This is a genomic window from Geobacillus sp. YHL (assembly GCF_022341265.1).
Taxonomy (GTDB): domain Bacteria; phylum Bacillota; class Bacilli; order Bacillales; family Anoxybacillaceae; genus Geobacillus; species Geobacillus thermoleovorans.
This window is the reverse complement of record NZ_JAEIGB010000005.1, coordinates 57,672-115,342: the sequence shown is the minus strand read 5'-3', so window position 1 is coordinate 115,342 and position 57,671 is coordinate 57,672. Positions and strand designations below refer to the sequence as shown.

General features: G+C 54.9%; 50 protein-coding genes and 2 pseudogenes (2 of these 52 cut by a window edge). 5 read left to right on the top strand and 47 right to left on the bottom strand.

The window, feature by feature from the left end; translation table 11 throughout:
* The 4 genes from celB to JCR24_RS07290 form a co-directional block, all read right to left on the bottom strand.
* Window positions 1-1,087 carry the 5' portion of a PTS cellobiose transporter subunit IIC gene (gene celB, locus JCR24_RS07305; protein ID WP_238980385.1) on the bottom strand. Its footprint begins 269 nt before the window's first position, so only the first 1,087 of its 1,356 coding nucleotides appear in the window; it begins with the start codon at window positions 1,085-1,087; its stop codon lies off the left edge, out of view.
* 17 nt (window positions 1,088-1,104) lie between these two features.
* Entirely contained in the window at window positions 1,105-1,407 is a 303-nt protein-coding gene (locus JCR24_RS07300; RefSeq protein WP_081130506.1) for a PTS sugar transporter subunit IIB, read from the bottom strand.
* A 147-nt stretch (window positions 1,408-1,554) separates the two neighbouring features.
* Window positions 1,555-4,248, bottom strand: coding sequence for a sigma-54-dependent transcriptional regulator (locus JCR24_RS07295; RefSeq protein WP_238980384.1), 2,694 nt, complete (start codon window positions 4,246-4,248; stop codon window positions 1,555-1,557).
* A gap of 394 nt (window positions 4,249-4,642) precedes the next feature.
* On the bottom strand, window positions 4,643-5,317 hold the full coding sequence (locus tag JCR24_RS07290) for a cell wall hydrolase (protein WP_207563492.1): 675 nt from the start codon (window positions 5,315-5,317) through the stop codon (window positions 4,643-4,645).
* A gap of 271 nt (window positions 5,318-5,588) precedes the next feature.
* Between JCR24_RS07290 and JCR24_RS07285 the strand changes: the two genes are divergently transcribed.
* The gene (locus tag JCR24_RS07285) at window positions 5,589-6,023 is read left to right on the top strand and encodes a DUF2621 domain-containing protein (RefSeq protein ID WP_238980403.1); all 435 of its coding nucleotides are present in this window, start codon (window positions 5,589-5,591) and stop codon (window positions 6,021-6,023) included.
* Window positions 6,024-6,213: 190 nt separating this feature from the next.
* Here JCR24_RS07285 and JCR24_RS07280 read toward each other — a convergent pair whose 3' ends face one another.
* The 3 genes from JCR24_RS07280 to JCR24_RS07270 form a co-directional block, all read right to left on the bottom strand.
* Window positions 6,214-6,693, bottom strand: a complete 480-nt coding sequence (locus JCR24_RS07280; protein WP_020278238.1) for a CcdC family protein — start codon at window positions 6,691-6,693, stop codon at window positions 6,214-6,216.
* Window positions 6,694-6,883: 190 nt separating this feature from the next.
* Complete coding sequence (locus JCR24_RS07275) at window positions 6,884-7,240, bottom strand: response regulator (RefSeq protein WP_011230839.1); 357 nt, start codon at window positions 7,238-7,240, stop codon at window positions 6,884-6,886.
* 68 nt (window positions 7,241-7,308) lie between these two features.
* Window positions 7,309-8,016 (bottom strand): cytochrome c biogenesis protein CcdA, encoded by a 708-nt coding sequence (locus JCR24_RS07270; RefSeq protein ID WP_025951176.1) that lies wholly within the window; start codon window positions 8,014-8,016, stop codon window positions 7,309-7,311.
* Between the two features lie 168 nt (window positions 8,017-8,184).
* On the opposite strand from JCR24_RS07270, the gene JCR24_RS07265 reads away from it, so the two are divergent.
* A complete protein-coding gene (locus tag JCR24_RS07265) occupies window positions 8,185-8,364 on the top strand; it encodes an aspartyl-phosphate phosphatase Spo0E family protein (protein WP_011230836.1) in 180 nt (59 codons plus the stop codon).
* 57 nt (window positions 8,365-8,421) lie between these two features.
* Here JCR24_RS07265 and JCR24_RS07260 read toward each other — a convergent pair whose 3' ends face one another.
* The 8 genes from JCR24_RS07260 to yneA all read right to left on the bottom strand — a co-directional run bounded on the left by JCR24_RS07260 (window position 8,422) and on the right by yneA (window position 16,601).
* Complete coding sequence (locus tag JCR24_RS07260; protein ID WP_238980383.1) at window positions 8,422-10,200, bottom strand: ABC transporter ATP-binding protein; 1,779 nt, start codon at window positions 10,198-10,200, stop codon at window positions 8,422-8,424.
* Between the two features lie 89 nt (window positions 10,201-10,289).
* The gene (locus JCR24_RS07255) at window positions 10,290-12,029 is read right to left on the bottom strand and encodes an ABC transporter transmembrane domain-containing protein (protein WP_011230834.1); all 1,740 of its coding nucleotides are present in this window, start codon (window positions 12,027-12,029) and stop codon (window positions 10,290-10,292) included.
* A gap of 124 nt (window positions 12,030-12,153) precedes the next feature.
* Complete coding sequence (locus JCR24_RS07250) at window positions 12,154-12,366, bottom strand: YneF family protein (RefSeq protein ID WP_011230833.1); 213 nt, start codon at window positions 12,364-12,366, stop codon at window positions 12,154-12,156.
* Between the two features lie 89 nt (window positions 12,367-12,455).
* Window positions 12,456-12,893: a sporulation inhibitor of replication protein SirA gene (sirA, locus tag JCR24_RS07245; protein WP_011230832.1), complete on the bottom strand. Its 438-nt coding sequence runs from the start codon at window positions 12,891-12,893 to the stop codon at window positions 12,456-12,458.
* A 244-nt stretch (window positions 12,894-13,137) separates the two neighbouring features.
* Window positions 13,138-15,144: a transketolase gene (gene tkt / locus JCR24_RS07240; protein ID WP_023634179.1), complete on the bottom strand. Its 2,007-nt coding sequence runs from the start codon at window positions 15,142-15,144 to the stop codon at window positions 13,138-13,140.
* A gap of 118 nt (window positions 15,145-15,262) precedes the next feature.
* On the bottom strand, window positions 15,263-15,493 hold the full coding sequence (locus JCR24_RS07235) for a DUF896 domain-containing protein (protein ID WP_011230830.1): 231 nt from the start codon (window positions 15,491-15,493) through the stop codon (window positions 15,263-15,265).
* A 129-nt stretch (window positions 15,494-15,622) separates the two neighbouring features.
* Window positions 15,623-16,276: a YneB family resolvase-like protein gene (locus JCR24_RS07230; RefSeq protein ID WP_011230829.1), complete on the bottom strand. Its 654-nt coding sequence runs from the start codon at window positions 16,274-16,276 to the stop codon at window positions 15,623-15,625.
* 19 nt (window positions 16,277-16,295) lie between these two features.
* Window positions 16,296-16,601, bottom strand: coding sequence for a cell division suppressor protein YneA (gene yneA / locus JCR24_RS07225; protein ID WP_011230828.1), 306 nt, complete (start codon window positions 16,599-16,601; stop codon window positions 16,296-16,298).
* A 152-nt stretch (window positions 16,602-16,753) separates the two neighbouring features.
* On the opposite strand from yneA, the gene lexA reads away from it, so the two are divergent.
* Window positions 16,754-17,377: a transcriptional repressor LexA gene (lexA, locus tag JCR24_RS07220; RefSeq protein WP_011230827.1), complete on the top strand. Its 624-nt coding sequence runs from the start codon at window positions 16,754-16,756 to the stop codon at window positions 17,375-17,377.
* Between the two features lie 63 nt (window positions 17,378-17,440).
* On the opposite strand, the gene glnA is transcribed toward lexA, so the two are convergent.
* The 4 genes from glnA to hflX all read right to left on the bottom strand — a co-directional run bounded on the left by glnA (window position 17,441) and on the right by hflX (window position 21,825).
* Complete coding sequence (gene glnA / locus JCR24_RS07215; protein WP_238980382.1) at window positions 17,441-18,775, bottom strand: type I glutamate--ammonia ligase; 1,335 nt, start codon at window positions 18,773-18,775, stop codon at window positions 17,441-17,443.
* A gap of 39 nt (window positions 18,776-18,814) precedes the next feature.
* Window positions 18,815-19,216: a MerR family transcriptional regulator gene (locus JCR24_RS07210; RefSeq protein ID WP_011230825.1), complete on the bottom strand. Its 402-nt coding sequence runs from the start codon at window positions 19,214-19,216 to the stop codon at window positions 18,815-18,817.
* Window positions 19,217-19,292: 76 nt separating this feature from the next.
* Window positions 19,293-20,564 carry a methionine gamma-lyase family protein gene (locus JCR24_RS07205; RefSeq protein ID WP_011230824.1) on the bottom strand — a complete coding sequence of 424 codons (1,272 nt, stop codon included), beginning with the start codon at window positions 20,562-20,564 and terminating at the stop codon, window positions 19,293-19,295.
* Between the two features lie 13 nt (window positions 20,565-20,577).
* Window positions 20,578-21,825 (bottom strand): GTPase HflX, encoded by a 1,248-nt coding sequence (gene hflX / locus JCR24_RS07200; RefSeq protein WP_238980381.1) that lies wholly within the window; start codon window positions 21,823-21,825, stop codon window positions 20,578-20,580.
* A gap of 160 nt (window positions 21,826-21,985) precedes the next feature.
* Between hflX and JCR24_RS07195 the strand changes: the two genes are divergently transcribed.
* The gene (locus JCR24_RS07195) at window positions 21,986-22,603 is read left to right on the top strand and encodes a trimeric intracellular cation channel family protein (protein ID WP_238980380.1); all 618 of its coding nucleotides are present in this window, start codon (window positions 21,986-21,988) and stop codon (window positions 22,601-22,603) included.
* A 207-nt stretch (window positions 22,604-22,810) separates the two neighbouring features.
* Here JCR24_RS07195 and JCR24_RS07190 read toward each other — a convergent pair whose 3' ends face one another.
* From JCR24_RS07190 to JCR24_RS07130, 13 genes are all read right to left on the bottom strand, one after another.
* The gene (locus tag JCR24_RS07190) at window positions 22,811-23,689 is read right to left on the bottom strand and encodes a DMT family transporter (RefSeq protein WP_238980379.1); all 879 of its coding nucleotides are present in this window, start codon (window positions 23,687-23,689) and stop codon (window positions 22,811-22,813) included.
* Between the two features lie 98 nt (window positions 23,690-23,787).
* On the bottom strand, window positions 23,788-24,357 hold the full coding sequence (locus JCR24_RS07185) for a Uma2 family endonuclease (RefSeq protein ID WP_020278231.1): 570 nt from the start codon (window positions 24,355-24,357) through the stop codon (window positions 23,788-23,790).
* A gap of 150 nt (window positions 24,358-24,507) precedes the next feature.
* Window positions 24,508-25,659: a thiolase family protein gene (locus JCR24_RS07180; RefSeq protein WP_173426828.1), complete on the bottom strand. Its 1,152-nt coding sequence runs from the start codon at window positions 25,657-25,659 to the stop codon at window positions 24,508-24,510.
* 133 nt (window positions 25,660-25,792) lie between these two features.
* Window positions 25,793-26,638, bottom strand: coding sequence for a 3-hydroxyacyl-CoA dehydrogenase family protein (locus JCR24_RS07175; protein ID WP_238980378.1), 846 nt, complete (start codon window positions 26,636-26,638; stop codon window positions 25,793-25,795).
* A 14-nt stretch (window positions 26,639-26,652) separates the two neighbouring features.
* Complete coding sequence (locus JCR24_RS07170) at window positions 26,653-28,272, bottom strand: long-chain fatty acid--CoA ligase (RefSeq protein WP_238980377.1); 1,620 nt, start codon at window positions 28,270-28,272, stop codon at window positions 26,653-26,655.
* Window positions 28,273-28,275: 3 nt separating this feature from the next.
* Complete coding sequence (locus JCR24_RS07165) at window positions 28,276-29,349, bottom strand: CaiB/BaiF CoA transferase family protein (RefSeq protein WP_011230816.1); 1,074 nt, start codon at window positions 29,347-29,349, stop codon at window positions 28,276-28,278.
* A gap of 14 nt (window positions 29,350-29,363) precedes the next feature.
* On the bottom strand, window positions 29,364-30,509 hold the full coding sequence (locus JCR24_RS07160) for an acyl-CoA dehydrogenase family protein (RefSeq protein WP_011230815.1): 1,146 nt from the start codon (window positions 30,507-30,509) through the stop codon (window positions 29,364-29,366).
* A 25-nt stretch (window positions 30,510-30,534) separates the two neighbouring features.
* Entirely contained in the window at window positions 30,535-32,109 is a 1,575-nt protein-coding gene (locus JCR24_RS07155) for a fatty acid--CoA ligase (RefSeq protein WP_021322296.1), read from the bottom strand.
* A gap of 258 nt (window positions 32,110-32,367) precedes the next feature.
* Complete coding sequence (gene spoVK, locus JCR24_RS07150; RefSeq protein WP_011230813.1) at window positions 32,368-33,300, bottom strand: stage V sporulation protein K; 933 nt, start codon at window positions 33,298-33,300, stop codon at window positions 32,368-32,370.
* Window positions 33,301-33,635: 335 nt separating this feature from the next.
* Entirely contained in the window at window positions 33,636-33,863 is a 228-nt protein-coding gene (hfq, locus tag JCR24_RS07145) for an RNA chaperone Hfq (protein WP_011230812.1), read from the bottom strand.
* A 34-nt stretch (window positions 33,864-33,897) separates the two neighbouring features.
* Window positions 33,898-34,845, bottom strand: a complete 948-nt coding sequence (gene miaA, locus JCR24_RS07140; protein WP_011230811.1) for a tRNA (adenosine(37)-N6)-dimethylallyltransferase MiaA — start codon at window positions 34,843-34,845, stop codon at window positions 33,898-33,900.
* 193 nt (window positions 34,846-35,038) lie between these two features.
* Window positions 35,039-36,736 carry a methyl-accepting chemotaxis protein gene (locus JCR24_RS07135; protein ID WP_025039094.1) on the bottom strand — a complete coding sequence of 566 codons (1,698 nt, stop codon included), beginning with the start codon at window positions 36,734-36,736 and terminating at the stop codon, window positions 35,039-35,041.
* Between the two features lie 213 nt (window positions 36,737-36,949).
* Entirely contained in the window at window positions 36,950-38,299 is a 1,350-nt protein-coding gene (locus JCR24_RS07130; protein WP_015374454.1) for an MDR family MFS transporter, read from the bottom strand.
* Between the two features lie 57 nt (window positions 38,300-38,356).
* Here JCR24_RS07130 and JCR24_RS07125 point away from each other — a divergent pair, with 57 nt between their 5' ends.
* Window positions 38,357-38,563, top strand: a complete 207-nt coding sequence (locus JCR24_RS07125; RefSeq protein ID WP_236612591.1) for a hypothetical protein — start codon at window positions 38,357-38,359, stop codon at window positions 38,561-38,563.
* A gap of 11 nt (window positions 38,564-38,574) precedes the next feature.
* Here the strand turns inward: JCR24_RS07125 and JCR24_RS07120 are convergent, their stop codons facing one another.
* From JCR24_RS07120 to JCR24_RS07050, 15 genes and pseudogenes are all read right to left on the bottom strand, one after another.
* Window positions 38,575-39,600, bottom strand: coding sequence for a C40 family peptidase (locus JCR24_RS07120; RefSeq protein WP_238980376.1), 1,026 nt, complete (start codon window positions 39,598-39,600; stop codon window positions 38,575-38,577).
* A 208-nt stretch (window positions 39,601-39,808) separates the two neighbouring features.
* On the bottom strand, window positions 39,809-41,701 hold the full coding sequence (mutL, locus tag JCR24_RS07115; RefSeq protein ID WP_238980375.1) for a DNA mismatch repair endonuclease MutL: 1,893 nt from the start codon (window positions 41,699-41,701) through the stop codon (window positions 39,809-39,811).
* 14 nt (window positions 41,702-41,715) lie between these two features.
* On the bottom strand, window positions 41,716-44,424 hold the full coding sequence (gene mutS / locus JCR24_RS07110; protein ID WP_238980374.1) for a DNA mismatch repair protein MutS: 2,709 nt from the start codon (window positions 44,422-44,424) through the stop codon (window positions 41,716-41,718).
* Window positions 44,425-44,520: 96 nt separating this feature from the next.
* Window positions 44,521-45,069 carry an outer spore coat protein CotE gene (locus JCR24_RS07105; RefSeq protein ID WP_011230804.1) on the bottom strand — a complete coding sequence of 183 codons (549 nt, stop codon included), beginning with the start codon at window positions 45,067-45,069 and terminating at the stop codon, window positions 44,521-44,523.
* A gap of 223 nt (window positions 45,070-45,292) precedes the next feature.
* Window positions 45,293-45,724 carry a YlbF/YmcA family competence regulator gene (locus JCR24_RS07100; protein ID WP_011230803.1) on the bottom strand — a complete coding sequence of 144 codons (432 nt, stop codon included), beginning with the start codon at window positions 45,722-45,724 and terminating at the stop codon, window positions 45,293-45,295.
* Window positions 45,702-47,297: a tRNA (N6-isopentenyl adenosine(37)-C2)-methylthiotransferase MiaB gene (gene miaB / locus JCR24_RS07095; RefSeq protein WP_011230802.1), complete on the bottom strand. Its 1,596-nt coding sequence runs from the start codon at window positions 47,295-47,297 to the stop codon at window positions 45,702-45,704. The genes JCR24_RS07100 and miaB overlap by 23 nt, the downstream gene beginning before the upstream one ends.
* 228 nt (window positions 47,298-47,525) lie before the next feature.
* Window positions 47,526-48,392, bottom strand: a complete 867-nt coding sequence (locus tag JCR24_RS07090; RefSeq protein WP_011230801.1) for a 2-oxoacid:ferredoxin oxidoreductase subunit beta — start codon at window positions 48,390-48,392, stop codon at window positions 47,526-47,528.
* Window positions 48,359-50,131 (bottom strand): 2-oxoacid:acceptor oxidoreductase subunit alpha, encoded by a 1,773-nt coding sequence (locus JCR24_RS07085; protein WP_011230800.1) that lies wholly within the window; start codon window positions 50,129-50,131, stop codon window positions 48,359-48,361. The genes JCR24_RS07090 and JCR24_RS07085 overlap by 34 nt, the downstream gene beginning before the upstream one ends.
* Before the next feature lie 155 nt (window positions 50,132-50,286).
* A complete protein-coding gene (locus tag JCR24_RS07080) occupies window positions 50,287-51,210 on the bottom strand; it encodes a dipeptidase (RefSeq protein ID WP_015374450.1) in 924 nt (307 codons plus the stop codon).
* A gap of 92 nt (window positions 51,211-51,302) precedes the next feature.
* Window positions 51,303-51,563, bottom strand: a complete 261-nt coding sequence (spoVS, locus tag JCR24_RS07075; protein WP_003251598.1) for a stage V sporulation protein SpoVS — start codon at window positions 51,561-51,563, stop codon at window positions 51,303-51,305.
* Between the two features lie 128 nt (window positions 51,564-51,691).
* Window positions 51,692-52,486 (bottom strand): TIGR00282 family metallophosphoesterase, encoded by a 795-nt coding sequence (locus tag JCR24_RS07070; RefSeq protein ID WP_011230798.1) that lies wholly within the window; start codon window positions 52,484-52,486, stop codon window positions 51,692-51,694.
* Between the two features lie 101 nt (window positions 52,487-52,587).
* On the bottom strand, window positions 52,588-54,144 hold the full coding sequence (rny, locus tag JCR24_RS07065; protein WP_011230797.1) for a ribonuclease Y: 1,557 nt from the start codon (window positions 54,142-54,144) through the stop codon (window positions 52,588-52,590).
* Between the two features lie 375 nt (window positions 54,145-54,519).
* Window positions 54,520-55,275 (bottom strand): annotated as a pseudogene (gene recA / locus JCR24_RS07060) (recombinase RecA); the annotation flags it as partial.
* A 1,024-nt stretch (window positions 55,276-56,299) separates the two neighbouring features.
* Window positions 56,300-56,587 (bottom strand): annotated as a pseudogene (locus JCR24_RS07055) (recombinase RecA); the annotation flags it as partial.
* Between the two features lie 177 nt (window positions 56,588-56,764).
* Window positions 56,765-57,671, bottom strand: partial view of a competence/damage-inducible protein A gene (locus JCR24_RS07050; protein WP_011230794.1) — the 3' portion only. It continues 338 nt past the right edge of the window; the window shows 907 of its 1,245 coding nt (coding positions 339-1,245); the start codon falls outside the window, past its right edge — the gene reads right to left on this strand; its stop codon occupies window positions 56,765-56,767.

Below are 57,671 nucleotides of genomic sequence, written 5' to 3'. Positions count from 1 at the left end.
CGACAGGCACGAGAATGAATGGAATGATAAGCAATGGATTCATGACGATCGGCATACCGAACGTGATCGGCTCATTAATATTGAAAATGCCAGGTGCGATCGCGAGCCGCCCTAAGCTTTTCAACTGCCGGCTGCGCGCCCGAAGCATCATGGTCAACGCCAACGCCAATGTCGCTCCTGAACCGCCGATGTAAATCCAAAGATCAAAAAACTGCTGCGTAATGACGTTGGGCAGTTCGGCATTCGGATTTTGCTGGAACACCATTCGATTTTCATCCATCAGCGACAGCCAGATCGGCCCCATGACCCCGCCGACGATGGCCGCTCCGTGCAGTCCGGTCGACCATAGCAGCTGGACAAGCAGCACGGCGACAATGGCGCCAAATACACTGCCGCCGAGCACACTGAGCGGTTTGTTCAGGAGGACAGATACAATGTTATGGAAACTTTCAAACGGTGTCATTTCCAAAATCAGCCGGGCTACCCAGACAACGACGAGAACGGCGGCTCCCGGGATCAAAGCAACAAAGGAGCGGGCCACAGCAGGCGGCACCCCGTCCGGCAGCTTAATGACAATATTTTTTTGAATGATTTTCCGGTAAATTTCGGTTGACACAATCGCCAAAATCATGGCAACAAACAACCCCTTGCTGCCGACCCATTGCACCGGAATGCCGCCGCTGACCATAATGGCTTCTTTCGCTCCTTCCGGCGTGAACGGCACTTTATACGGAGTTGCGAGCAAAAAAGCGGCAAGTGAAATCGCCCCGGCCGAAAGCGCATCAACTTTGTACTTTTCCGCCAACCGGTAAGCGACGCCGAAGCTGACGACAAGCGCCATAATGTCGAATGTCGCCCCGACCGGATACAACAGCTTATCGAGCCAATGTTCGCCAAACCATTTCGCCATCCATTCGTTATAGCCAGGGATCGGCAAAAAACCAATGATTAAAAATAAAGACCCGATAATCAAGAGCGGCATCGACAAAATGATTCCGTCACGAATGGCTTGCAAATGGCGCTGTTCGGCAATCCTGCCGGCGACAGGCATCACACGCTCTTCCAACACACGAATAAACCGATCCATCCGCCCCTACCCCCTGTTTATTTTTTTAACCGCAGCGCAAAGTCCAACACGCCGGCGCCGTTGACCCGCCCATAGTCAGCTGGATTGATGACGTCAACCGGAATGCCGCGCGCCTCTCCCTCTTTTTTGAAGGCGGCGAGCTTATAACGGATTTGCGGACCAATCAGCACAACATCCGCCTGGTCGAGATGACTTTTCGCTTCATCAGCTGACACAGCCCAAATGTTCGCCTCGATCCCTTTTTGCTTTGCCGCCTCCTTCATCTTCGTCACAAGCAAACTCGTCGACATGCCGGCAGCGCAAATGAGCAAAATGTTCATCCGCTTCCTCCTCCTTTTTTTGCAATGATTCATTATTGTTCAGGCAAATTCCATGCCAACGCCGAAAAGACAGCGCTGAAGCGGATGGAACGGTTGTGTGTTAACGGAGGGAAACTGTGTAATGGAAGCGTTTCCAATTATCGCACCTTATCCATCTCGTTTTCCTTGCAGGGAGCGAAAAAAGTGAACGATATGACACAGTTCATCTTCATCGATGCAGACACCGTACTGCTGTTCAAGCGGAAACAACCCCTCCTTGACCGCCCTGTACAGTGCGCCATCTTCATCTTCATGCCCGCAAGCTTTCGCTGCTCCTCGGTCACCGCTCGTTCTCTCTCCGGACAGCAGGCGATCGAGCAAGCAGCAAAGATGAAAGACAAGCCCCACCAGATCGCGGCCATCCGCTTCAAGGCCGAGTTCCCGACCAATCGCCGCCAGCGCAGCGCGAATGGCGGGAATGGCCCGCGCCGGTGCGAGGTGGCGAAGATGATTGGTCAGCTCTCTAGCCATATGCATATGAATTTCCTCAACGTCGGCTAACGCTTGGATTTCTTTCATCGCCCTCAAGCTAAGCACGTCCTCAAGAGAAAAGTGCGGGATTCGCTCATCAAGGCAAAGATGGCTGACGATACAGACGATGCGGAAATGTTTCGCGACGTTGGACAAGGTTTGCCGCGCTTCTTCCGCATCTGCCATTTGAATGGGAATAATGCGCCACATGCGCTCATCGAGCTGCAAATACGTTTCCAATATATGCTTTAGCGCCAGCGCGCTTCCTTTTCCAGTAAAACAGGCGGTGACGATCGCCAGCATGTCCTGCTCCGCAACCTCCTCCTCCCAAAGCGGCCCGCGAATGTAAAACGGCGCTGCGGCTTTCACTTCTTCGTAAATTTCCTGAAGCGCATAGCCGAGCATCGCTTTGCGGGCCGCTTCGAGCACGTGCGGCGTGCTGGCAGCGGAAATCACCCGCACCGGAACAGCGAGCTCTTTTTCCAAAAAGTTCGAAAACGACACGAGCGATCCCATGTCAACAAGCAACAGCGCCCCTTTTTTCGATGCGACGGGCTGTAGCACCGCTTTCACCTGCTCGTAAATCCGTTTCGGGTCGGCATCAAGCGGCATATCGACCGCATGCACACACGCGGCGGCCAACAGCTGATTCACGACGTCCGCCATCGCCGAAGCCACACCGTTGCCATGCATCACAACCACGATCGCCACCCGTTCCTCCCGCTCTTCCGCTTGCTCCTCGTGGAACGCAAAAAACATCGTCAAAAATCCCGCTTCATCGATCGGGAAGTCGATATTCGTCCTTTCTTCCATCAGCTGAAGGCAGTCGAGCGCGACGGCGAATTCCTGCTTATAGGCGGCGCGAACTTCATTCAGTTTCGGATGGGAAACGATCGTCCCGGCCCGCAGGCGGTTGATCGCCGTTTGAATGTGCATGGCGAGCGCATACATCACCTTCTCGGCGAGGCGGCGCCCAAGTTTTTTCTCCGCATAGACGACCATCGCTTCGGTCAACTCAAGGACGTCGGGAGCGACCATTTTCTCAAGATCGCGGCGATCGCGGATGCGCCGGTCCACCCCTTTCATGTATTGCGAGAAATAATGCTTAATGTCCATTTCCAGCAATAGGTCCAGTTCATCGCCGGCGATGCCGCGCTCTTTTAGTTCTCCGTATTTGCGCTCAATCGCGCCGTAAACCGATTCGGATTCCGCCGCCGGCCCGCTCTCAACATCGGCCTCCCCCCCATGCGGCGGGAAGGCATACCACCGTCGCGGCAGCGAATAAGAGGCGGCTTGCGGATGTTTTTTCTCCAGCAAAAGCCCGCTTTGCACTTGAAATGGCAAATCGGCGCGATGAATGCGCACCGCTTGTTTCTTTCCGGTGACATAATCGGCGTAGGCTTTGGCGCAAACGAGCTGCACATCGGCCTTCAGCTGCCCGACGTTGTTCGGGCACGGATAAAACAAAAACGCGCGCATGGCATTGGCGGAGACGTCAATTTCTTTTCCGAGCCGCACCGCCTCTTCCTGAAAAAACTGCATCACCAGCCGAAAGCGTTCGTCAAGCGTCCGCTTCTCCAGCGGCGGCAGCAAAATATGCATTGGAATGCGGCGGCGGAACGTTTTCAGCAAATTCGACTCCGGATCTTCCGTTGTCGCACAAATGAGCAACACATTGGCTGTTCTCTCCACATCCGTCTCGCCAAGCCGACGGTAAATGCCGCGGTCAATAAACGTAAACAGCATTTCTTGCCCTTCGGCTGGCAGACGATGCACCTCATCCAAAAACAAAATGCCCCCGTCCGCCTTTTCAATCAATCCTTTTTGCTCATTGGCCCCGGTATAGGCCCCTTTGCGGATCCCGAACAACTGTCCGAGCAGCAACTGGGGGTTGTTCGTGTAATCAGCGCAGTTAAACGTCACAAACGGCGCCCCCGGCGGAAAACGGCCAGCTGCGACGGCAAATTCATGGAGCAACTCGGCAAACATCGATTTCCCCGTTCCCGTCTCGCCGACAATCAACATCGGCAGCCCTTTGGGCGGATACAAGACGGCGGCCTTTCCTTGCTCCACCGCCGCTGCCAAGCTCGGCTGCTGCTTGGCCAGCCGGTCGAGACGCGTCATCGCTTTTGGTCCACATGCCAGCGCAAAGCGAACCGGCCTTCCGGTTTGCTTTTGCACTTTTCCCTCCCGCCAAAGGCGGTTTAAATCACGGCTGACGTTGGCTCGATCTAGCCCGAGAGCACAGGCCAACTCCTCAGCGCTCACCCACCGCTTTCCATTCCGTTCCCACTCCCGCAGCGTTTCGTAGACAAGATCCACTCTTTTCACAGCCGCTCCCCCCTTGATCAACACATTCGCAACAGCACCGGCAAACTCCTGCCGGCTTCCCGCGGAAACGTTGAACCGATCTGCCGTCCTTCATTGGCCGGACACAGCTACACTGGTCGAAAAACGAACGCTTTTGTCAGCGAAGTCATGACCATCATTCCGAAAAAACCCATAACATGGTTGACCCTCACTTAGCCAGAAAAGACCCTGCTTTTTTCTGAACAACATCGATGAGGAAAATGCTCTTCCCCGCTCTGGCATGAACATCACGACTCGCCGAAGGGTGATTTTCGCAGAAAAAGAGAGCGTCTCCCAAAGTGGGAAAACGCTCTTTTCCTTACCGCCTATGTATGCTGTGCTTCACTCAAAGGCAACGTTCCTGAAGCCGGGCCCTTTATTTCGTAAAGACGTGATGCCCAATGCGAATCGTCACCGGGCGCGACAACATCCATTTGTCTTTGGTGATTTTCGGATTGTAGAAATAAAGCGAGCCGCGGCGGTCGCTCGGGAATAAGGCCAACGCCTTGTCGACCGCCTCGTAATCTTGCTTGGTTGGCTGAATGCGGGTCAATTTCCCCGTTTTGACCGGTACAAACGCATAGCCGGATTTCGTCTTTTGATAAATGACGCCGCGCACCGTCTTTGGAAACTCCGGATGCTTTGTGCGGTTGAAAACGACAAGCGCCACTTCCACCTTGCCGGCAAACGGCTCGCTCGAACCGGTCTCCGCCTGCACAAGCTGGGCGAGCAGCTTCCGGTCGGCGGCGCTTAATGAGATCGATTTCTTCTTTGCCGGCGCCGAAGCCGATCGCTTCGCCGCAGCCGGCACTTTTATCTTTTCGCCGGCATAAATCACATCGCTTTTTAACCCGTTTAACGACTTTAACGAAGCAACCGAAGTATGATATTGTTTGGCGATCTTCGACAATGTATCGCCTTTTTTCACTTGATAGTATGTATACGAGCCAGCCGCTTCCGCCGACAGCCCATGAGAGCTTAACGCCATACAGCAAATGATCGTGAGCGCTGCAATCGTCTTTTTCACTTTCACTCTGCGCATCCCCCTCATCGTTGCCTTTTGGCTTTTTTTCTTTGTTTACTAGATTAGCAGGCAAAGAAGGGAACGTCACTGTATATCTTTTCCATACAAAGCGGCCGGCGGCTTTCAATCCATTGGCGCTGTAAGGTGGGACAAGCTTTTTTACAGTTGCATTACAGTTGCATTACGCTTCGTAACAAGCCGCTGTTTGAAACTTGCCAAACAGCAAGCTTTTCGACATAATAGTAGACGAATCTTGCCTATGGCAAAAACAGTTGATCATCATGTTGGGGTGGGGATCGTGCTGACCGGATGGTTTCTTTGGTTTATTTTGCTTTGGGTCGTCTTTTTGCTTGTCATGATGTCGATCGGGGGCTTTTTCATGTTCCGCAAGTTTTTGAAGCGGCTGCCGAAAGAAGATGGGAAATCGGAGCTCGACTGGCAGGAATATTACATTGAACAGACGCGTCATCTATGGGGGGAAGAAGAAAAAGCGCTGCTTGAGGAATTGGTTCGCCCTGTGCCGGAATTGTTCCGCGACGTCGCGCGGCAAAAGATTGCCGGCAAAATCGGCGAGCTTGCCTTGAAGGAGCAGGCGCCGCGCATCACACGCGACTTGCTGATCCGCGGCTATATCATGGCAACGCCGAAGCGCGATCATAAATTTTTGATCCGGACATTGCAAGCGAAAAACATCGATCTCGCCCCTTATAAACATTTATTGGAAAGCCGCTGACGTTCCGCCTTTCGTCTAAGGCTGACCGGCGGCTTTCGTCTGTTTCAGCATGGAAAAAGCGGCCCAAACAAGCAGCTTTTTAGGCCGGGACCGACGACTTCAGCTCCGTCTGCGGGACAATTCCAGGGAAGCGAAGTGAAGCGGGCTTGGCGCAACAAAAAAGGGAGCTGTCCATCAGCGGGACAGCTCTTTATGTCAGCACTGGCGGTTTCAGCTGCGCCGCCAGCTTTCTATACGAAACGTACATCGCAATCCGCCATGGGACGATCATCGAAAACGCGAGCAAATAAAACATGCCGCTTAACTGGCGGTAGTCGATCGTTCGTCCTAAATACGTTTTCAAGCCAAGACGAATGACAATCAACCCGAGCAAAATCCAAATAAAGGATTTTGAGCGTTTCAAATAAATATCGCTGCCGCGGATTTCAAATTTTGACGTTTTAATGAGAAACAGCGAGAAAAACAGGCCGAGAATGACCGCTTCGATGAGCTCCCCGCGCGTAACGCGAAAGACCGGATCGATGAACATCAGCGCCCCGGTGCTCATAAACAGCGGCGGCAAAATAATTTTTTTGGCATTCGTCGGCTTTTCCGACGCCTTCATGCGCACAAAAAAGATGAAAAACGCCATCACAACGGCGATGAGCGATGTAATGAACGCCAAAGCCATCACCTTCTTCCGACAAAATTCACGAACAACGCCATTATAGCAAAAAACACTTCGCTTGCCTACCGTCCTCTAAAGCCGCCTCCGGCCAACATCGCGCCAGCGCCCCTCCTCTTCCTTGCCATGAGAAGCGCCCCCAGCTGTCTTCGGTCATAAGCGGCGCCTTCCTATGCCGTACGGAGCCGAAGCCCGCTTACAAAAGACGGGCAATCGCCTCGAGCACGCGGGTTTCTTCAAACGGCTTGACGATGAAGTCGGCCGCTCCGGCTTCAATGGCCTCAACGACCATACGCTGCTGCCCGAGCGCCGAGCAGATGATGATTTTCGCCCCGGGATCGATCTCCTTAATCGCCCGCACCGCTTCAATCCCATTCATGACCGGCATCGTAATGTCCATGATGACAAGATCGGGGCGCAGCCGGCGATACAGCTCGACCGCCTCTTTGCCGTTTTCCGCCTCACCGGCTACGGTGTGATCCGTTTTTTCCAGTATGCGCGCCAGCGTTACCCGCATAAACTTCGCATCGTCAGCAATTAAAATGGCAGCCATCTTTCCATCGCCCTCTCCTCAACGATATTCCTCCAACAACAGCCGCACAAAGGGCGGCTCCATCGCCGCTAAAAACCAGTAAATCCGCCAAACAAGCTTGTCGTATAAGCAATCAGCTTTGTCATCCAGTCAAAATACAAAAGGATGCCCATCGCCACCATGACATAGCCGCCCGCCTTCATGATGGATGCGCTATGGCGGCGGATCCATTGCAGCTTGCCGATAAAAAACGACAACATGAAAAACGGAACGGCAAATCCGAGCGTATAAGCAAGCATATACACCATTCCTGAGCCCGGATTGGTGGCGGCTAGAGCGACAACCGCCACCAAAATCGGCCCCATGCACGGCGTCCAACCGGCGGCGAACGCCATGCCGATCAGCACGGAGCCGACATATCCCGATGGCCGTTCACGAAACGAAATGCGCCGGTCTTTCAGCAAAAACGCCGGCTTCCACAGCCCGGCGACGACGAGGCCGAGAGCGACGATCACGACCGCGCCGATTTGCCGGATCGCATCTTGATAATCAACAAACAGCCTCCCAAGCAGCGAGGTGCCAAAGCCAAGCGAGATAAAAATGAGCGAGAAGCCAAGCAAAAAGCAAAGCGTATGCCATAAGCTGCGGCGGTTCAGCATCGCGTTTTCCTCTTTCAACTCGCTGACCGACACGCCGGTGATATACGATAAAAACGCCGGATAAAGCGGCAAGCAGCACGGGGAAATAAACGACAAAAACCCGGCGCCGAACGCTAAAAATAGATTGAGATCATTCATTGGTGAACCAGCCCCTGCTTTTTTACTTTTTATTTTAGCAGAATTCCTTCTTCCCGTAACATGTTTCTCATTGTTCCTGGTCAATTTTTCTATTTTCCATTTTTGCGTTCACTGATAAAATAGTATAAAGCACCATACACAATACTTCAAGCAAAGGACGGTCGATTCGTGCCGAAATGCAAATTGTTGACCTTGATTGAACAAAAGCGGATGGAGCTTGTCGACACGGTGGCCAAAACGGGGTTAAACTCGGCGGCGGCCATGAAAATCAGCAAAGAACTTGACACGTTGCTCAATGCCTATCAACGCGAACAAACCAAGCGGCGAAAGCAAAGCGCCTCCCGCTAGGCGGGACATGGCGCTTTCTTCTTTTTGTTCCAAGCAGGGGCGGCAAAACGCCGCCATTTACGCATGGACGTCGACAAGGCCGTTTTGCAGCAAGTACATTTGGTAGTAAAGCCCTTTTTGCGCCAGCAGTTGCTGATGCGTGCCGCGCTCGATGATTTCGCCGCGGTGGAGGACGAAAATTTGATCGGCGTCTTGAATCGTTGATAGACGGTGGGCGATGACGATCGTCGTCCGCCCTTTCCGCATGCGCATGAGCGCATCTTGAATCGCTTCCTCTGTTTCGGTGTCAATATGGGCGGTCGCCTCATCGAGCACCAAAATTTTCGGATCGGCAGCGATCGTGCGAGCAAAGGAAAGAAGCTGGCGCTGACCGCTTGATAACGTCGCCCCGCGCTCGGCGAGCACATGGTCGTAGCCGCCGGGCAATTGCTCAATAAACGCATCGGCCTGCACGAGCCGAGCGGCCTCCTCAATGGCTTCGTCGTCCAGTTCCTGATTATACATGCGAATGTTCTCTTTGACCGTCCCGTAAAACAAAAACGGATCTTGCAAGACAAGGCCGAGGCGGCGGCGCAGCTCGGCGCGCGAGTAATCGCGGATCGACCGGCCGTCAAGCAAAATATCGCCGCGGTCAAACTCATAAAAGCGCATGAGCAAGTTGATGATCGAACTTTTGCCGCTGCCAGTATGGCCGACAAACGCGACCGTCTGACCTGGACGGATGACAAACGACAGCCGTTTCAGCACATCCCGTTTGCCGTCGTAGGAAAAGCTGACATCCCGAAATTCGATTTCCCCGCGCTCGATCACATGCGGCGACCAATTTGGATTGGCCGGCGCCTCTTCTTGATGATCAAGAAGGGCAAACACGCGAGAGGCGGAAACGATCGCCTGCTGGTAAAGAGACAGGCGCATCATCATTTGCGTCACCGGTTCGAAAAAGCGCTCCAAATAGTTGACAAACGCATACAGCACGCCGATCTCAACTGGGCCATCAAGCGCCGTGATGCCAAAAAAGCTGAGCACGACCATGATCGACAACATATACACCACATCGATCGCCGGTCGAAGCAGCAGTCCATCAAGGTGGATGTTTTTCATCCCCGCCTTGTAATGCGCTTCATTGACGGCGGCAAACTCTTGATATAAACGGCGCTGCTGGCGGAACGCTTGAATGACGGCCATTCCTTGCAGCGATTCGTTCAATTTGGCGTTCAGTTCGCTCAGCCGTTCGCGCATCTCTTGATAAAACACTGAGCTGTAGCGGCGGTATGTGTGCATGATGAACGCGATCGCCGGGAGGATGAACAGGCAAAACAACGCAAGCTTAGCATCAAGCGAAAACATAGCGACAAACACGCCGATGACAAACAAGCCGTTTTGCACAAAGGCCGCTAGGACGCTGATGAACATGTCCTTGATCGCTTCTGTATCGTTCGTCACCCGCGAAACGATGCTTCCGCCCGGCGTCCGGTCAAAATAGCTCATCCCGAGCCGGTGCACTTTCGCAAACACATCCATCCGCAGCGCTTGAATGACGTACAAAGCGAGCCGCTGAAACTCGACAAGCTGGAAGTAGGAAATGATCGTTTTCAAGACGAGCACGCCGAGATAGGCGGCGGCCAGCGCCGCCACCGGTCCAAAAGCGAGGCGGCCCGGCACCAAATAGTCATCAATGAACACTTTCACCAAATACGGGCCGGAAAGCTCCCCGGCCGTTGCCAACAGAAGAAGCGCAAACGCAAGCGCAGTTTCTTTTTTGTATCTTCCCATATAAGCGAGCAGCCGCCATAAGACGCGCCGCTGCTCTTTTGTTGTCAACCATCGGTCGTTCATCCACTTCCCCCTATCTTACAAACAACTTGTATTTTCAGGCTTTTCGCTCCGCTCGTTTTTGGCGAGAGCTCGAACGTTCAGACCTGTTGTTACTCCGCAAGCGCCTCAAGCTGCTGGCGTCGGTGCATGTCACGATACCAGCCGCCTTCTGCCATCAGCTGCTCGTGCGTTCCGGCCTGCACAATTCGCCCCCCGTCAAGGACGAGAATCCAATCGGCATGCTCAACCGCGCTTAAACGGTGAGCGGCGATGATCGTCGTTTTTCCGCGCCGCTCCTGTTTGAGCGCCGCTAAAATCCGCGCCTCGGTCTTCGCATCCACGGCCGACAACGCGTCATCAAAAATGAGCACTTCCGGGTCAATGAGAAGCGCCCGGGCGATTGACAGCCGCTGTTTTTGCCCACCGGATAGGGAAACGCCGCGCTCTCCGATGACCGTCTCATACCCGTCGGGAAACTGCAAAATGTCATCATGAATGTCGGCCAGCCGCGCCGCCCGTACGACCTCGTCCTCTCCGGCTTCCGGCTTGGCAAAGGCGATGTTGTCGCGGATGGAGGCAGAAAACAAGAAATGGTCTTGCGGCACGTAGCCGATCGCCGAACGGAGCGCGAAAAGCGTATAATCGCGGATGTCGCGGCCGCCGAAGCGAATCTCGCCGTCATAGCCGTCAAACTCGCGCAGCAGCAGGCGAAGCAACGTCGTTTTTCCCGCCCCCGTTTTGCCGACGACGCCAAGCGTCGCCCCACGCTTGAGCTGAAAACGAATGCCCCGAAGCGCCGGCTTCGCCTCCCCCGGATAGGCAAATTGACGAACATCATACTCAATGTCGCCTTGCGGAGCGATGTGAAGGGCATCCGGACGTTCGTTGATTTCATCTTGTTCAGCCAACAGCGCCCGCACCCGGTCGTACGAAGCACGCCCTCGCTCAACAATGTTAAACAGCCAGCCGAACGCCAACATCGGCCAAATAAGCAGGCCAAGGTAGGTCGTAAACGACACAAGCTCGCCGATCGTCAATTCGCCCGCCAAAACCATTTGGCTGCCAAACGCCACAGCGAGAAAAAATGACAGCCCAACAAGCAGCCCGATCGTCGGATCAAACAAGGCGTCAATTTTGGCGACGGCAACGTTTTTCGCCACGACGTCTTCCGATTGACGGCGAAACGCCTCGACATCGTGTTCCTCATAGCCGAACGCCTTGATGACGCGGATGCCGTTGACGCTTTCCTGCACCTTGTCGTTCAGCGACGAAAACGCCGCTTGCGCCGTTAAAAACCGACGATGGAGCATCGTCCCATAGCGGCTCGTCGCCGCCGCCATCACGGGCATCGGCAATAGGCTGATGAGCGTCAGCTTCCAGCTGATCGAAAACGCCATCGTTGCCAACACAAACCCGCCAAGCGTCACCGAGTCAACAAGCGTCAAAATGCCGCTTCCGGCCGTCTGCTGAATCGCTTGCAAATCGTTGGTTGCATGGGCCATTAAATCGCCGATCCGCTTCCGCTGGTAAAACGACGGCGACATGTTCGTAAAATGCTGATACAGCTCGTTGCGCAGCTGGCGGGCAAGCTTGACCGCCGAACCGAAAATGAAAATGCGCCAAGCGTAGCGGAGCCCGTAAAGCGCCGCCGCAACGGCGGCGAGGACGGCGATCCAGCGGATGAGCACTTCTTTTGTCATCGTGCCGTTTTTCACATGATCGACCAACAAGCCGATCACTTTCGGCGGGACTGTCTCCAAAAACGCCACGATGACAAGCACGAAAATGCCGGTGATATACGCCTTCTTTTCTTGACGGAAAAACCAAAACAAATCGCGAAACACGCGCATAAGGCCCGCCCTCCTTTCATTTGGCTGACGAACAATCGCCATATTATTGTAACAAAACTAGAAAAATTTTGAAAGAACATTTTGGCAAAATAAAAAGACACTCTCGATCGAGTGTCCGTTTCGCTTATTTCAGTTGATTGTTCATCATTTTCATCATCTGATTGATTTTCTTCTGCGACGGAGTCATGCCCATTTGCATCATCATCATGCGAATCATTTGTTCATTGATCGGCGGGTTTTTCTTCAAATAATTGATCATCGTTTTGCGGGCGACGAAAAATCCGATCGCCACCCCGGCGATGAGCGCCAGCACGCCAACGAGAATCGTACCCCACATAACAGCGATTTTCCTCCTTCTTGTTGTCTCCCTAACAGTGTACTAAACGATGCGTCATTAGACAATATTTCGCGACAAAAATCTTTTCATTACGCAAATTTTCTTCCTTGCCGAGGCGCAGACAGCCAGTAGTAATCGACAAAATCGGCGTCGACCGCCAAAAACGTCGGCGAAAGCCGAGCGAGCGCCCGCCCGATGTCCGCGGCAAGCGGCGCGCTGTCAGCGACAAGAAGCAAGCGGCGCTTTTGCACGACAAGCAACGCTTCCTCGCCGGCGTCGTTTTGCAAAACAAACATATTGCGCTCCAAATTTTTGCCGACGCGGCCGGCAAAATATTGCTTTAAGCCAAGTTCCAGGCGCGAAAATGACAGCCGTTCGGTGATAAATTCGACTTGCTTGCGGCAAATCGCCTTCAGCGGCGCTTTCGCGTATTGATGCTCACGAAGCAGTTCGACAATTTTTTCTGCCCGATGGCGGTAATGCGACGCCACATCGTCATTCAACAAATAAATCCAATAGCGGACCATGCCCCATCCCCCATTTCTGTTCATCTATTTTCTATTATAGAAAAGGAAAAGGGAAAAATATGTCTATTAACGGCAAGTTTTTTCACTAACATTGTCGATTTTTGTTTGCGATGGCCATGCGGCCGCAAACAGGCCAACAAACAAGCCTTTGCCCTCGATTCAACCCCGAAAATACTTGACCAAAGCGCAGCCATCTTTCACAAAAACAAGCTGCCCCTGCAACAACGCAAGGGCAGCTTTCCGGTTACTTGCCGAGCAGCGCTTTTGTGCGGCGGACGACGTTGTCAACCGTAAAGCCATACTCAGCCATGATTTTCTCTCCCGGAGCGGAAGCACCGAATCGGTCGATGGCCAAAATGTCGCCCTCGGCGCCAACGTAGCGCTCCCAACCGAGCGACGCGCCCATTTCAATGGCGAGCCGCTTCGTCACGGCCGGCGGAAGCACTTCATCGCGGTACGATTTGGGCTGCGCTTCGAAGCGGTCCCACGATGGCATGCTGATGACGGAGACATGGATGCCCTCAGCGGCGAGCGCTTCTTGCGCTTTGACGGCCAGACCGACTTCCGAGCCAGTCGCCAACAACAGCGCCTCCGGAGCGCCGTTTTTCGCCGGTGAAACGACGTACGCACCTTTTTTCACGCCTTCATACGCCAACTCAGCTGTTGCCGCCAACGTCGGCACATCTTGACGCGTCAAGACGAGCGCAGTCGGCTTGTCCGTCGATTCGAGCGCCAGCCGCCATGCTGCCGCCGTTTCGTTTGCGTCAGCCGGACGGATGACCGACAAGTTCGGCATCGCCCGAAGCGAAGCGAGATGTTCGATCGGCTCGTGCGTCGGCCCGTCTTCGCCGACGGCGATGCTGTCGTGCGTCAAGACGTAGATGACCGGCAAGCCCATCAGCGCCGCCAAGCGGATCGCCGGACGCAAATAGTCAGAGAACACGAAGAACGTGCCGCCGAACACTTTCAACCCGCCGTGAAGCGCCATGCCGTTCAGCGCCGCCCCCATGGCAAACTCGCGCACGCCAAACCAAATGTTGCGCCCTTCGTAGCTGTCCGGCAAGAAGTTGCCGCCGCCTTTGATGAGCGTTTTATTCGAGCTTGCCAAGTCCGCCGAACCGCCAAACAATTGCGGCACCGCTTTGGCGATGGCGTTGATCACTTCCCCGGACGATGAGCGGGTCGCCAGGCTTTTGCCCGCTTCATACACCGGCAGCGCCGCCTCCCAGCCATCCGGAAGCTTCCCTTCAATCGCCCGCTTCAGCTCGGCGGCCAGCTCCGGATGCGCCCGTTCGTACGCGGCGAACTGTTCGTTCCATTCCGCTTCTTTTTTCGCACCGGCCTCTTGCACCGTTTCTCGGAAATGGGCATATACTTCTTCCGGTACATAAAAATCTTCAGCAAACGTCCAGCGGTACGCTTCCTTCGTCAGCTTCGCCTCTTGGGCGCCGAGCGGAGCGCCGTGGACGCCGGACGTGCCCGCTTTATTTGGCGCGCCGTAGCCAATCGTCGTTTTTACTTCAATGAGCGTCGGCCGGCTGAGGTCCGCCCGCGCCTCCTCGAGCGCTTTGGCGATTTCTTCAATATTGTTGCCGTCCTCAACGCGCAAATATTGCCAGCCGTACGCTTGGAAACGTTGGGCGACGTTTTCCGAGAACGACAGGTTGAGCTCCCCGTCCAGCGAAATGTCGTTCGAGTCATACAGGACGATCAGACGGCCGAGCTTCAAGTGGCCGGCGAGTGACGCAGCTTCGCTCGCCACTCCTTCCATCAAATCGCCGTCGCCGCAAATGGCGTACGTATAATGATTGATGATCTCAAACCCGTCGCGGTTGTATGTAGCAGCCAAATGCCGTTCCGCCATGGCCATGCCGACCGCCATCGCAATCCCTTGGCCGAGCGGGCCGGTCGTCGCTTCCACGCCCGGCGTATGGCCGTATTCCGGATGGCCCGGCGTTTTGCTTCCCCATTGACGGAATTGTTTCAAATCATCCATCGATACGTCGTAGCCGCTTAAATGAAGCAAGCTGTACAATAACATCGACCCGTGCCCGGCTGACAAGACAAACCGGTCGCGGTTGAACCAGTTTGGATTCGCCGGGTTATGATTCATAAATTTCGTCCAAAGCGTGTACGCCATCGGCGCCGCGCCCATCGGCATGCCCGGGTGCCCGGATTTCGCTTTTTCGATCGCGTCAATCGACAGCGTTCGAATGGTGGTAATCGCCAACTCCTCGATTGAATGCGCCATCGTCTTCCTCCCTTTCATCAACATGGTGTCATTTACTATCATATAGAAAATCAGATTCCTTGTACAACGTTTATTTCCTCCTTCGGGACAAACGAGACGCCGTCTGTTTTTTCGCGGCTTAATGGAAGCGCCGCCGCTGGCTTTCCTTTAATTTTTTCGGCGTCACGTCGTTGCCGCTCGGGTCAATGACGGTCACTGTATGGAGCATATCGGTCATCGCCTTGCGGAACGCTTGAATGTACTCACGGCGCAGCTTCGCTTGCTCGAAGGCCTCTTCGGCCGACAAGCCGGCCGTTTTCGCTTTTTTCGCCAGTTCATTGATGCGGGCTAATTTATGTTTGGCAAGCATTGATCATCTTCTCCTATCTGCCATATTCTCACTCTGTTTTATCTTATCTGATCAACCGGGAAGATGGCAACGATGGCATCTTGGTTTCCTTTGCCCGCTCGCCGCTTTAGGGCCAGGCGCAGTACACGATCAACGCCGCCTTTGTTGCTCGTCCATATATTCCTGGTAACGCCGATGGACGGTCGCCTTGGACACCTCGTAGCCGAAGCTTCGCATCGTCGCGGCGATATCGGCAAACGTCAGTCCGCGCTCGCGCAAGCGGACGATCTCCTCAACCGGCAGATCGATTCGATCGCGCCCGGCGTTTTCGCCCCGGCGCCTTAGGTTCCGCTCCGGTCGGTAGCCGCTGGCGATGGCTCGCTGCATGCCACGCTTAATTTTGGCGTTATGTATTTTTCTTTGGTACTCCTCGACAATAGCGATGATGGATAACACCATCTCATCGGCCTCCGACAGCGGCATCTCCCCGCGGTGGCTGGCGCTGTATATTTTCACCCCTTGCTTTTTCAAGCAATGCAGCACCGCCATGCGCGCATGGCCGCGCCCAAGCCGCGTTTCATCTTGAATGAGCAGCACATCGACCTCGCCTTCCTCGCAAAGCGAAAGCAGCTCCAACACGCCGTCGCGGTCGGCTTCATAACCGCTCGCCTGCTCGGCGATCACTTTCACGACTTCAAATCCACACTCGGCCGCCAGCTGCTCGAGCTCATCTCGTTGCCTCGCGAGCGACGTTTCCTGTTCAGCTTTGTCCGTGCTGACGCGGCAGTAAATGACCGCCCTCATGGCCAATCCCTTCTTTCCATCACTGATTGACGGCCACCGAGCCGCCCTGCTTTGATTTTAACACAGGAATGACAATTTGTTCACCGGCGGCAAGACGCGGGCTCGGCAAATGGTTGACATCGACGACCCAGCGGATGAACTCATCAGGCGGCATATGGTGTTCCTGTTCGTACTGTTTTGCCAGCCCCCAAAGCGTATCGCCGGGAGCGACCGTGATCGTCACGTATTCTTTTTTATCGACCGGGCTGCTGGCGTAAACGAACCCTGCCAACACGAGCGCAAACAAAAATGAAAACAAAACATAGTGCAGCAACGTTTTCCTCATTCCCTCCCACCCTTTCTAGAATGTTTGTTCGCTTTCCTTCATTATAGCCAGGAACATTTGTTTGTGTCAATAAAAAACTCGAACTTATGTTTGTTTTTTCGTCTTCCGCATGGTATAATGAAGGCAAATGATGTGGCGAGAGGTGTGAAACAATGACGAAACTGTCAAAACGACAACAGCAAATTTTAGAGTTTATTAAACAGGAAGTAAAAACAAAAGGCTATCCTCCGTCGGTGCGGGAAATTGGGGAAGCGGTTGGACTGGCGTCAAGTTCGACGGTCCACGGGCATCTCGCGCGCCTAGAAAGCAAAGGGTACATCCGCCGCGACCCGACAAAGCCGCGCGCCATTGAAATTTTGGACAACGATATGGCCAAGGAGAGAGAAAAAGAGGAGATCATCTCGGTGCCAATCATCGGCAAGGTGACGGCCGGCCAACCGATTACAGCGGTGGAAAACATCGAAGGCTACTTTCCGCTGCCGAAGCGGCTCGCCGCCGGCGAGGAGCAGCTGTTTATGCTTGAAGTGATGGGCGACAGCATGATCGAAGCCGGCATTCTCGACGGCGACTACGTCATCGTCCGCCAGCAGTCATCGGCCAACAACGGCGACATCGTCGTCGCCATGACGGAAGACAACGAGGCGACGGTGAAGCGGTTTTTCAAGGAAAAAGACCACATCCGCCTGCAGCCGGAAAACGCCCATCTTGAGCCGATCATCGTCCGCGACTGCACGATTCTCGGCAAAGTGATCGGCGTCTATCGCCTGTTCGACTGACTCGTGCCGGCCTGCGCCCATAAAAAAGCTGCCCCGTTTTTTTCAGGGCAGCTTTTTTATGAATCAGTAGAGTTCCATATATTGGTCCAATTCCCATTGATGAACCGTTGTCCGATACATATCCCACTCAATTTCTTTCGCTTCGACGAAATGCTCGAATAAATGTTTGCCGAGCGCGTGAATCATCACTTCATCGGACTTCAAGTTTTCCAACGCTTCATGCAGCGTTGCCGGCAAATCGACAATGCCTTCTTCGAGCCGTTCTTCTTTCGTCATGACGTAAATGTTTCGATCCACTGGCGCCGGAGGAGTGAGCTTGTTGCGAATGCCGTCAAGCCCAGCGGCTAAAAGCACCGCCATGGCCAAGTATGGGTTGGCCGACGGGTCGACGCTGCGCACCTCAATGCGCGTGCTCATGCCGCGCGAAGCTGGAATGCGGATGAGCGGGCTGCGGTTGCGCGCCGACCAAGCGACGTAGCACGGCGCTTCATAGCCTGGAACAAGCCGCTTGTACGAGTTGACGGTCGGGTTCGTCACCGCCGTAAAGTTCGGCGCATGCTTCAGCACACCGGCGATAAACTGCCGCGCCGTATCGCTCAACTGCAAGTCGCCGTTCGGATCGAAAAAGGCGTTTTCACCGTTGCGGAACAGCGACAGGTTGCAATGCATTCCTGAACCGTTAATCCCAAAAATCGGCTTCGGCATAAAGGTCGCATGCAATCCGTGTTTGCGGGCGATCGTTTTGACGACGAGCTTAAACGTTTGAATGTCGTCGCACGCTTTTACGGCATCAGCGTATTTAAAATCGATCTCATGCTGGCCCGGGGCGACTTCATGATGGGACGCTTCGATTTCAAACCCCATTTCCTCAAGCTCGAGCACAATGTCGCGCCGGCAGTTTTCCCCAAGATCGGTCGGCGCCAAATCGAAATAGCCGCCGCGATCGTTCAGCTCCATCGTCGGGTGTCCTTTTTCGTCCAGCTTGAAAAGGAAGAATTCCGGCTCAGCTCCTAAGTTAAAGGCGTTGAAGCCAAGCGTCTCCATCTCTTTCAGCATCCGCTTCAAGTTATAGCGCGGACAGCCTTCAAACGGCGTGCCGTCCGGGTTGTAAATGTCGCAGATAAAGCGGGCGACTTTTCCTTTTTCTGAAGTCCACGGGAAAATGACGAACGTATCCAAGTCCGGATACAAATACATATCCGACTCTTCGATGCGGACAAATCCTTCGATCGACGACCCGTCAAACATAATTTTGTTGTTAAGCGCTTTCTCCAGCTGGCTGATCGGAATTTCGACGTTTTTGATCGTGCCCAAAATATCGGTGAATTGCAGGCGGATGTACTTGACATTTTCCTCTTTGACGATGTGTAGAATGTCGTCACGCGTATATTTTGCCATGTCCAAACTCCTCCCCGGCTCGGAAATCATTTTCCGTCATTAATGAAAGAAGCGAGCGAGATCTCCTTGGCGAAGCGATGCGCGCTGGAACCGCCCGGCCTGCAGCAATTCATTCCGCAAAATTTCGCGCAGTTCTTCGTCCGACAGCTTCGGTTTTCCTACTTTTTCGACTTTCTCCGCCTGCTGGTGGCGTCCTTCCTCCCGCGCGGCAAAAATTTGCTTAATGCCCGCCAAGTTGACGCCTTGGTCGATCAAATCTTTAATTTCCAGCAAGCGGTCAATGTCATTGAGCGAAAACAGCCTCCGGTTGCCTTCGGTGCGCGCTGGCGAAACGAGGCCGTGCTCTTCATAATAGCGGATTTGCCGAGCCGACAAGTCGGTCAGCTGCATCACGATCCCAATCGGAAACAATGGCATGGAACGACGAATTTGGCTGCTCATGCCAATTCCTCCTCGCTTTTGATACCTTTATTTTACCATAATGTTAGGAAATGAGTCAATGAAACGTGACGTTTCCTCACAAACAAATCAACCGCTGTTCAAGCAAACGCTGAATGGCGGAACAGACGGCGATTTTCACATGCGAATACGTCAATCCGCCTTGCACATACGCGACATACGGGGGGCGCAACGGCCCGTCGGCCGTCAACTCAATGCTTGCCCCTTGGACGAACGTGCCGGCGGCCATGATCACTTTGTCTTCATAGCCGGGCATGTCGCTCGGATACGGAGTGAAATGAGCGTTGACCGGGGAGGAAGCCTGAATCGCTTGGCAAAACGCCACCATTTGTTCCGGATCGTCAAAACGGACGGACTGAACCAAATCCGTGCGCTTCGCCTTCCACGATGGCGAGGTTTTTAGTCCGATCCGCTCGAGCATCGCCGCTGTAAAAACCGCCCCCTTGAGCGCCTGGCCCACGGTGTGCGGCGCAAGGAAAAAGCCTTGATACATATCCGGCAAGCTGTAAAGCGACGGACCGACTTCCGCTCCAATGCCCGGCGAGGTCATCCGATAGGCGCACGCCTCCACATATTCCCGCTTGCCGACAATGTAGCCGCCCGTTTTCGCCAAGCCCCCTCCCGGGTTTTTAATGAGCGAGCCGGCCATCAAATCGGCGCCGACATGGCATGGCTCTTTCTCCTCGACGAATTCTCCGTAGCAATTGTCGACAAACACGACGACATCCGGTTTGATCGACTTGACGAATGCAATCATGTCGCCGATCTCTTCGACAGTAAACGACGGCCGGTCCGCATAGCCGCGCGAACGTTGAATGCCGATCATTTTCGTCCGCTCATGGATCGCTTCGCGAACGGCCGGAAAATCGACCATCCCTTCCGCTGTGAGCGGCACGCTGCGATAACGAATGCCAAACTCTTTCAGCGAGCCGACGCCGCGGCCGCGGACGCCGACGATTTCCTCAAGCGTATCGTACGGAGCGCCCGTGATGTAAAGCAACTCATCGCCCGGGCGCAACACGCCAAACAGCGCGATCGCAATCGCATGCGTGCCGGAAATGATTTGCGGGCGCACAAGTCCCGCTTCCGCTCCAAACACATCAGCGAAAATGCGATCGAGCGTATCGCGGCCCGCATCGTCATACCCATAACCGGTTGACGGAATGAAGTGGGCGTCGCTCACTTGATGGCGACGGAAGCTCTCAAGCACGCGGTATTGGTTGACGTCGACCAGTTCATCGATGCGGCGGTGAATCGGCGCGATTTGTGCTTCGATTTCCTCGATGAGAAGAGCGATGGTTTCTCCGTGTCTCCATTGTGTCCAAAACATAGATGAACCCTTTCTACCGTTGGAATGATTGCAGCTCCCCATACAAGGGGTGCGTCGGCAGCACGTACCCTTGGCAGTCGTACGTGCCTCCCTGTTCATTATAATGCCATTCGTGCAAAATGGTGTCCGATTTTAACCGAGCGAGCAATTTTCCTTCACCGCTTGGGATCGACACGTCGTAACGGGCCATTTGCTGTTTCACCGCCTCTTCAAGAAAATAGCGGAGCCGGTCAATGTCGGCGGCGGAAAGCGCGCTGATCATGATGGAAGCAGTCGTTGTCGGAATGAATTCCGACGCTTTTTGATCGCTTTTATTGTACACCGTGACCATCGGAATGGAAGAAGCCCCTAATTCAGTAAGCAGCCGCGACACCGTTCGCTCGTGCGCAACGTAATCCGGATGAGACGAATCGACGACGTGAAGCAATAGATCGGCTTCCGTCACTTCCTCGAGCGTCGAGCGGAACGCGGCGACAAGCGTCGTCGGCAAGTCTTGAATGAACCCGACCGTATCGGTGACAAGCACCGTGTAGCCGCATGGCAAGACACATTTGCGCGTCAACGGGTCGAGCGTGGCAAACAACAAGTTTTCTTCCAACGAATCGGCGGCGGTCAGCCGATTGAAAATCGTTGATTTGCCGGCGTTTGTATAGCCGACGAGCGCCACTTGAAACGCTTGGTTTTTTTGCCGGCGCTCGCGGTACCGCCCTCGATGCTCAGCAATGCGCACAAGCTCAGCTTTAATGTCGTCAATGCGGCGGCGAATATGGCGGCGGTCGGTCTCGAGCTTCGTCTCCCCCGGGCCGCGCGTGCCGATGCCGCCGCCCAAGCGGGATAGCGCCTCTCCTTGACCGCTAAGGCGCGGCAACATATACTCCAGCTGGGCGAGCTCGACTTGCAGCTTTCCTTCTTTTGAGCGGGCGCGCCTTGCAAAAATGTCTAAAATCAGCTGCGTCCGGTCAATCACTTTCACCTCGCCAAGCATTTTCGTCAAATTGCGCGCTTGGCTTGGAGAGAGCTCGCTGTTGAAAATAACCACGTCCGGTTCCAGCTGCTTGACTATGGCGGCGAGCTCTTCCGTTTTCCCTTTGCCGATATACGTCGCCGGGTGCGGCGCTTCACGTTTTTGCGTCAACTCTGCCACAACCTCGCCGTTCGCCGTCGCAACGAGCGAAGCGAGCTCCTCCATCGAATAGCGAAACCGTTCATCATCGACACCAGCGAGCTGGCAGCCGACAAGGATCGCTTGTTCACGGCTCATGGCATCCCCCTTCCTTTCCCTCGCGGCGAACATGTTCTCTATGTTCATGATACCAAATCCCACCGTCGGTCTGCTAGTTCGTTCCAAAAAAACGATTGATTTTCCGCCGCTTTTGCCCCTACAATGATACAAGAACACCGTACGGAAAGGAACAGCACGAATGACGTGGGAAGTATTGAGCATCATCGGCACGATCGCCTTTGCCATTAGCGGGGCGATTGTCGCGATGGAAGAGGAGTACGATTTGCTTGGGGTGTACATTTTAGGGATTGTCACCGCTTTTGGCGGCGGGGCGGTGCGCAATTTGCTGATCGGGGTTCCCGTGTCGGCGTTATGGGAACAGCAGCCGCTCTTTCTTGTCGCTTTGGCGGCCATGACAGTTGTGTATTTGTTCCCAAAGCAAATGCTGCCGCCGTGGAAGCGGTGGGGCAACTTTTTTGACGCCCTTGGGCTGTCCGCGTTCGCCATCCAAGGAGCACTGTATGCCGTCAACATGGGTCATCCGTTAAGCGCGGTCATCGTCGCCGCGGTGTTGACCGGAAGCGGCGGCGGCATGATCCGTGACGTGTTGGCGGGAAGAAAGCCGCTCGTGTTGCGCGCAGAAATTTATGCCGCTTGGGCCATTCTCGCCGGCATCGCCGTTGGGCTGAAATGGGCCGAATCGCCCATGGAGCTGTATGTGCTGTTGATTGTCGTCGCCGCTTTGCGCGTTTTGTCATACACGTACGGCTGGAAGCTGCCGCGGCGGGCGGTCGGAGAAAAAGCGGGCGAGCAATGATCAAACGGCAAAAGCAACAACTACTCATTGATTTATACGAAAAGATAGACTTTTGTATAAATCGTCCCATTCCGTTTGACAGCCGTTGTATGGCTCCTCTCTGCCCCTGCCTCTTGGTACGAAGGAAGCGAAAAGAAGCAAAACCGTAAGCACGGAAGCGAAGGCGCCCAACGCGGACTCCTCGCTTTTGGTTTGCTGACGCCTTCCTTACGCGCTTTGCTCGCTTCGCACCGCCACGGCCACGCCGGCAACAATGAGCGCCCCGCCGAGCCAAAACGAGACATCGAGTTGCTCTTGTAAAAACAGCCGGCCAAAGAGCGAGCCGACGAGCGGCTGGAAAAAGAAAAAGAGCGAGCCGACGCCGGCATCGATCATTTCCATCCCTTTGTTCCAAAGAAAAAATGCTCCCGCTGTCGATACAACGCCAAGATACAACACCCCAAGGGCGACGGGAACACTCCAATGGCTCGCAGCAAGCCCCGGCCCTTCGGCGAGCATCATCGGCGTCATGCCAATGAGTGCCACAAAAATGGCATACGTGGTGATCGAAAACACGGACAAGCGGGCCGAAGCGATTTTCACGAGCACCGACAACAGCGCCCAAGTGACCGCCGCGCCGACTAAGCAAATGTTGCCAAGAAACGTTGATTCTTCTCCGCCTCCTAAGCCGACGATGACGATGACGCCGAATGTCGCCAATAGGAGCGCGCCAAGCTTCCGCCATGTGAGCGCCTCACCAATCAGCCAGCGGGCAAACAAAACGACAAACGCCGGCGTCGAGGCGGTGATGAGCGAAGCGGTATGGGCGTTCGACCATTTCGTGCCGACAAACTGCAAGGAAATGGAAACGACGTAGCCGATGATCCCGACCGTGATAATCATTCCCCAGTCACGCCCGTTCTTTGGGGGGCGCTCGCGTTTCGCCACGGCGACGGCGCCCAGCACGATCAAGGCGACGGCGTAGCGCAGCCAGACGAGCGTAAACGGCGGAATGTAGTCCAACACGTATTTGCTCACCACATACATCCCGCCCCAAATGCCAGCGGCAAGGGATAAATAGAAGGAAGCGAGAAAGGCTTGCTTCATGACATCGATCCCCTTTGCTTTCTTCTTTCTGCTGCTGACACCAAAAGCGAAGCCGTTATTTCCAGAGATGGCAGCCAAACAAGGTTGTTCTCCATCAGCTACACATCGCTTTCTTCCGGAGGAAACACGGGGGCGAGCGAAACCGTCAAATCCGGTTGCCAAAAAGAAACCAACTCATCGCTTGGCCCGAAAACCGCTCGCTGTTGAAATCGTCCATCTTGCCAGCTGAGCACTTCGATCGTTCGATTGCTGGGGTCTACAATCCAATATTCATGCACACCATATTTTTCGTATAAATAGTATTTCTGGTTTCGATCACGCAAGGCGGTGCTTGGTGACAGCACTTCCACAACGAGATCGGGAGCCCCTTTCATTCGCCGATTCCCGATTTGCTCAACCCGACAAACAACTGATAAATCCGGCTGAACAACCGTTTTCGCCATCCGTTCTGGCTCCTCAGGATCAAGCTGAACATCAAACGGGGCAAGAATGACATGACAGCCACGCGCCTGAAAATACGAAGCCAATGCAAGGTGCAGTTGTCCGACCACATACTGGTGCTCAAACGACGGAGACGCCAATAAATAGGGAACACCATCGATCAGTTCCCAATTTCCTTCCCAATGTTCAATGTCGCGATACGTGTAAAACGGCTTCTCCTTCTGCACTGCGCTTCCCCTTTCACTTGCTTTTCTTTCATCTTATCACATCGCTCCAGTTCCGTCCCATATTTTTATTTTCTCGTCATGACAGAAAAAACAGCGGCCGCCACCGCTGTCGAGTGTGTGTCAAACAAATGTTTTTTCCACGCGTTGCTCTTACTCCCGCTCGATGATCGTGGCCGTCGCCATCCCGTGGCCGATGCAAATCGTCAATAGCCCATAGCGGCCGCCGCGCCGTTCAAGTTCATGAACAAGCGACGTCATGAGCTTCGCACCGGTGGCGCCGAGCGGATGGCCAAGCGCAATGGCGCCGCCGTTGACATTCACCTTCTCAAGCGGAGCGCCGATTTCTTTTTGCCAGGCGAGCACGACCGGGGCGAACGCTTCGTTGATTTCAATGAGGTCGATGTCATCGATCGAGAGGCCGGCTTTTTTCAGCACTTGCCTCGTCGCCGGAATGACGCCATCGAGCATATACGTCGGGTCGGAGCCGACGACCGTTTGCGCGACAATGCGCGCTTTCGGCTTCAGTCCGAACCGCCTCGCCGCCTCCCGTTCCATCAAAAGCACAGCGGCCGCCCCGTCGCTCATTTGGCTCGCATTGCCAGCGGTGATGAGACCGTCTTCTTGAAACACCGGCTTGAGCGCGGCGAGCGCTTCCGGCGATGTGTCGGCCCGCGGCCCTTCATCATCGGTGACAAGGATTTCGCGGCCATCGCGGTCAAGCCCTTTCACCGGGACGATTTCCGCGCGAAACTTCCCTTCGCGCAAGGCCGCCAAGGCGCGTTGATGGCTTTCGTACGCGTAGGCGTCAAGCTCCTCGCGCGTTAGGCCGTATTTTTTGGCGATCCGCTCAGCCGAGACGCCTTGGTGGATGAATTCGTATTTTTCATGCAGCGACGGCGGAATCGTCCGCTCGTTGCCATCGCTTAAAATCGGCACTTTCGTCATGCTTTCGACCCCGGCGGCGATCGTGACATCCATATCGCCGGAGCGGATTTCCTGGGCGGCGAAATGAATCGCCTGCTGCCCCGAGCCGCACATTCGGTTGATTTGCACTGCCGGCACTTCGATCGGGAATCCGGCCTCAAGCGCCGCCAGCCGGCCGATGTTGTACCCTTGTTCGGCGACCGGCGTCACGCAGCCCATGACGATGTCTTCCACCGCCCCTTTGTCCATGCCGGCCCGGCGCACGACTTCATCGAGCACCACCGCGGCCAAATGGACCGGATGAACGTCCCGGAAGACGCCGTTCCGCTTGCCGACCGGCGTCCTGACCGCTTCGACAATGACCGCTTCACGCACCATGCAACTTCCTCCTTTTGCTCTACTTTCGTGATTTCTTCGTTGCCTTGCCTATTCGGGCGCTTCCGCACGGGCGAAAGCGGGCGCTCTTTAAGCGCTTGTTGGCGCGCGGCATCAGATGGACGGCGAGCGCTGCTCAATACGTGTAAAACCCTTTCCCCGTCTTCCGCCCTAAATGCCCGGCTTCAACGAGCTTGCGCAAAAGCTGCGGCGCCCGGAACCGGTCGCCGTATGCTTCCGTCATGTTTTCACTCACAAACAGGAGCGTATCAAGCCCGACCATGTCGGCCAGCTCCAGCGGCCCCATCGGATAATCGAGGCCAAGCCGCACCGCTTTGTCGATATCCTCAGCGGAAGCAACTCCTTCTTCGTACATGCGGATGCATTCAATCATATGGGCGGCAAGCGCCCGTGTCGTCACAAACCCTTGCCGGTCTTTCACGACGACCGTTTCTTTGCCAAGCTCCACAGACAGCCGACGGATGGCGTCGACTGTGTCGTCGGAAGTCGTCTCACCTTTCACAATTTCGATCAACTTCATCACTGGCGCCGGATTGAACCAATGCATGCCGATGACGTTCTCCGGCCGGTTGGTCGCGGCGGCAAGCGCCGTGACGCTCAGCTCGGATGTGTTGGTCGCTAAAATGGCGTCCGGCTTCGTGAGTTCGTCAAGCTTTCGAAACACGTCTTTTTTCAGCGCCAAGTTTTCCGGCACGGCTTCGATGACGACATCCGCCCCGCGCACCGCTTCGGCCAAATCGACGGTCGAGCGGATGCGCCCGAGCGCCGCTCGCGCTTCCGGCTCGGACAGCCCGCCGGTTTTGACAAAGCGGCGCAAGCTTTTTTCCGCCGAAGCGAGCCCATTTTGCAAGGCCGCTTCGGACACGTCATATAAATACACCGTTTTTCCCGCCATCGCCGCCGTTTGCGCGATGCCGCTTCCCATCACCCCGGCGCCGATGACCGCAATCGTTTCTGCCACGGTGTCCGCCTCCTTTACTCCTTCGCCGCATCGGCATAGCGCGCTGCCATCTCATCGCGCAGTTTTCTCTTTAAAAACTTGCCGACGCTCGTTTTCGGAATTTCATCGAGAAACACAATGTCATCCGGCAGCCACCATTTTGTAAATTGCGGGCGCAAAAAGTCGTACAGCTCTTCTTTCGTGACGCTTTTGCCTTCTTTCAGCACGACGCAGGCAATCGGGCGCTCTTGCCATTTCGGATGCGGCACAGCGACGACCGCCGCTTCGAACACCGCCTCATGGGCCATGAGCGCATTCTCCAAATCAACCGATGAAATCCATTCGCCGCCGCTTTTAATGACATCCTTCGTCCGGTCGACAATTTTCACAAACCCTTCTTCGTCCACGGTGACGACATCGCCGGTATGCAGCCAACCGTCGCGGAACGCGTCTTTCGTCCGGTCGTCGTTGTAGTATTCGGCAGCAATCCACGGCCCGCGCAAGCAAAGCTCGCCCATTTCCTGCCCGTCCCAACGAACCGGCCCGTTTTGGCCGATCACTTTCATCTCAAGCCCTGGAGCAAGCAGCCCTTGCTTGGCGCGAATGTCCAGTTTCTCCTCGTACGACAGCCCGTCTTGATAGCTTTTCGGGCGTGAGACAAGCACAAGCGGGCTCGTTTCCGTCATGCCGTACGCGTGAATGAACGGAATGCCGTATTTTTCTTCAAACGCACGGATGATCCCTTTCGGCGCGGCTGAACCGCCGCAAATGACACGCGTCAGGCTGCTGACGTCATAGTTTCCTTTCTCCAACTCTTGCAACAGCCCGAGCCAAATCGTCGGCACGCCGGCGGTGATCGTCACCCGTTCGGAGTCAATCAGCTCGGCAAGCACTTTCGGCGTAAACGCCGGTCCCGGCATGACGATCGTCGAACCGAACCAAGTGGCGGCAAACGGCAGCCCCCACGCGTTGACATGGAACATCGGTACGACCGGCATGATGACATCGCGCTCGCACAGCCCTTGCGTATCAGCCAGCCCTAACGCCATCGCGTGCAAAACGGTGCTGCGGTGGGTATACACAACTCCTTTTGGATTTCCCGTTGTCGCCGACGTATAACACATACCAGCCGGTTGGTATTCATCGAGGTCTTTCAAGAACGGAAATGTTGGATCGCCCTCGGCAAGCAGTTTCTCGTAATGGTACACTGGTGACAACGTTGTTTCCGGCAGCTCGTCGGCATCGGTCATGACGATGAAAGCGCGTACGTTCGGGATCTCGTCCTTGATCGCTTCAATTGCCGGCAGCAAATCATCATCGATCAGCAGCACACGGTCATCGGCGTGGTTGATGATGTAAGAGATATGCTGCGGCGAGAGGCGGATGTTGATCGTATGGAGCACCGCCCCGATGCCGGGAATGGCAAAATACGCTTCCAAATGGCGGTGATGGTTCCAAGCGAACGTGCCAACGCGGTCGCCGACTTCCACCCCGAGCCGCTTCAACACGCTTGACAGCCTGCGCGTCCGCTCGCCGATCTCCTTGTATGTATGGCGGACGACGCCTCCTTTCATGCGCGAAACGACTTGCTTTTTTGGGAAAAACAACTCCGCCCGCTCAAGCATCATGGAAATGTTTAACGGTGTTTTCATCATCGGTCATTCCTCCCCCTTTACCAAATGCGCATGTTCATTGACTTTAGGCGGCTCCCCGCCGCCCCATTGGCCGTCCGGCCCATGTGCGGCCGTCCATGCGCCGCCCGGCTGCAGCCGAACGAGATGGCGGAGCCGGCTGTCAGCAAACAGCGCCTTCGCCTCACCCGTCTCCAGCACCGGGGCAAGGCAGACGTCGACCGCTTCGGCGAACGCGCTCCACTCATCCAATGTCTTTTCACGGAACAAGGCGGCGAGCTCGTCATATACGGCTTCCCCCGATCGCGCCGGCGCCCATTGCGCCTCCGTCCATTCCGGATGGCCGACCGCCTCGCAAAACCGCTGCCAAAAGTGCGGCTCGAGCGCCGCTAAACTCATATAACGGCCGTCTTTTGTCTCATACAGCTGGTAGCACACCACCTCCCCAGACAACTCGGAAAGACCGGTCTTCGGCCCACCGCCGTGTTCAATGGCAAAATGGCCAGCCATCATCGCTGCCAAGCCATCGACAAGCGAAACATCAAGATGGGCGCCTTTGCCGGTTCGCTCGCGTGCAAAGAGGGCAGCCAAAATGCGCTCGGCCGCCGCCATGCCGCCGATAAAATCGGCAAGCGTGATCTTCGGATGAACCGGGCGGCCGCGTTCATCGGCCAGCTGCGCAAGCAAGCCGGAGAGCGCCATATAGTTTAAATCATGGCTGCCAAGCAATGAGCGGCTGCTCTGTTGACCGAAGCCGCTGATCGAGCAATAGATGATTTGTTCGTTCATGCGGCACATATCGTCATAACCGAGCCCAAGCCGCGCCATCACCCCGGGGCGGAAGCTTTCGATCACTACATCGGCGCGGGCGGCGAGCCGCCGGGCTTGCTCGCGACCCGCGTCCGTTTTTAAATCCAACCCGATGCTTTTTTTGCCGGCGTTATAGGCGGCAAACAACCGGCCCTCGGCGAACGGGCGCAGCCGATCGCCGGATGGGGGCTCAATTTTGATGACTTCTGCTCCGAGCTGGGCGAGCCGCCAGCTGGCAAATGGGCCCGGCAAGTAATGGGAAAAATCAACGACTACAATGCCACGAAGCATATCTTTCCCTCTCTCTACAAATCTAGCTGCCGGGCGATGATTGTTTTCATCATCTCGTTCGTCCCAGCGTAAATGGCGCTTACGGGAATGTCGCGATAGCGCCGGGCGATCTCATATTCTTCCATATAACCATAACCGCCGTGCAGCTGCATCGCCTCGGCCGCGACACGTTTTGCCATCTCGGTAATCCACCATTTCGCCATCGACACTTCCGTGACGATCTGTTTTCCCGCCATATGCTCTTCAATGACGCGGTCGACAAACGTGCGGCCAAGGGCGATTTCCGTCGCCATCTCGGCAAGGCGGAACTGGACGGTCTGAAACTCGCTCACTCGTTTGCCGAACGCCGTGCGCTGTTTGACATATTGCTTCGTCAAGGAAAACATCACTTCCGCCGCCGTTTGTGCGGCAATGGCGACAACGAGCCGCTCCTGCTGGAGCTTTTCCATCAAATAGTAAAAACCTTTTCCTTCCTCGCCGAGCAAATTATATGCCGGCACTTTCGCATCTTGGAAAAACAGTTCGGCGGTATCTTGGGCGTGCAGCCCGACTTTCTCGAGCTTCCGACCGCGCGTAAACCCCGGCGTATCCCGCTCCACGACGAGCAGGCTGATGCCGCGGTGCGGCGGCTTTGCCTGCGGGTCGGTTTTGCAGGCGACGACGATCAAGTCGGCATGAATGCCGTTCGTGATAAACGTTTTTTGTCCGTTGACGATGTAGTAGTCACCGTCTTTTACTGCCGTTGTCGAAATGTTGGCCAAATCCGAACCCGCCCCCGGCTCGGTCATGGCGATCGCCGTGATGAGCTCGCCGGTGACGCATTTTGGCAGCCATTTTTGTTTTTGCTCCTCGGTTCCGTACGATGCGATATACGGCGTGACGATGTCGTTGTGCAGGCCGATGCCGACGAGGCTCGATCCGACTTTTTCCAGTTCTTCATTGATGACGACTGAGTAGGCAAAATCGGCGTTTAGACCCCCATACTTCTCATCGACCCACGGGCAAAGAAAGCCGTTCTCGCCCATCTTCGCCCAAAACGAACGCGGAATGATGCCGCGCTTCTCCCAATCGTTATAATGCGGGTACGCTTCTTTTTCCAAAAACTTGCGAAACGCCGCGCGGAACATATGGTGCTCCTCACGCAAATAGCGAGCCGTCACCCGTTCATCCCTCTCTTCTGTTCGGTCACTTTTTCTCTGTTCCGCCCGTCGCCTGTTTTTTCAGCTGTTCGCGCAGCAAAAACTTTTGGATTTTCCCGCTCGCGTTGCGCGGCAGGGCATCGATGAAATAGTAGGCGCGCGGACGTTTGTACGGAGCGAGGCGGTCGCTCGTTTTGCAAAACTGCTCGAGCTCATCGGCGGTCAGGAGGTCATCTTTTTTGACCACGAAGGCGACGACTTTTTCGCCCCACAACTCATCCGGCTCACCGAGCACAGCGACATCGAGCACTTTCGGATGCTCGTACAACACGTCCTCGACTTCGCGCGGATAGACGTTTTCCCCGCCGCTGATCACCATGTCATCGACCCGGTCGGCGACATACAAGTAGCCGTCTTCATCAAGGTAGCCGAGGTCGCCGGAATGATACCAACCTTTGTACAACGCTTTTTCCGTCGCTTCCTCGCGCTTGTAGTAGCCAGCCATCATGCACGGCCCGCGCATCACAATTTCACCGACTTCATATGGCGGCAGCACATCGTCTGGGTCGGACGGCCCGTCTTCACGCGCACGGACGACGCGGATCTCATGGTTCAGGCAGGCGCGTCCAGCGGAACCGGCTTTTTTCAGCTGCTCGTCTTCCAACAAAAACGTCACCGCCGGCCCCATTTCCGTCATGCCGTACGCTTGAATCAGCTCGATGCCGAGCTGCTCTTGGCATTGCCTGACAAGCGCTGGAGCCATCGGAGCGGCGCCGTATAGGCCGAGGCGAAGCGAAGATAAATCGTAACCGCTTACATTCTCCTGCAAGATCATGTTCCACATCGTCGGGGCTCCAAACATGATCGTAATCCGCTCCCGTTCGATCGTTTCAAGCACGAGCTTGGCGTCAAAATGGTGCAAAATGACGCTCGCCGCTCCGGCATGCACGCGCGGCAGCAAGCAGCAATGCAGCTCGGCGCAATGGAACAGCGGCGCTGCCGCCAGCCCGCGATCCGTCTCGCGGATGCGCATGACGCCATGGCAAATGACGCTTTGCTCGATCATGTCGCGGTGACGGTGCATCACTCCTTTTGGACGCCCAGTTGTGCCGCTTGTATACATAATGGCATAAAGATCGCTCTCATCCACATGAACACGCGGCGCTTCCCCTAGGGCCCGCGCGGCCTGCTCGTGAGCGTTTTTGGCAAACGGCGGCGGATCGCGGTCGATCGACCAAAATGACACGTGCGGGAAACGGCTGTGAATCGCGGCAAGTTCCGGTTCCACCGCCCGTTCAAACAGCACGATTTTCGGCTCGGCGTCCGTCAAAATATAGGCGATTTCTTCCGCCCTCAGCCGAAAGTTGATCGGATTGAACACCGCGCCGATTTTGGCGCAGGCAAACAAAGCGGTCGCGAGCTCAAGCGTATTGTACAGCACCGTCGAAACGCGATCTCCTTTGCGGACGCCCGCTTCCAAAAACGCGTTCGCCCACCGGTTCACTTCCCTCTCCCATTCGGCGTACGTATAGCGGCGTCCGGTCGCCGCGTCGACGACCGCCTCCCGGTTTGGAAACTTTCGCACTGTCTGGGAAAACATCTCCCCAATCGTCATGTACAAGCGCCTTTCCCCCTTTTCTCCGAATGGACGCAGGGCGTGCAGATCCACTAGACAGATCATTCAGATAAATAGGTGTATGATGCCCCCGCTGTTTATGTATTCGCTCTTTTTGATCGCATTCCTCTTTTTTGCGGCACAAAAAAGAAAGGAAGACCTCTTTCTTTCGACAAGAAAAAGAAAGAGGAGCCTCCTTTGCTTTTTTTCATCTCGCGCCGAGAAGACCCCCACTTCCACGCGTGAGCGTAGGTGGGAGAGCGTTCAAGCATGAATCACTAAATCGCGGTCACGGATCGTCATCAGCTCTTTTTTGTCGTAGCGCCCTTCATGAAGAAGGCGGACCGCCTGCTTGCGGATCGCTTTTTCGATTAAGTTGCGCACATAGCGGCCGTTGCTGAACTTGAGGCGGCCGGTCGCTTCCAGCGTCCCTTCGAGATGAATGTACAGTTTCCGCTCCGCTTCCGGCGTCATTTCATACTCGCGTTCGCGCAGCATTTGCTTGGCGATTTGCACAAGCTCCTCGACCGTATAATCGGGAAACTCGATCGTGAGAGGAAAGCGCGACGGCAAGCCGGGATTTAGCGACAAAAAGTAGTCCATTTCTTTCGGATAGCCGGCCAAAATCACAACCAAGTCGTCGCAATAGTCTTCCATCCCTTTGACAAGCGTGTCAATCGCTTCTTTGCCGAAATCTTTTTCGCCCCCGCGGGCGAGCGAATACGCTTCATCGATGAACAAAATTCCGCCGCGCGCTTTTTTGATCAAATCGCGCGTTTTGCTCGCCGTATGCCCGATGTACTCTCCGACCAAATCGGCCCGCTCCGCCTCGATGAAATGCCCTTTGGACAGCACGTTCATCTCAAAAAACAGCTTGCCGAGCAAGCGCGCCACCGTCGTTTTGCCGGTGCCGGGATTGCCTTTGAAAATCATATGGAGCGCCTGGCGGTTGGCCTTTAAGCCGTTCTCCTTGCGCAGCCGGTTGATGTACAGCCAGGCGTAAATTTCCTTGATGATTTTTTTGACATGATCAAGGCCGATCAGCTGATCAAGCTCCTTTTGAATATTGCGGAGCGCCTGATGCTCTTCGCCATCGAGCCAGTCGTTTCTCTCTTCTTTCACTAAATGGTTTACCGTTTTGGAGTTCAACACGATGTTGATTTGCCCTTTCGCCTTGTTCATCGTCAATTCTGACAAGGGGCGTCACCTCGCTTCCCGTTTTCTGCCATCCGCACCCGTTCCGACTTGGCTTTTGACGCCTTGCCTTTTCGTTACTAGTATACGTACGCCACCGCCGATCCGTGACAATCGCCCAAACGAACAGCGGGTCGGCTATAGCGGAAAAAGTTTGTATATGTTTATTCACAAAAGCGGCGGTTTACGCATCTGAATTCACCTCGTCCCTCACTTCCCTTCGGGTGACGCAGGAGCTTGTCGATCAAATAGCGGGCGCGGAAGGAAAACGGGAAATGGCAAAAGGCGCCCTCCGCGAAGGAAGGCGCCTTTTTTCGGCGGCGTATGTACCGTCGGTCTTACTGTTCGGTTTCAAAATGGATGTTCCGCTCCGGCGCAAACGTCGAAATGGCGTGCTTGTAAATGAGCTGTTGTTTTCCTTGCACTTCCAAAAGTACGGTGAAGTTGTCAAACCCTTTAATGTATCCGCGCAGTTGGAAGCCGTTCAATAAGAAGACGGTCACTTGAATGCCCTCTTTGCGCAGCTGGTTTAAAAACTGGTCTTGAATATTGATCGTATTTTTCATCAAACGTCCTCCTCTTTTCTCTCTAAGGATATAATTATATATTCGCTTCAAGTTGAAGCTTTCCTGCTACATAGCGAGAAATTTCCTCCACCTTGGCGGCGAACTGCCCAGCGTCGGTCATGTCAAACCATTTCACCGGCATTTGGTTGCGAAACCAAGTGAGCTGCCGTTTCGCATAGCGGCGCGAATTTTGTTTCAGCTGCTCAATCGCTTCATCAAGGGAAACGCGGCCGTCAAAATAGTCGTACAGCTCCTTGTAGCCGATGGCTTGCACCGCCTGGCAGTCGCGCAGGCCGCGGTCATAAAGCGCCCTCGCCTCTTCGATCAACCCTGCGGCGATCATCTCATCGACCCGCTCGTTGATGCGGCGGTAAAGCGCCTCCCGCTCCGCCGTCAAGCCAACGATGGCCGCCTCATACAAAAGCCGCTTTGACTGCCCTTGCTGCCACTCGCTGAACGGCTTTCCGGTGCAATGATACACTTCTAAGGCGCGGATGACGCGGCGGATGTTGTGCGGATGAATGCGGGCCGCACTTATTGGATCAACCGCCTCAAGCCGCCGGTGAAGCGCTTCGGCTCCTTGCTCGGCCGCCAGCTGTTTGAGCGCCCGGCGGTACGCTTCGTCGGAAGGGGCGGCGGAAAATTGGTAATCGTAAAGGGCTGCCTGAATGTACAGCCCGGTGCCGCCGACGATGATCGGCAGCCGGCCGCGCGCCGAAATCTCGGTGATGAGCGCACGGCAAAGCCGCTGAAATTCGACGACGGAAAACGGTTCGCACGGCTCTTTGATGTCCAGCAAATGATGCGGGATTCCTTCCATCTCATCGGGCTTCACTTTCGCCGTGCCAATGTCCATCCCTTTATAAATTTGCATCGAATCGCCGCTGATGACCTCTCCGCCCAGCTTTTTCGCCAACGCGATGCCGAGCTTCGTTTTGCCGACCGCCGTCGGCCCGACGATGACGGCGACTTTTTCAGCCATAGCGCGTCACTGCTTTCTGTTGTGGGACTTGTGTCAACCATCATTATACATAAAAACAGCTGTGCATGGAACCATTTCTTTCATACGTTTTCGCCATCCACAAATCGTTTTATACATGGCAGCGCGAAAAATCGCCTTTCTTCCCTTTCGCCATAACCATATGGAAAAAAATGAACGCCATAAAAGGCGCTCATCATAATGAAAACTTGTTGACAATCGCCTGCAAATCGTCCGCCATTTTCGAGAGCGACGCGGCCGAAGCTGAAATTTCCTCCATCGAGGCCAGCTGTTCCTCGGTCGCCGCCGACACCTCCTGCGCACCGGCCGATGTCGACTCGGCCACGTCGGCGACAAGCCGGACGGAGCGCACCATTTGCTCCGAAGAAGAGACCATGTCGCTGACCGCGGTGGATACGTCGCGGATTTGCGCCGCAACTTCGTCCACGGCGGCGCGAATGCGGGCGAACATTTCTCCCGAGGCGCGAATGACGTTCGTTCCGGCCGTCACTTCGTTGACGACCGACTCCATCGATTGGACGGCATGGACCGTTTCTTCTTGAATGGCAGCGATCAATTCCGCGATTTGCTGGGCCGATTGGGCCGATTGCTCGGCGAGCTTCCGCACTTCGTCAGCAACGACGGCAAAGCCGCGCCCGTGCTCGCCGGCGCGCGCCGCCTCAATGGCGGCGTTTAAGGCGAGCAAGTTCGTCTGCGCCGCGATGCTGCGGATTGCTTCGATGATCGAGCCGATTTGCTCGGAACGGTGGCCAAGCCCTTTAATGAGGTCAGCCAGCCGCTCGACCGTATCATTGACTTTGTTCATTTGCGCAACGCCCGCCTCGATCGTTTGCCCTCCCTCAGCCGCTTGTCTTGACGCCTCAGCAGCGATGGCGGACACGCTTTGCGCCCGTCCGGAAATTTGCTCGATTCTCTCAGACATCGAATCGACGGCGGCGGACGTTTCTTCCACGCTTTGCATTTGCTTGTCCATGCCGGAAGCAACGCCCTGAATCGTCATGGCGATTTGCTCGGTCGCCTTGCTCGTCTGTTCGGCGCTCGCTGCCAGCTCCTCCGACGAAGCGGCGACTTGCTCGGCGTTTTGCGCCACTTCTTGGAGCACTTCGCGCAAGTTTTTCGCCATTTGCTCAAACGAAGCGGCGAGTGCGCCAATTTCATCGCGGTTGCGAACCGAGAGCCGCCCGTCCGTCAAATCGCCGGCGGCGATCCGCTTCGCCGCTTCCGACAGCGCCAATAGCGGGCGGGAAAGCGAGCGGCTGATGTAATAGCTGACGGTCGCTCCAGCCGCCGCCGTCAACAAGCCGACGATGATGATCAGCCGCTGGACCGCAGCCGCCGATGCGCTCGCATCATCATTAGCTTCCTTCATTTCCCGCTGCTGGAGAGCGACCAATTGATTCACCTTTTCATCAAATTGGGTTGTTAAGTCGCGCCCTGTTGTGGTCACAAGGGCGATGTACTGCTCCGGTTTGTTTTGCGCTTTTAAGTCGAACGTTTTTTGCCCAAGTTCGTAAAACTGCTGTTCAAGCAAATCGAGCTCGGCAAGCAGCTGTTTCGTTTCTTCCCGCGTCAGCTCCGCCGCAAGCTTTTCGCTTATTTTCTTGTACTCCCCATGCGCTTTTTCAAAGTTTTTCCTTGACGTCTCATCGCCGGTCAACAAATAGCCGCGCATGCTGCCGACCTCGCGGCGGATCAATACTTCAAGCTCTTTGGCATTGACAAGCTTCGTCACCCGTTTGTCGATCACATCGGTGTATGTACGGTCAAGAGTCGAAATTTCGTAATAAGAAAACCCGACTAGCAGCGCGATCAACACGTAGACGAGGCCGAAGCCAGCCAGCAGTTTTTTGCGCACGGTCATTTTCATGTTCATTGGCAAGTCCTCCGTCTGTGAATCAGTATGTTGTTCCATCTACATTATCGGATGATAACAGCCAATGTTTAGTATTTTTTTGGCTCTTTCGCCATCTTTGATGAAAAGGCCTGCTTCATTGAGAAAATCAACTGGATTTTCTCAATGAGCCTCCTCTTTCACCGTAAACTCGCAAGGAGAGCAAACCGGCCGCCCCCATGCCGCTTCCCCGCCTTACGCCGTTCCTTCCGGCTGCCACGTGTTTCGGCCGGTTTCGGCTTCATCATGAATGAAAAGCGAGGTGACAAGCGCGGCGATGCTGCCAATGAGGCCGAATAAAAACAAATGATGGATGCCGGTCATAAACGTCGGCGCCTTCGTCAAAAACGCTCCCATGACGGTCACGCCGATCGCCGTGCCGATATTGCGGCAAAACATAAAAAAGGACGTCGCAATTCCTTTTTCATGGACGTCCGCAAGCTGCTGCGAGCCGATGACGCCGACGGTCGAGGTCAACCCAAACGACAGCCCTTGGACAAACATGACGAAAAACACATACCAAAACCCGTGACTTTCGTTCAGCAGCGCCAGAAGCAAGCCGGACGCAACCAGCAGCACATTGCCGATGATGAGAAGCGGACGGTAGCCATAGCGCAAAATCCATTTCCCGGCCGGCACGGCGGCGATCATCCAACCAACGGACGAGCCGAGCAAAGCGACGCCGCTGATAAATACCGATAAATGAGCAACATTTTGCAAAAAGAGCGGAATGTAGCTTGACGTGCCAAACAGCGCGACGCAGCTGACAAAGCCGTTAATGTTCATCCATTTGAGCGTGCGGTGATGAACAAGTGAAAGCGGCACGAGCGGAGACGGCTGCCGTTTTTCGAAAAAGTAAAACACCATGAGCAAGAGCGCACCGGCCGCCCCGTACCACCATTGTCCGCGCTTCGCAACAGTGACGAGCAAAAGCAGGCTGACTGCGGCGGCAAATAACACCGCCCCCATATAGTCAACCGCCGCCCGCTTCGGTTCATATACTTCTTTATATGGAAACAACGTCACAAGCGAGAGCAGGCAAATGGGAATGTTGACATAAAAAATCCAGCGCCATGTCGCGTATTCGACAAACAGCGAGCCTAAAAGCGGCGCCAAGACGGCGGAAATCCCCCACATGGCGGTAAAAAACGCCTGGATCTTTCCGCGCCTTTCCACCGGAAACAAATCGCCGGCGATAATGGCCGGAAACGGCATCATAAACCCGGCGCCGACCCCTTGTACGGCGCGGAACAGGACGAGTTGCACCATATTTTGCGACAAACCGCAAAGAAGCGAGCCAATCAAAAATACAATGATGCCAAAGCTGAATACGTTTTTGCGGCCAAACAGGTCGGACAGACGGCCGGCAATCGGTGACAGGACGGTTGTCGTAATCATGTATGACGCAAACGCCCATGCATAAAGGGAGAATCCCCCAAGTTCTTTGGCGATGATCGGCATCGTCGTGTTCATGATCGTCGTATCCATCGAGGCGACGAGCATGGCCAGCACAATGCTCACCATCACGGACAGACGGCTGTTCATACCAATGCCCTCCTTTTTGATCATCTATGAATATCTTATTTTACATGATGAATCATCATGGCACCAAATGATACGCGCCAGAAAGCCGGACTATTTGTACTTGTTGCTGTTTTTTGTTGCCTTAAAGCAGAAAGCCTCAAAACCGCTAACCCGTTTTTCCGCGGCATCATCCTGCATCTTTTTTGGATTCGGCTTTCACTCGCACGAACAACAAAAAAGCTGTTCACCGAAGCGCCTAAGGCTTCGCACGAACAGCTGCGTTAATCGTCTTTCATTTAGTTGATGACCCGAACCGCTTTTACATACCGCGTTTTCCAATAGGATGACGTCAGCGACGAATACGCAACACCCAACGAAACGGTCGCGTTGATCATTTGCCCGTTGCCAGCGTAAATGCCGACATGGTTGATCGTCCCATTTGAATCGGTGTCAAAAAAGACGAGATCGCCTTTTTGCAATTGGTTAAACGACACCGTTCTTCCGGCTTGCGCTTGAGCGGTGGATGTGCGCGGCAGCGAAATGCCGGCTTCGCCAAAAACGCGCATCGTAAACGATGAGCAGTCAAACACATCGGTGCGCGACGGGCTTGCTCCGTACAAATAACGCGCCCCTAAATATTTTTCCGCAATATCGATGATTCGGTCGGCAAGCGATGCGGACGACTCAGTGGCAGCCGAGTTGGCGGCCGATACTTGCTGCTTGGCCTCCCGGACATCAGTCGTTCCGCCCGCCACTTTAATGGCTTGGCCAATGCGGATGGTGTTCGGGTTTGTAATTTGCGGATTCAGTGCCAATAGACGGTCGACCGTCGTTTGAAACTTGTTCGCAATCTCAAGCAGCGTATCCCCCGCCTGCACGATATACCGGCCGCTTGTCGGCACGGCTGCCGGCTGCACATTGTATGTATTGGAACGTTCCTGTTCCCCTGCTACTTGCAGCTTCTGCCCGGCGCGAATGAAGTCTGGGTTCGTAATGCTTGGATTAAGCTTGAGCAACGCATCCACAGTCGTGCTAAACTTGCGGGCGATTCCGCTTAGCGTATCACCAGGCTCGACCGTATATGTATTCGAAGAAGTTTCGTTTGATTTATTTGGTTCATTGACGCGCAATACTTGTCCGGGAAAAATCAAATCCGAAGACAAACCGTTTTCTTGCTTTAACGCTGCGACCGTCGTGCCGGATTGCCGGGCAATCTTCCAAAGCGTATCGCCTTTTTGCACCGTATAGCTCGCCGCCGATGCCGCGTGGCCGGCCAACAGCGAGCCGATCAACGTGCTTGTCAATACAACCGTCTTTTTCATGCTGCATCCCCCTATGACGTCGATATGGATCTTTATCTATCCAGCCGCTTAGCCAAAATTCGCTATCACTCTACAAAATTCACCACGTATTCCTACACATGAGCCATTATAGTAAAATCAAAGCAATCCGTCTGTAACAGAAAGAATAAAAGTAGATTACAAAACGATTACAAAAAGCGCCCCCTTTGTCGCGCAAAGGGGGCGCAGGCTACATCACCCGTTTAAATAGTTTTTCAATTTCATATGTCGAAAAATGAACGATGATCGGCCGGCCGTGGGGACAAGTAAATGGGTCCGTTGTCTGCCGCAGCGCCTCAAGCAAAGCGAACAGTTCATCCTGGCGCAAATGTTGGTTTGCTTTAATGGCGCGCTTGCAGCTCATTAAGATCGCCGCTTGTTCGCGCAATTGCTTGATGTCGACCGTTTTGGCCGCCAACACTTGTTCGATCATTTCCTCGATGATTTCCCTTTCTCTCCCTTTCGGAAACCACGTCGGATGGGAGCGAACGAGAAACGCCCGCGGCCCAAACGGCTCAAGAAACACGCCGCAGCGCGCCAGCTCATCGCGGCAGGCGGCGATCCGCTCGTACTCGTCGGCTGGATATTCAAACATCAACGGAACGAGCAGCTCCTGCACTTCCTTCGTGGCTTCGCCGAGTTTTTCCCGGAAATATTCATAGTTGATCCGCTCTTGAGCCGCATGCTGATCGATCATATACAGCCCATGTTCGTTCTCCGCCAAAATGTACGTCCCATGCAATTGTCCAATCGGATAAAGCGGCGGCAGGCGATCGGCCGCCGCTTTATCCTCCGCTTGCCCATCTGTCGGCAAGCGGGGAGAGCACCGCTCTTCTCCCTCCTCTTCCTCCTGCTTTCGCTCGAAAGCGGGCCCATGTTCGTCCAGTATTCCACATTCATCCGTCTGCACAGCCGCGGATGGCCGCTCAGCCGGTGCGTCACCGGTTAGCGGCGCAAGAGGGGCGGTCGCATCTTCCCCGCCGCCGATGTCGCTCGATAAGACAGACGGCTCGCGGACGCGATGAGTGAACGTCCAAGCCGCCTGCTCCGCCTTTGGTTTTGCCATCTTGCTGTCGGCAGATACGGACGGAATGAGCGTCCGCTTGCGAAATGCCTGGCGGATGGCGTCTGTGACGAGCTCATTCAGCTCTGCTTCCTTGCTAAAGCGGACTTCGAGCTTTGCCGGATGGACGTTGACATCGACAAGCACCGGATCCATTTCAATGGATAAAAACACAATCGGATAGCGGCCGATCGGCAAGAGCGTATGGTAGCCGGCTTCAATCGCTTTCATGAGCGGCACGCTGCGCACATAGCGGCCGTTGACAACAAGCGAGATGTAGTTGCGCGAGGCGCGCGTCACGTCCGGCGGCGAAATGTAGCCGCGAACGGTAAAATCGAGCGATTCCGCTTCGATGGGGATCATTTGCCTCGCCGTCTCGGCGCCGTAAATAGCGGCGAGCACGTGCCGGACATCGCCGCTGCCATTGGTGGCAAGCAATGTTTTGCCCTGGTGGCGGAGGCGAAATGATACGTCCGGATGGGCGAGCGCTAGCCGGTTGACGACGTCGGCCGCATGGCCGAGCTCGGTGTGGATCGTTTTCATATATTTCAAGCGCGCTGGGGTGTTGAAAAACAAGTTCGATACGGTAATATCCGTTCCTTTGCGCCCCGCCGCCCGCTCGCGGGAGACGAGTGCGCCGCCTTGAAGCACAAGCTTCGTTCCCGGTCCGCTGCCCGTGCCGGTCGTCAGCTCCACTTCGGATACAGAAGCGATGCTCGGCAGCGCCTCACCGCGGAACCCGAGCGTGCGGATGCGGAACAAATCGTGCTCGTCATGAATTTTGCTTGTCGCATGGCGTTCAAAAGCGAGCAAGCAGTCGTCTTCCTCCATGCCGTCGCCGTTGTCGATGACGCGGATTTTCGCCATTCCCGCCTCTTCAAGCTCGATGTTGATGACCGTACTATGGGCATCAATGGCGTTTTCCACCAACTCCTTGACGACCGAAGCCGGCCGCTCGACGACCTCGCCGGCGGCGATTTTGTTTGCCAGCAGGTCATCGAGCTTGCGGATGCGTCCCATCGGGCCTCCCTCCTTTACTTGAGGAGCTTTTGCAGTTCATACAGTTTGTTGAGCGCCTCAAGCGGCGTCATCTCGAGCAAATTGATCTCTTTCAGCGCCGCGAGCGCCTTTTTCTCTTTGCTTGAAAGAGGCGGCTCCACAGGCGCCGGGGCAAGGTCAGGAAACATGCTCAGCTGCTCAAACGCCGCTTCCGCCAAAACGCCCTCCCGCGCCGCGCCGGCTGACGGACGGGAGGCCTTCTCGCGCTCAACCTTGCTGCCGACGTCTAACGCTTCGTTCCCCTGAAAAGCCAAACCCGCTTCCGCCAAAGCGCCATCGTCCATCCTGCCTGCGGCGGCTTCCTGTTTTCCCGCCGCTTTCTCCAGTTCCGCTAAAATGGCCCGCGCGCGTTCAATGAGCGAAGCCGGCAGCCCGGCCAGTTCGGCGACGTGAATGCCGTAGCTCTTGTCGGCCGGCCCGTCGGCGATTTGATGCAAAAAGACGACTTTGCCGTTTTCCTCGATGGCGCGGGCATGGACGTTCGAAAGCCGCGGGAGCGAACGCTCCAAGGCGGTGAGTTCATGGTAGTGGGTGCTAAATAGTGTTTTCGCGCCGATATGGTCGTGAATGTACTCAATGATCGCCTGGGCGAGCGCCATGCCGTCGTACGTCGATGTGCCGCGCCCGATTTCATCAAACAAAATGAGGCTGTTTTGTGTCGCATGAGCGATGGCGTGGCGCGCCTCCAACATTTCGACCATAAACGTGCTTTGTCCTGCCGACAGGTCGTCAGCAGCGCCGATGCGGGTGAACACTTGGTCAAAAATGGGCAGCACCGCCCGCTCGGCGGGAACGAAACAGCCGATTTGCGCCATGACGGCGGTGAGCGCCACTTGCCGCATGTACGTGCTTTTTCCAGCCATGTTCGGTCCAGTGATGAGCAGCATTTCCCGCTCGCGGTTCATGTAGCAGTCATTCGGCACGTACATTTGCGCGCCGAGCACTTTTTCGACAACCGGGTGGCGGCCGCCTTGAATCACCAAGACGCGCTCCGTGGAAAACTGCGGACGCACGTAGCGATACTCGTCGCTGATCGTTGCGAATGATTGAAGCACATCAAGCTCGGCAATGGCTTTCGCCAACGTCTGCAGGCGCGGGATGTATTGCTTCACCTGCTCGCGAATGGCGACAAACAGTTCATATTCGAGTTCGATGCTTTTTTCTTCCGCCTCCAAAATGAGCGCCTCTTTTTCCTTCAACTCCGGGGTGATAAACCGCTCGGCGTTGGCGAGCGTCTGCTTCCGCTCGTAACGTCCTTCCGGAACAAGGGGGAGATTGGGCTTTGTCACTTCAATATAGTAGCCAAACACTCGGTTGTAGCCGACTTTGAGCGATTTGATGCCGGTCGCTTCCCGCTCCTTCGCCTCAAGTTCAGCGATCCACGCTTTGCCGTTGCGGCTCGCATCGCGGTAGCGGTCGAGCTGCTTGTCATATCCGTCTTTGATGAGGTTCCCTTCTTTGACGGAAAGCGGCGGCTGTTCTTGAATCGAGCGTTCGAGCAAATCGACGAGCTCTTCGCACGGGTCAAGGCGCTCGCACAGCTTGTCCGCTTCAGCGAGCGGCAGTGCGCCGACCGTCTGGCGGAGCGCCGGCACTTGAAGAAGCGACTTTTTCAGCTGCACGAGATCGCGGGCATTGGCGTTGCCGTAGGAGACACGGCCGACAAGGCGCTCAATGTCGTAAACGCCGCGCAGCCTGTCGCGCAGCTCCTGCCGTTCAAAATAGCTCGTTTTCAACGTTTCCACAAAATCGAGGCGCCGTTCGATTTCGCGCCGATCAATGAGCGGCCGGTCCAGCCATTGTTTTAAGAGCCGCCCACCCATCGCTGTCACCGTTTCATCCAAAAGCCATAACAACGAGCCTTTCCTTCCTTTTGACCGCACCGTTTCGACCAATTCCAAATGCAGCTTGGAATGTCGGTCCATTTTCATATAGTGGTCAACTTGATACAACTCAGCCGGCTGCAAATGATCGAGCCGCCGCTTTTGCGTGCGGACGAGGTAATGAAGCAAGCGGGCTGCGGCCTGCCGCAGCTTTTCTTGCGCCACATGGCCGATGACGCCGTTCCATTCGTCGCATAGAGATGTGTCGTCCTCATAAGAGACCGCCGCCCCGTACCGCTCTTTCAGCTCGCGCACCCACTCTTCGCCGCTGTCTGTGGCAACGATGATCTCCCGCGCTCCAACGGCGTGCAATTCGTTTGTCGCTTCCTCCCACGAAGAAAGAAGCGTCAACCGGACCTCGCCGGTCGACAAATCGGCGTAAGCCAATCCGTATGTACCATCAGCAAACGGCGTGAGCGCCGCCAAGTAGTGGTTTTCCTTCTCGGTGAGCCCTTTGCCTTCCATGAGCGTCCCTGGGGTGATGAGCTGCACAACTTCGCGGCGAACGACGCCTTTGGCCGTTTTCGGGTCTTCGACTTGTTCGCAAATGGCGACTTTATATCCCTTTTCGATTAACTGCTCAATATATCCTTGCGCCGAATGGTACGGCACCCCGCACATCGGCACCCGTTCATCGCCGCCGTCGCGGCTTGTTAATGTAATTTCCAGCTCTTGCGCCGCCTTGATGGCGTCGTCAAAAAACAGTTCGTAAAAATCGCCAAGCCGGAAAAATAAAAACGCGTCCGGATATTGCGCTTTAATGTGCAAATATTGCTGGATCATCGGTGTGTACGATGGCATCGCTTCTCCCCAACCTTTTCGGCCCGAAGGCTCGTTGATTGCGCTACTATTATAACAAGCGGCAAAAGAAAAAACTAGGAAAGAAATTTCCTAGTTTTATTCTTCTTCGCCAAGCAGCAAATCTGGGCTTAAATCTTCTAATTCTTCATCAAGGTCATCCTCGTCGCAAAAATCGTCGTCCTTGCCGCATCCTTCCGGATTGATGGCAACGCACACCTTCGTTTCGCCGATCACTTCGGCGACAAACTCCCGCTCAACATCGACAACGATTTTATTGCCGTTTGGCGAAATCGTGCATTCGAGGCAGTTCGGCTGCTGGATGACGCGGACGATGACATCGGTGTCATCGCTGATTAAATTATCTTTGTCGCGATATTTTAATTTGACGACGTCCGTATACGACACCGTTTCGGTGACGACTTCGGTTTTTGTATTGTGGTTGTACGAATACCAGACGTTGATGTCATAATGGCCGTGAATTTCGACCGTTTTATCGCATTTTTTCGCTTCATAACGGTGGTTGATGATCCAGCAGCCAAGAATGCTTGACGGGCGGTTCGGCGCCGTCACCGTATGGGTCGATTGTGTAAACTTGCGGCCTTTGCCGACAACGGCTTTCGTAATAATTTCTCTGTATTCAGACATCGAACGGAACCCTCCTCAAATGAATCTTCATTTCATCCTATGCGCCATCTCCGCTAATGTGCACAGCAAATGAATCATTATTCCGTATAGTTCATTGTATGCGCCTGCTCCGTTCGATGTGCCTTCTTTTTTGCCGCCAGGCAGCCGCCCGCGGTTTGGGGGAAGGGAGAGCGCGCCCATAAGAAAAAAAGCGCCCCGAAGGACGCTTTTGAGCCGCATGCCATTAATGGCAGCCGCCGTGTTTGTTGTAGCGAAGCGCGGCGCCGGTTTCGCCGCGCAGCACGTCGCCGCCCGTCGAAGCGAGAATTTCATCAGTCACCGTATTCGAAATCGTCGAGGCGACGAGCTGAAGCAGGTCGTTCACATCGGATTGGGACTGCTGGAATTCGCTGACGATCGGAATTTGCGACAACTCTTCGTAAATGGCGTCAATTTTGGCCTCAACCTGTTTCAGCGCTTCATGTTTTCCGTAATGCTGAAGGTTGACCGCTTGCTTTTGCAACGATTTCAGCTCGTTGATCAACGTGCGCACTTTTTCGTTTTGGTGGATTTTTTCTTCCGCTCGTTTGAAAAAGTCGACTTCTTCCGTTTCGGCGATCATTTTCGCCAGCTGCTTCGCCTGGGCCAAGATATCATCCCGCGTATATTTTGCCATGTTCGTTCACCTCGATCGCTTCATTGACTAGCTCGCCCGTCAGCGTCCACGTCTTTGCCTGCGTAATGCGCACGTTGACCAATTGGCCAATGAGCGATTTGGGGCCGACGAAGTGGACGAGCTTGTTTTTGCGCGTATAACCCGCCAATACGTCCGGATTCGTTTTGCTTTCGCCTTCCACAAGCACTTCGACGACTTGCCCTTCGTATTGCTTCATTTTCTTGGCCGCGATTTCCTGAACAAGGTCGTTGAGACGCTTGAGCCGCTCTTTTTTCACTTCCATCGGCACGTTGTCCTTCATGTTCGCCGCCGGCGTGCCTTCGCGCGGTGAATAGATGAACGTGTAGGCCGAGTCAAATTCGACTTCACGGTAAAGCGACAGCGTTTCTTCAAACTGCTCGTCCGTCTCGTTCGGGAAGCCGACGATAATATCCGTCGTCAACGCGACATCCGGAATGGCGGCTTTGATTTTGCGAACGAGCTCCAAGTACTCCTCGCGCGTATATTTGCGGCCCATCATTTTTAAAATTTCCGTGCTGCCCGATTGCACCGGCAAATGGATATGCTCAACCAAGTTGCCGCGTTTGGCGAGCACTTCGATGAGCCGGTCGTCAAAGTCGCGCGGATGGCTCGTTGTGAAGCGGATGCGCGCAATGTCAATTTTGCGCAGCTCATCCATTAAATCGCCAAGGCCGTACTGGATGTCGGTGAAATCTTTTCCGTAAGCGTTGACGTTTTGCCCAAGGAGCGTGATTTCTTTATAGCCTTGGGCGGCGAGCTGGCGCACTTCTTGGATGATGTCTTCCGGACGGCGGCTTCGCTCTTTGCCGCGCGTGTACGGAACGATGCAGTACGTGCAAAACTTGTCACAGCCGTACATAATGTTGACCCATGCTTTAATCTTCCCTTTGCGCACTTTCGGCAAGTTTTCAACAACGTCGCCCTCTTTCGACCATACTTCGACGACCATTTCTTTCGACATGTACGCCTCATGCAAAATGTACGGCAGGCGATGGATGTTGTGCGTGCCGAAAATAAGGTCGACGTATTGGTATTGCTTTAAAATTTTCTTGACAACCGATTCTTCTTGCGACATACAGCCGCACACGCCGAGCAATAAGTCCGGGTTCGTCGTTTTGAGCGGCTTTAAGTAGCCGAGCTCGCCAAACACTTTGTTTTCCGCGTTTTCACGGATCGCGCACGTGTTGAGCAAAATGACGTTTGCCTCTTCCGGACGGTCGGTCGGCTCATAGCCGAGCGCCATGAAAATGCCGGCCATCACTTCCGTATCGTGCTCGTTCATTTGACAGCCATACGTGCGGATGTAAAACTTCCGTCCGCGCCCCATGCCGCGAAACTCTTCAGGAATCGAAAAGTCTTTGACGTACTTGACTTCCTCTTTGCCGCGTTTCTTCGCCTCTTTTAAATTCGGCGGGAGAAACACGCTCGTGAAATATTTCTCATAGTCTTTCGTCGTTTTTTCTTTCAGCCGGTCCAAGGCGGATTTTCTGTCCGCTGGATGGCTTTCGGTTTTGATTTGTCCCGTTTGCTCCAAACGTTGTTTTTCGTTCATAGCAATCTCCTTTCTTCACAAAATCATTCGATCATCCGAGACGAGCGGCCGCCGTTTCCTGTGCAGCCGGCCTCGCCTCGGCAAATTTCTTCCAACCACACACTACCATAGTATATCGCGAGCGGCAAGGAAACACAATGGGGTTTGTTCCGGAGGACCGGAACATGTCATGATAACAAAAAACACCCAATGAGGCAAGCCTCCATCGGGTGCAAATTGTTTCCATTTTTACATAAACTCTGCTACGAGTTCGGCGAACTTTTCTTTGCTCATTTTCAGCTCCGCCTCGGCAAGCGGCGCCTCGCTGTAGCCTGGCACAAGCTCTTGGTACGACTTTTGTTCTTTGTTTTGATAAATGATCCCGGTGACGAGCCCATCGTATTTCATGACCGTCTGCATCGCCATCTCCCGGTCGGACGGGTCGTATCCTTCGATGTCGCTCACCTTGATGAGCCGCTCTTTGAACCACTCGTACGTATTCACTTTGTTGTACGTCACGCACGGGCTGAAGACGTTGATGAGCGCAAAGCCTTTATGCTTGACGCCTTCCTCAATCAAGCTCGTCAATTCTTTTAAATCGCTTGAGAAACCTTGCGCGACAAACGTCGCTCCGGCGCTTAACGCGATCTCGAGCGGCGACAAAGCCGGCTCGATCGACCCGTGCGGCGTGCTTTTTGTTTGGAAGCCGGCAGCACTGCGCGGCGATGTTTGTCCTTTCGTCAACCCGTAAATTTGGTTGTCCATGACGATGTATGTGATGTCGATGTTGCGGCGAATGGCATGAACCGTGTGCCCCATGCCGATCGCGAATCCGTCGCCATCCCCGCCGGCGGCGATGACCGTCAAATCGCGGTTCGCCATTTTCACTCCTTGCGCCAGCGGCAAAACGCGGCCGTGCGTGCCGTGAAAGCCGTAAGAGTGAATGTAGCCGGAAATGCGGCCCGAGCAGCCGATCCCGGAAATGACCGCGAGTTCGTGCGGCTCCAACCCGAGATTGGCGGCCGCGCGCTGGATGGCGGCCTGCACGGAAAAGTCGCCGCACCCCGGACACCAGTTCGGTTTCACATCATTGCGGAAATCTTTAAAGGTGGCCATTGCGCTAACAACTCCTTGCATTTAGTATAGACGTCGCCCGGCAAGAACGGATTGCCGTCGAATTTTAAGACGCTGGCGATTTTATCAGCGTGCCCGACGTTCATTTTCAACAAGTTCGCCAGCTGCCCGGTGGCGTTTTGCTCGACGACGACGACTCGTTTCGCTTTCTCGACAAGCGGCCGCACGTCGTCAACCGGGAACGGATGAAGCAGACGGATGTGCGCATGGTTGACTTTGACGCCATCTTGCTCGAGCCGCTCCATCGCTTCTTCAATGGCTCCGCGCGTCGATAAAAAGCCAACAAGGAGCAAATCCGGTTCTTCGTGGCGGAGTTGTTTGTGCACCGGCGTCGGGAAGTGGATGTGCTCGAGTTTGCGCATCCGTTTTTCCATTTGCGCCCGGCGGTTTGCCGCCGTCTCTGACGGGCGGCCTGTTTCGGCGTGTTCGACCCCGGTGACATGGTGGATGCCGTATTTTGTTCCCGGCAGCACCCGCGGCGAAACACCGTCCGGCGTGATTTCATACCGTTTGAAGTTGTCTTTGTCCGGAAGCGGCGGCAGCTCACCATTCATCAGCTTGCCGCGGCGGATCTCGATCCGATCGTAATCAAGCGGCTCAACCGTCTGCTTGCCGAGCGACAGCTGCAAATCCGACAGGAAAATGACCGGGCATTGGTATTCCTCAGCTAAGTTGAACGCTTCCGCCATATCGTAAAACGCTTCTTCGACCGTGCTTGGCGCCATGACAATTTTGGGAATTTCCCCGTGCGTGCCATAGATCATCGCGAGCAAATCCGACTGCTCTTGCTTTGTCGGCAAGCCGGTGCTTGGACCGCCTCGTTGCGTGTCAACCACAACAAGCGGTGTTTCCGTCATCCCAGCTAGTCCGATCGCTTCGGCCATAAGCGACAACCCGGGTCCGGCGGAAGCGGTGAACGCCCGCACGCCCGCATAGTTGGCGCCGATCGCCATCGTACAGGCTGCGATTTCATCTTCTGTCTGGATGACCGCGCCCCCAAAATCCGGCAGCTTTTTAATCAAATACTCCATAATCTCCGAAGCTGGGGTGATCGGATAGGCGGCCATAAAGCGCGCCCCGCCGGCAATGGCGCCCAAGGCGATGGCATCGTTGCCAATCATGAACATTCGCCGTTTGCCGTCGGCTTTGGCTAGTTTCATCGTTTTCGTCGAACCATCGAGCTGCTCTTTCATATATTGCGCTCCAGCGCGAATCGCTTCCATGTTTTTCTCAACGACTTGCGCCCCTTTGCGCCCAAATGTATCAACGACAACACTTTCGAACACGGCGGCGTCCAAATCGAGCACCGCACTTGTCGCGCCGATGGCAACCATGTTTTTCATCAGCGGATTGCCAAGCTGTGTGGCGATATCGGTGAACGGAACGGCGTAAAGCGCCACTCCTTTTCCTTCCGGAATCACCGGATTGAATTTGGCGTCCGCAATGACGATGCCGCCGTCACGCAGCTCGTGGAAGTTGAAGTCGATCGTCTCTTGGTCGAACGCCACCAAGATGTCCAAATCATCAGCGACCGCCCGCACCGGTTTTGTGCTGACGCGAATTTTGTTGTTCGTATGACCCCCTTTGATGCGTGAAGAAAAATGGCGGTATCCATATAAGTAATATCCGAGGCGGTTCAGCGCTGTGGAGAAAATTTCCCCTGTACTTTCAATTCCTTCCCCTTGCTGGCCGCCTACCTTCCATGACAGCTGTTCGATCATGCATTACACCCCTTTATATTCACTCCAGCCTTTCGCTACTATTGTACCACTTTTCTGACAAGGAAACTACCATTTTGGACGCCTTTTTCAGCCGGCGCCACCGATGCCCTGTCTTCTATTCTAGGATACGCAGAGCCGATACTCAGTGATATTCGTCACTCCGGCAAATGGGCGTAGAAGTTGCCGAATAAAAAGCGGGATACTTGCTCGGTGGAGTAATGCTTGTACAACTCGTTGACAAGCCGCGCATATTCCCTTACCGTTCCAAGGCCGGCGACCGTCTCCGTGATGCCATCGAAGTCGGAACCAAACCCGACGTTGTTTTCCCCCCCGAGCGCGCATATATGGTCGAGATGGCGAAGCACATCAGCGATCATCGCCTCGTTTTTCTTCGCCGTCAAAAAATACGGAACGAAATTAATGCCGATCATGCCGTCTTTTTCGATCAACGCTTTAATCTGCTCGTCGGTTAAGTTGCGTGGATGCGGGCATAGACGATGCACGTTGGAATGGGAAGCGATGGGGAACCGAGCCATCTCGATGACATCCCAAAACGCTTTCTCCGATAAGTGGGACACATCGACCCATCGTTTTGCTTCATTAAGAAGCGCAACGACTTGCCGGCCAAACGCCGTCAGCCCGGCGCCGCGCTTCTCCCACGCTCCGTCAGCAACAGCGTTCGGGAAGTTCCATGTCAACCCTACGGAAGCGACGCCGAGGCGGAGGAGCGTCTTTAGCTTGACAAGGTTGGCGCCGATGGCGTCGCACCCTTCCAGCGTCAACATGGCGCCGACTTCCTCTTTTTTAAGGGCGGCGATATCCCGTCTCGTCCGCACGAACTTCACAGACGGAAACGCCTCGATCACATGGGTAAAGAAGATATCCACCATCTCCAGCGCAACAGTGAACCGGGCTTCCTCCGGCACCGTTTCCGGTATGTAGATGGCAAAGCATTGCACTTTCACCCCTGCTTCCGCCATCCCGGAAAGAGTGACGTGAAGCGAAGCTCCGTCGTAAAACGACAGAGACCGATCTTGCCATAACTTCATCAACACATCGCAATGTGCATCGAAGATCATTCCGTTCCCCCCTTGAAAAAGCAAAAATAACCTGCCTGCCTTCGCAGCCGAAGGCGCCAACAGGTTATAGCCGCCATTGTCTGATCATCCAGTTAACGAGGTTCGACAATCAATTTGATCGCTGTCCGCTCTTCTCCGTCGATGATAATATCCGTAAACGCCGGAATGCAAATCAAGTCCATGCCGCTCGGTGCCACAAACCCTCGTGCGATCGCTACTGCTTTAACGGCTTGGTTCAATGCACCTGCGCCGATCGCTTGAATTTCCGCCGCGCCGCGCTCGCGCAGCACCCCGGCAAGTGCACCAGCTACAGAGTTCGGATTCGATTTTGCTGAAACTTTTAATATTTCCATTCCTAGCTCCTCCCTCGTTTCCTTGGAAAATGATTTCGGTAAAAGGTCTTCATTGTAACTATATTCACTGTTTCGACAACTATTCCTGCATGGGAGGAGGACATTTTAAAAAATTTTTAAAAGATGGACTATTCAAAATAAGGGTGGTCATCGTTAATGATCAACCGTTCAATGCGAAACGCCCGTCCGCTTTTTTCGTCTACATCAACAAAGACGGCATTCAATTGGCTTCGTCCTTCCTTGACGTCGAAACGAACTGGCAGCCCGGTTAAAAATTTGCGCAGCACCGCCTCTCGATCGACGCCTAAAATGCCGTCGTATGGACCGGTCATGCCAACGTCGGTAATGTACGCCGTCCCTCTTGGCAAAATGCGGTTATCGGCCGTCTGGACGTGTGTATGCGTGCCGATGACCGCGGATACGCGGCCGTCTAAGTACCAGCCCATCGCCTGTTTTTCACTCGTCGCCTCGGCATGGAAATCGACGATGATGACCGGCGTGCGCGCGGAGGCGGCGGCGATCAGCTCGTCCGCCTTTTGAAATGGGCAGTCAATCGCCGGCAAAAACGCCCGCCCTTGCAAATTGATGACCGCCGCTTCGCCATGCTCGGTCGGCACAAAGACGATGCCTTTTCCCGGCGTGCCGGGCGGGTAATTCGCCGGGCGGATCAGCGCCTTCGCCTGATCGATAAACTCAAAAATATCGCGTTTGTCCCATGCGTGATTGCCCAACGTGATCACATGAGCCCCCCAAGCGAGAAGCGCCCGGTAAATCGGTTCGGTGATTCCTTTCCCGCCGGCGGCGTTTTCGCCGTTGATCACAACAACGTCCGGCCGATGTTTTTCCTTCAGCCTTGGCAAATAGTGCTCCACCATTTTTTGCCCCGGCAAACCCACGACGTCGCCGATAAATAAAATTCTCATCCCTGATCCCTTTCTAAACGAAAAATATCGCCTTGCGCCCATCTCCGCATCGTTATACCCTCCTATTTTACGCACAAAAAAAGAAAGTGGCAATAGCCACTTTATTTCGCGTATTCGACCGCCCGCGTTTCGCGGATGACCGTCACTTTAATATGGCCCGGGTAATCGAGCTCTTCTTCGATTCGTTTGCGGATGTCACGCGCCAGCCGGTGCGCTTCCAAATCGTCGATCATATCTGGTTTGACCATAATGCGCACTTCACGTCCAGCTTGAATGGCGTACGATTTTTCCACGCCTTCGTACGATTCGGCGATTTCTTCAAGCTTCTCTAGACGACGGATATAGTTTTCCAGCGTTTCGCTGCGCGCTCCCGGCCGCGCCGCCGACAGCGCATCGGCCGCCGCGACGAGCACAGCGATGACCGACGTCGGTTCCGTATCGCCATGGTGGGAAGCGATGCTGTTGATGACGACCGGATGTTCTTTATACTTCGTCGCCAGCTCAACGCCGATTTCCACATGGCTTCCTTCCACTTCGTGGTCGATCGCTTTGCCAATGTCATGAAGCAAGCCGGCCCGGCGCGCCAGCATTTCGTCCTCCCCAAGCTCGGCCGCCATCAGTCCGGCTAAAAACGCCACTTCCACCGAGTGTTTTAAGACGTTTTGTCCGTAGCTCGTTCGGAACTTGAGCCGCCCTAAAATTTTGATCAAATCCGGATGCAAGCCGTGAACACCGACTTCAAACGTCGTCTGTTCGCCGACTTCGCGGATATGCTCATCCACTTCGCGGCGCGCCTTTTCGACCATTTCCTCAATGCGCGCTGGATGGATGCGGCCATCTTGCACAAGCTTATCGAGCGCGATGCGCGCCGTCTCGCGGCGAATCGGGTCAAATCCGGACAAAATGACCGCTTCCGGCGTATCGTCGATGATCAAATCGATGCCGGTCAACGTCTCGAGCGTGCGGATGTTCCGCCCTTCGCGCCCGATGATCCGCCCTTTCATTTCGTCGTTTGGCAAATTGACGACGGAAACAGTCGTTTCGGCGACATGGTCGGCGGCGCAACGTTGGATGGCAAGCGACAAAATCGCCTTTGCCCGTTTGTCTGCCTCCTCTTTCGCCCGCGTTTCCGCCTCTTTGATCATCATCGCAATCTCATGCGACAGCTCTTTCTCAACGCGCTCTAAAATGAGCTGGCGGGCATCGTCGCGCGTCAGGCCGGAAATGCGTTCAAGTTCGGCTTGTTGTTGTTTGACGAGCGCTTCCACTTTGCTTTCCATTTGTTCAATATGCTGTTGTCTTTCGTTCAACGCTTCTTCCTTTGCCTCAAGCAACGCCTCACGTTTGTTGAGCGCTTCATCTTTGCGGTCGAGATTTTCCTCCTTTTGCATCAGGCGGTTTTCTTGTTTTTGGAGCTCGCTTCTCCGGTCGCGGATATCACGCTCCGCCTCCGTACGCAGTTTATGAATCTCGTCTTTCGCTTCGAGAAGCGCCTCTTTTTTCAAGGCGTCCGCCTCGCGTTTCGCCTCCTCAATCAGCTGTTCGGCAGCGGCTTTCGCCCCGCCGATTTTCGCTTCGGCAATCGATTTGCGAACAAAAAAGCCAACAACGGCACCAATGACTAAGGCAAGCAAAGCGGAGATGATGATCGAACCCATCGTTTCACCTCCTCTTGCTGTTCGGTTTCCTTTCGCTCTCTCTTCTCACCGCCATGACCGGCGCAGATGGACATTCCCGTTTTCAATCCATTAGCTCAGTCGCTTGGCATCACAATCGACCCGCGCAGCCTTCCGCACGAAGGCGGTCCGCCGCAGCGGGCGGGCGTATGGCCCTGCCGCGCGTATGGACAAATATACATGTTCATTGTAAAGGCGGCAATAGGAATTGTCAAGATATTACACCGACGCGCCTAGAGGATGACAACGGAACAAGACCGTTCCGCACGCCGTCCTTTTTTAGGCTTATCGCTCTCCTTGGCAGGCCGAACGGATGGAAAAAGGCGCCCCGGCAGCTTGCCAGGACGCCTTGTCCCGTTATTCTTCAAGCAATCCGAACCCGTCTTGCTGCGGTTCGCTCGTTCCCTCTTCAACGTCGATGCCGTAATGCTGGCGGATGGCGCGGGCGATCTCATCGGCGATGTGCGGGTTTTCCTTCAAAAATTGCTTCGCGTTTTCCCGCCCTTGGCCAAGCCGCTCGTCTTTGTACGAATACCACGAACCGCTTTTTTGCACGATGTCCAATTCGGACGCCATGTCGAGAATTTCCCCTTCGCGGGAAATGCCTTCGCCGTACATAATGTCGACGTCAGCCGTTTTAAATGGCGGCGCAACTTTGTTTTTGACGACTTTAATTTTCGTCTTGTTGCCGACCATATCATTGCCTTGCTTAATTTGCTCGGCGCGGCGCACCTCTAGGCGGACGGAAGCGTAAAACTTGAGCGCCCGCCCGCCCGGCGTCGTTTCCGGATTGCCAAACATGACGCCGACTTTTTCGCGAATTTGGTTGATGAAGATGGCGATCGTTTTCGATTTGTTAATGGCGCCAGACAGCTTGCGAAGCGCCTGGGACATAAGCCGCGCTTGCAAGCCGACATGGGCGTCGCCCATCTCCCCTTCAATTTCCGCTTTCGGCACAAGCGCCGCCACCGAGTCGATGACGATAATATCGACCGCGCCGCTTCGCACGAGCGCTTCCGCGATTTCGAGCGCCTGCTCGCCCGTGTCAGGCTGGGAAAGCAGCAATTCATCGATATTGACCCCTAATTTTTGTGCATAGATGGGGTCGAGCGATAGCGATAGGTAATAGTCACCCTCGGCATTACCCGGAGGGGCTATTTTCCCCCGCTTCACACCGTGCGTGCGAGTTTCCCCGCACACGGCGTTCCATCGAGTACCCCGGTTACTAATCCGCTCTAGACTTTACTAGTGTACGCACTTTCTGTATTCCTCGAGTTTACTTATTGTGTAATGGCGTACATCTTGTCTTGTAGGTCGCGGAATTCCTGCTCCGACCTAGGAATGATTAGTTCTTGAAACGTTTGGTTGATAGTATCAAATCCTTTCTAGCGGATTTGTACCATACACGTTTTTAGTCAGTTTTGCTCACCGAAACCCTTACGGATTTCCTCACGGCTTCCTAATCATTGTCTGGGTTAGTAACCTAGGGTACTCGACTATGCCCCTTCGCTCCGCAGGAGTTACCCTGCTTCATCACTACTACGGGCTGCTGCCCCACCCCTTCAGCAGTCATTTCCTCCTGCTTAGCGGCATCGGGATGCGCATCCCTTGGCATCCGCTGGGGTGGTTCACCTGTACCGCATCACCTATCCTTGCATGCTCCCTTAGGCTCCACCTCTGACCCGTCAGCCGCCTTTCTGCCCATGGTTGGAGGGCTCAAGGCAAAGATCCTCTACGGGATCAATCCAGACTCGGCAAACACGAATACCTCATCCAGGGCTGAACCTCACTTAGGAGGTGAGCGCCTTCTTTTTTCGGCGCCCCACGCCTTACGAGCCGTACTTCCGGTGGTTCGTTCCAACGCTATGCGTTCTCTAGCCATAGGAGCTTTATGGACCCCCGGCTACTTCGCTAACCGCTTCTCAGGTCTGCTTTTCGCCGTCCTCTCCGAGCTTCGTACAGCCATGTTGCGCACCATGACCGCACGTCGGGGTATTAGGGCGGGAATGCCAACCTTCATTCCCGTCTCGGATTTTCACCGAGCTCTCGGTGATGCAGTTAGGACCTACTCATGCTCAGTCCCGCTGACTTTTCGCACGGCGTTTCCGCCATACTTCAGTCAGCAACAGGTCGCACCGTGCTCTGCGTCGATGAAAGCTGCTTGCCCGCCCCGCTTTTGCACTTCAGCGATCGCGTGAAGGGCAACGGTCGTTTTCCCGGACGATTCCGGGCCGTAAATTTCCACAATCCGCCCGCGCGGATAGCCGCCGACTCCTAACGCGATGTCGAGCGCCAGCGAACCGCTCGGCACGACCGACACTTTGCGGTCGACTTGCTCGCCGAGCTTCATGATGGCCCCCTTGCCAAACTGTCGTTCAATTTGTTTTAATGCCTGCTCCAATGCAGCTTGACGATCTTGGTTCACTAACCTACTCCTCCTTATTCTAGGACTACTTATACTATACCGCGTTTTGCGGCCATTGCCAAGCAAAAAACGAACGTCCATTCGTTTTTTCGGTGGAGAAACTAGCAACAATCGCCATACTCATGCGGTGGAAAAAACGATGTGCGGTGGAGAATGTTCAAGGAAGGGGGCGGCCGATCAGCAGTCGGCCGCGAGCATCTCAAGCAGAAAAAAACAGCCGTATTTGGCGGTGCGGATGCGAATGGCATCACGCGTGCCGGACAGCATCAGACGGTGGACAGTCGCATCGCGCCCGCGGACGGCGATGCCGATATACACGGTGCCGGGCGGGTGGCCCTCAAGCGGATCGGGTCCGGCGACGCCGGTGAAGCTGATGCCGATATCCGCATCGCACATCGCGCGGACGTTTTCAGCAAGCAAACGGGCGCACGGCTCGCTCACCGCCCCTTCTGCCTCAAGCAGCGGGCGCGGTATGCCAAGCACCTGTTCTTTGACGCCGTTTGTGTAGCAGACGACACCGCCCTGCACGACTTGCGACGCGCCGGGGAGGGCGGTGAGCTGTTCGAGGAAAAGGCCGCCGGTCAAACTTTCGGCCGACGCGATCGTCCATCCTCTTTCTTTTAACCGCTCGAGCGTCTTTGTAAACAACGTTTCATCGTTATATCCGTAGCAGTGGCGGCCGACACGCGCCAAAATGGCCGATTCCACTTCGTCAAGAAGCCGCTTCGCCTCCGCCTCATCCTGATGCTTCGCTGTCAGACGAAGCGTCACTTCACCGTCGCCGGCCAGCGGCGCGATCGTCGGATTCGACTGGGCGTCGATCAAATCCGCAATCGCCGTCTCGAGCGCTGATTCACCGATGCCAAAAAAGCGGAGCACGCGCGACTCGATGCGCTCGGAAAGCGAAAACGTACGGCGCAAAAAGGCGTTTCCGTATTTTTTGAACATCGGCCGCATTTCTTTCGGCGGCCCGGGCAGCAGCATGTACGTAATGCCGTCTGCCACAAGCGCCATCCCTGGCGCCATGCCGTGCTCGTTTTTCAGCACCGTCGATCCTTCCAAGACGAGCGCCTGCTTTTTATTG

What these genes read in the sequence shown, in the direction of transcription:
- JCR24_RS07135 (WP_025039094.1), bottom strand. Translation starts at nt 36,736, where the DNA reads ATGAACATGAAAATGACCGTGCGCAAAAAACTGCTGGCTGGCTTCGGC.
- JCR24_RS07080 (WP_015374450.1), bottom strand. Translation starts at nt 51,210, where the DNA reads ATGATCTTCGATGCACATTGCGATGTGTTGATGAAGTTATGGCAAGAT.
- JCR24_RS07125 (WP_236612591.1), top strand. Translation starts at nt 38,357, where the DNA reads ATGGCACCAAATGATACGCGCCAGAAAGCCGGACTATTTGTACTTGTT.
- sirA (WP_011230832.1), bottom strand. Translation starts at nt 12,893, where the DNA reads ATGGTCCGCTATTGGATTTATTTGTTGAATGACGATGTGGCGTCGCAT.
- JCR24_RS07105 (WP_011230804.1), bottom strand. Translation starts at nt 45,069, where the DNA reads ATGTCTGAATACAGAGAAATTATTACGAAAGCCGTTGTCGGCAAAGGC.
- JCR24_RS07300 (WP_081130506.1), bottom strand. Translation starts at nt 1,407, where the DNA reads ATGAACATTTTGCTCATTTGCGCTGCCGGCATGTCGACGAGTTTGCTT.
- tkt (WP_023634179.1), bottom strand. Translation starts at nt 15,144, where the DNA reads ATGGCGCATTCAATCGAGGAGTTGGCGATTACCACCATTCGAACGCTG.
- miaA (WP_011230811.1), bottom strand. Translation starts at nt 34,845, where the DNA reads ATGGCTGAAAAAGTCGCCGTCATCGTCGGGCCGACGGCGGTCGGCAAA.
- JCR24_RS07290 (WP_207563492.1), bottom strand. Translation starts at nt 5,317, where the DNA reads ATGAGGGGGATGCGCAGAGTGAAAGTGAAAAAGACGATTGCAGCGCTC.
- JCR24_RS07280 (WP_020278238.1), bottom strand. Translation starts at nt 6,693, where the DNA reads ATGGCTTTGGCGTTCATTACATCGCTCATCGCCGTTGTGATGGCGTTT.
- spoVS (WP_003251598.1), bottom strand. Translation starts at nt 51,563, where the DNA reads ATGGAAATATTAAAAGTTTCAGCAAAATCGAATCCGAACTCTGTAGCT.
- JCR24_RS07195 (WP_238980380.1), top strand. Translation starts at nt 21,986, where the DNA reads ATGACGTGGGAAGTATTGAGCATCATCGGCACGATCGCCTTTGCCATT.
- glnA (WP_238980382.1), bottom strand. Translation starts at nt 18,775, where the DNA reads ATGGCAAAATATACGCGTGACGACATTCTACACATCGTCAAAGAGGAA.
- JCR24_RS07210 (WP_011230825.1), bottom strand. Translation starts at nt 19,216, where the DNA reads ATGAGCAGCCAAATTCGTCGTTCCATGCCATTGTTTCCGATTGGGATC.
- mutS (WP_238980374.1), bottom strand. Translation starts at nt 44,424, where the DNA reads ATGCCATCGTACACACCGATGATCCAGCAATATTTGCACATTAAAGCG.
- JCR24_RS07190 (WP_238980379.1), bottom strand. Translation starts at nt 23,689, where the DNA reads ATGAAGCAAGCCTTTCTCGCTTCCTTCTATTTATCCCTTGCCGCTGGC.
- JCR24_RS07205 (WP_011230824.1), bottom strand. Translation starts at nt 20,564, where the DNA reads ATGTTTTGGACACAATGGAGACACGGAGAAACCATCGCTCTTCTCATC.
- JCR24_RS07100 (WP_011230803.1), bottom strand. Translation starts at nt 45,724, where the DNA reads ATGGCAAAATATACGCGGGATGATATCTTGGCCCAGGCGAAGCAGCTG.
- JCR24_RS07180 (WP_173426828.1), bottom strand. Translation starts at nt 25,659, where the DNA reads ATGGTGCGTGAAGCGGTCATTGTCGAAGCGGTCAGGACGCCGGTCGGC.
- JCR24_RS07170 (WP_238980377.1), bottom strand. Translation starts at nt 28,272, where the DNA reads ATGATGAAAACACCGTTAAACATTTCCATGATGCTTGAGCGGGCGGAG.
- rny (WP_011230797.1), bottom strand. Translation starts at nt 54,144, where the DNA reads ATGGGTTCGATCATCATCTCCGCTTTGCTTGCCTTAGTCATTGGTGCC.
- yneA (WP_011230828.1), bottom strand. Translation starts at nt 16,601, where the DNA reads ATGAGGAAAACGTTGCTGCACTATGTTTTGTTTTCATTTTTGTTTGCG.
- JCR24_RS07230 (WP_011230829.1), bottom strand. Translation starts at nt 16,276, where the DNA reads ATGAGGGCGGTCATTTACTGCCGCGTCAGCACGGACAAAGCTGAACAG.
- JCR24_RS07165 (WP_011230816.1), bottom strand. Translation starts at nt 29,349, where the DNA reads ATGCTTCGTGGCATTGTAGTCGTTGATTTTTCCCATTACTTGCCGGGC.
- lexA (WP_011230827.1), top strand. Translation starts at nt 16,754, where the DNA reads ATGACGAAACTGTCAAAACGACAACAGCAAATTTTAGAGTTTATTAAA.
- JCR24_RS07130 (WP_015374454.1), bottom strand. Translation starts at nt 38,299, where the DNA reads ATGAACAGCCGTCTGTCCGTGATGGTGAGCATTGTGCTGGCCATGCTC.
- JCR24_RS07260 (WP_238980383.1), bottom strand. Translation starts at nt 10,200, where the DNA reads ATGAACGACCGATGGTTGACAACAAAAGAGCAGCGGCGCGTCTTATGG.
- JCR24_RS07255 (WP_011230834.1), bottom strand. Translation starts at nt 12,029, where the DNA reads ATGCGCGTGTTTCGCGATTTGTTTTGGTTTTTCCGTCAAGAAAAGAAG.
- hfq (WP_011230812.1), bottom strand. Translation starts at nt 33,863, where the DNA reads ATGAAAAATACGATCAATATTCAAGACCAGTTTTTAAACCAGCTGCGC.
- hflX (WP_238980381.1), bottom strand. Translation starts at nt 21,825, where the DNA reads ATGAGCCGTGAACAAGCGATCCTTGTCGGCTGCCAGCTCGCTGGTGTC.
- JCR24_RS07270 (WP_025951176.1), bottom strand. Translation starts at nt 8,016, where the DNA reads ATGAATGATCTCAATCTATTTTTAGCGTTCGGCGCCGGGTTTTTGTCG.
- JCR24_RS07275 (WP_011230839.1), bottom strand. Translation starts at nt 7,240, where the DNA reads ATGGCTGCCATTTTAATTGCTGACGATGCGAAGTTTATGCGGGTAACG.
- JCR24_RS07235 (WP_011230830.1), bottom strand. Translation starts at nt 15,493, where the DNA reads ATGCTTGCCAAACATAAATTAGCCCGCATCAATGAACTGGCGAAAAAA.
- miaB (WP_011230802.1), bottom strand. Translation starts at nt 47,297, where the DNA reads ATGAACGAAAAACAACGTTTGGAGCAAACGGGACAAATCAAAACCGAA.
- JCR24_RS07085 (WP_011230800.1), bottom strand. Translation starts at nt 50,131, where the DNA reads ATGATCGAACAGCTGTCATGGAAGGTAGGCGGCCAGCAAGGGGAAGGA.
- JCR24_RS07070 (WP_011230798.1), bottom strand. Translation starts at nt 52,486, where the DNA reads ATGAGAATTTTATTTATCGGCGACGTCGTGGGTTTGCCGGGGCAAAAA.
- JCR24_RS07090 (WP_011230801.1), bottom strand. Translation starts at nt 48,392, where the DNA reads ATGGCCACCTTTAAAGATTTCCGCAATGATGTGAAACCGAACTGGTGT.
- mutL (WP_238980375.1), bottom strand. Translation starts at nt 41,701, where the DNA reads ATGGGACGCATCCGCAAGCTCGATGACCTGCTGGCAAACAAAATCGCC.
- JCR24_RS07250 (WP_011230833.1), bottom strand. Translation starts at nt 12,366, where the DNA reads ATGTGGGGTACGATTCTCGTTGGCGTGCTGGCGCTCATCGCCGGGGTG.
- JCR24_RS07120 (WP_238980376.1), bottom strand. Translation starts at nt 39,600, where the DNA reads ATGAAAAAGACGGTTGTATTGACAAGCACGTTGATCGGCTCGCTGTTG.